Annotated in this window: 52 protein-coding genes and 2 pseudogenes (2 of these 54 cut by a window edge); 34 read left to right on the top strand and 20 right to left on the bottom strand. The window is 68.0% G+C overall.

Annotated features, from left to right (window positions below):
- Together SB786_RS21600 and SB786_RS21595 are read right to left on the bottom strand one after the other, a co-directional pair.
- A protein-coding gene (locus SB786_RS21600; protein ID WP_410729262.1) for a DUF4148 domain-containing protein crosses the window boundary here: on the bottom strand, positions 1–262 show its 5' portion. The gene continues 41 nt to the left of window position 1, outside the view; 262 of the gene's 303 nt are visible here — the first part of the coding sequence; the start codon lies at positions 260–262; its stop codon lies beyond the left edge, outside the window.
- 227 nt (positions 263–489) lie between these two features.
- Positions 490–1632 (bottom strand): porin, encoded by a 1143-nt coding sequence (locus SB786_RS21595; protein WP_410729261.1) that lies wholly within the window; start codon positions 1630–1632, stop codon positions 490–492.
- A 92-nt stretch (positions 1633–1724) separates the two neighbouring features.
- On the opposite strand from SB786_RS21595, the gene SB786_RS21590 reads away from it, so the two are divergent.
- From SB786_RS21590 to SB786_RS21570, 5 genes are all read left to right on the top strand, one after another.
- Positions 1725–2777, top strand: a complete 1053-nt coding sequence (locus SB786_RS21590) for an RNA-guided endonuclease InsQ/TnpB family protein (protein WP_410729260.1) — start codon at positions 1725–1727, stop codon at positions 2775–2777.
- A 324-nt stretch (positions 2778–3101) separates the two neighbouring features.
- The gene (locus SB786_RS21585) at positions 3102–3566 is read left to right on the top strand and encodes a VOC family protein (RefSeq protein WP_410729259.1); all 465 of its coding nucleotides are present in this window, start codon (positions 3102–3104) and stop codon (positions 3564–3566) included.
- 73 nt (positions 3567–3639) lie between these two features.
- Positions 3640–4881, top strand: coding sequence for a cytosine deaminase (codA, locus tag SB786_RS21580; RefSeq protein ID WP_410729258.1), 1242 nt, complete (start codon positions 3640–3642; stop codon positions 4879–4881).
- 179 nt (positions 4882–5060) lie between these two features.
- The gene (locus SB786_RS21575; RefSeq protein WP_410729257.1) at positions 5061–6401 is read left to right on the top strand and encodes a chloride channel protein; all 1341 of its coding nucleotides are present in this window, start codon (positions 5061–5063) and stop codon (positions 6399–6401) included.
- A gap of 241 nt (positions 6402–6642) precedes the next feature.
- Positions 6643–7965 (top strand): TIGR00366 family protein, encoded by a 1323-nt coding sequence (locus tag SB786_RS21570; RefSeq protein ID WP_166723728.1) that lies wholly within the window; start codon positions 6643–6645, stop codon positions 7963–7965.
- Positions 7966–8033: 68 nt separating this feature from the next.
- Here the strand turns inward: SB786_RS21570 and SB786_RS21565 are convergent, their stop codons facing one another.
- The 4 genes from SB786_RS21565 to SB786_RS21550 form a co-directional block, all read right to left on the bottom strand.
- The gene (locus SB786_RS21565; RefSeq protein WP_410729256.1) at positions 8034–9362 is read right to left on the bottom strand and encodes an MFS transporter; all 1329 of its coding nucleotides are present in this window, start codon (positions 9360–9362) and stop codon (positions 8034–8036) included.
- Positions 9363–9594: 232 nt separating this feature from the next.
- Positions 9595–10527 carry a 3-keto-5-aminohexanoate cleavage protein gene (locus SB786_RS21560; protein ID WP_410729255.1) on the bottom strand — a complete coding sequence of 311 codons (933 nt, stop codon included), beginning with the start codon at positions 10525–10527 and terminating at the stop codon, positions 9595–9597.
- 35 nt (positions 10528–10562) lie between these two features.
- Positions 10563–11360 carry an SDR family oxidoreductase gene (locus SB786_RS21555; protein WP_410729254.1) on the bottom strand — a complete coding sequence of 266 codons (798 nt, stop codon included), beginning with the start codon at positions 11358–11360 and terminating at the stop codon, positions 10563–10565.
- 73 nt (positions 11361–11433) lie between these two features.
- Positions 11434–12144 carry a GntR family transcriptional regulator gene (locus tag SB786_RS21550; protein WP_410729253.1) on the bottom strand — a complete coding sequence of 237 codons (711 nt, stop codon included), beginning with the start codon at positions 12142–12144 and terminating at the stop codon, positions 11434–11436.
- Between the two features lie 325 nt (positions 12145–12469).
- Here SB786_RS21550 and SB786_RS21545 point away from each other — a divergent pair, with 325 nt between their 5' ends.
- Complete coding sequence (locus SB786_RS21545; protein ID WP_332382690.1) at positions 12470–12784, top strand: helix-turn-helix transcriptional regulator; 315 nt, start codon at positions 12470–12472, stop codon at positions 12782–12784.
- Positions 12777–14036, top strand: a complete 1260-nt coding sequence (locus SB786_RS21540) for a type II toxin-antitoxin system HipA family toxin (RefSeq protein WP_410729252.1) — start codon at positions 12777–12779, stop codon at positions 14034–14036. The genes SB786_RS21545 and SB786_RS21540 overlap by 8 nt, the downstream gene beginning before the upstream one ends.
- Before the next feature lie 33 nt (positions 14037–14069).
- Here the strand turns inward: SB786_RS21540 and SB786_RS21535 are convergent, their stop codons facing one another.
- Positions 14070–15488, bottom strand: coding sequence for a cytochrome-c peroxidase (locus tag SB786_RS21535; RefSeq protein ID WP_410729251.1), 1419 nt, complete (start codon positions 15486–15488; stop codon positions 14070–14072).
- A 108-nt stretch (positions 15489–15596) separates the two neighbouring features.
- Complete coding sequence (locus tag SB786_RS21530) at positions 15597–17270, bottom strand: phospholipase C (RefSeq protein ID WP_410729250.1); 1674 nt, start codon at positions 17268–17270, stop codon at positions 15597–15599.
- 389 nt (positions 17271–17659) lie between these two features.
- On the opposite strand from SB786_RS21530, the pseudogene SB786_RS21525 reads away from it, so the two are divergent.
- Positions 17660–18516: pseudogene (locus tag SB786_RS21525) on the top strand (EamA family transporter).
- Between the two features lie 45 nt (positions 18517–18561).
- Here SB786_RS21525 and SB786_RS21520 read toward each other — a convergent pair.
- Positions 18562–19035 (bottom strand): Lrp/AsnC family transcriptional regulator, encoded by a 474-nt coding sequence (locus SB786_RS21520; RefSeq protein ID WP_006759289.1) that lies wholly within the window; start codon positions 19033–19035, stop codon positions 18562–18564.
- 319 nt (positions 19036–19354) lie between these two features.
- On the opposite strand from SB786_RS21520, the gene SB786_RS21515 reads away from it, so the two are divergent.
- The 6 genes from SB786_RS21515 to SB786_RS21490 all read left to right on the top strand — a co-directional run bounded on the left by SB786_RS21515 (position 19355) and on the right by SB786_RS21490 (position 23678).
- Positions 19355–20740 (top strand): amino acid permease, encoded by a 1386-nt coding sequence (locus SB786_RS21515; RefSeq protein WP_410729249.1) that lies wholly within the window; start codon positions 19355–19357, stop codon positions 20738–20740.
- A gap of 43 nt (positions 20741–20783) precedes the next feature.
- On the top strand, positions 20784–21986 hold the full coding sequence (locus tag SB786_RS21510; RefSeq protein WP_410729248.1) for an amino acid aminotransferase: 1203 nt from the start codon (positions 20784–20786) through the stop codon (positions 21984–21986).
- A 130-nt stretch (positions 21987–22116) separates the two neighbouring features.
- The gene (locus SB786_RS21505) at positions 22117–22515 is read left to right on the top strand and encodes a DUF488 domain-containing protein (RefSeq protein WP_410729247.1); all 399 of its coding nucleotides are present in this window, start codon (positions 22117–22119) and stop codon (positions 22513–22515) included.
- Positions 22516–22632: 117 nt separating this feature from the next.
- Positions 22633–22926 (top strand): DUF1488 domain-containing protein, encoded by a 294-nt coding sequence (locus SB786_RS21500; protein ID WP_011658772.1) that lies wholly within the window; start codon positions 22633–22635, stop codon positions 22924–22926.
- A gap of 16 nt (positions 22927–22942) precedes the next feature.
- Positions 22943–23182, top strand: a complete 240-nt coding sequence (locus SB786_RS21495; protein WP_006752669.1) for a hypothetical protein — start codon at positions 22943–22945, stop codon at positions 23180–23182.
- 142 nt (positions 23183–23324) lie between these two features.
- On the top strand, positions 23325–23678 hold the full coding sequence (locus tag SB786_RS21490) for a metal ABC transporter ATPase (protein WP_410729246.1): 354 nt from the start codon (positions 23325–23327) through the stop codon (positions 23676–23678).
- A gap of 20 nt (positions 23679–23698) precedes the next feature.
- On the opposite strand, the gene SB786_RS21485 is transcribed toward SB786_RS21490, so the two are convergent.
- The 3 genes from SB786_RS21485 to lhpI all read right to left on the bottom strand — a co-directional run bounded on the left by SB786_RS21485 (position 23699) and on the right by lhpI (position 26048).
- On the bottom strand, positions 23699–24496 hold the full coding sequence (locus SB786_RS21485) for a helix-turn-helix domain-containing protein (RefSeq protein WP_410729245.1): 798 nt from the start codon (positions 24494–24496) through the stop codon (positions 23699–23701).
- Between the two features lie 17 nt (positions 24497–24513).
- Entirely contained in the window at positions 24514–24921 is a 408-nt protein-coding gene (locus tag SB786_RS21480) for a response regulator transcription factor (RefSeq protein ID WP_410729244.1), read from the bottom strand.
- Between the two features lie 191 nt (positions 24922–25112).
- The gene (gene lhpI, locus SB786_RS21475) at positions 25113–26048 is read right to left on the bottom strand and encodes a bifunctional Delta(1)-pyrroline-2-carboxylate/Delta(1)-piperideine-2-carboxylate reductase (RefSeq protein WP_410729242.1); all 936 of its coding nucleotides are present in this window, start codon (positions 26046–26048) and stop codon (positions 25113–25115) included.
- A gap of 20 nt (positions 26049–26068) precedes the next feature.
- Between lhpI and SB786_RS21470 the strand changes: the two genes are divergently transcribed.
- The 8 genes from SB786_RS21470 (at position 26069) to SB786_RS21435 (ending at position 34351) form a co-directional block, all read left to right on the top strand.
- On the top strand, positions 26069–26212 hold the full coding sequence (locus tag SB786_RS21470; protein ID WP_410729241.1) for a hypothetical protein: 144 nt from the start codon (positions 26069–26071) through the stop codon (positions 26210–26212).
- A gap of 100 nt (positions 26213–26312) precedes the next feature.
- Positions 26313–27050: a FadR/GntR family transcriptional regulator gene (locus tag SB786_RS21465; RefSeq protein WP_410729240.1), complete on the top strand. Its 738-nt coding sequence runs from the start codon at positions 26313–26315 to the stop codon at positions 27048–27050.
- Positions 27051–27174: 124 nt separating this feature from the next.
- Positions 27175–28296 (top strand): branched-chain amino acid ABC transporter substrate-binding protein, encoded by a 1122-nt coding sequence (locus tag SB786_RS21460; protein ID WP_410729239.1) that lies wholly within the window; start codon positions 27175–27177, stop codon positions 28294–28296.
- Positions 28297–28350: 54 nt separating this feature from the next.
- Positions 28351–29358, top strand: a complete 1008-nt coding sequence (gene lhpH / locus SB786_RS21455) for a trans-3-hydroxy-L-proline dehydratase (RefSeq protein ID WP_410729238.1) — start codon at positions 28351–28353, stop codon at positions 29356–29358.
- Positions 29359–29551: 193 nt separating this feature from the next.
- Positions 29552–32113: a penicillin-binding protein 1A gene (locus tag SB786_RS21450; protein ID WP_410729237.1), complete on the top strand. Its 2562-nt coding sequence runs from the start codon at positions 29552–29554 to the stop codon at positions 32111–32113.
- A 78-nt stretch (positions 32114–32191) separates the two neighbouring features.
- A complete protein-coding gene (locus tag SB786_RS21445; protein WP_410729236.1) occupies positions 32192–33067 on the top strand; it encodes a PilZ domain-containing protein in 876 nt (291 codons plus the stop codon).
- A gap of 281 nt (positions 33068–33348) precedes the next feature.
- On the top strand, positions 33349–33678 hold the full coding sequence (locus SB786_RS21440; RefSeq protein WP_006762089.1) for a DUF4148 domain-containing protein: 330 nt from the start codon (positions 33349–33351) through the stop codon (positions 33676–33678).
- Between the two features lie 268 nt (positions 33679–33946).
- The gene (locus tag SB786_RS21435) at positions 33947–34351 is read left to right on the top strand and encodes a lysozyme inhibitor LprI family protein (protein ID WP_410729235.1); all 405 of its coding nucleotides are present in this window, start codon (positions 33947–33949) and stop codon (positions 34349–34351) included.
- Between the two features lie 75 nt (positions 34352–34426).
- Here SB786_RS21435 and SB786_RS21430 read toward each other — a convergent pair whose 3' ends face one another.
- Positions 34427–35074 carry a response regulator gene (locus SB786_RS21430; RefSeq protein ID WP_410729234.1) on the bottom strand — a complete coding sequence of 216 codons (648 nt, stop codon included), beginning with the start codon at positions 35072–35074 and terminating at the stop codon, positions 34427–34429.
- Positions 35071–37182, bottom strand: coding sequence for a PAS domain S-box protein (locus SB786_RS21425; protein ID WP_410729306.1), 2112 nt, complete (start codon positions 37180–37182; stop codon positions 35071–35073). The genes SB786_RS21430 and SB786_RS21425 overlap by 4 nt, the downstream gene beginning before the upstream one ends.
- A gap of 324 nt (positions 37183–37506) precedes the next feature.
- On the opposite strand from SB786_RS21425, the gene SB786_RS21420 reads away from it, so the two are divergent.
- The 4 genes from SB786_RS21420 (at position 37507) to SB786_RS21405 (ending at position 41407) form a co-directional block, all read left to right on the top strand.
- Positions 37507–37980, top strand: coding sequence for a universal stress protein (locus SB786_RS21420; protein WP_410729233.1), 474 nt, complete (start codon positions 37507–37509; stop codon positions 37978–37980).
- A 429-nt stretch (positions 37981–38409) separates the two neighbouring features.
- Positions 38410–38916: a cupin domain-containing protein gene (locus SB786_RS21415; RefSeq protein WP_410729232.1), complete on the top strand. Its 507-nt coding sequence runs from the start codon at positions 38410–38412 to the stop codon at positions 38914–38916.
- 165 nt (positions 38917–39081) lie between these two features.
- Positions 39082–40110, top strand: a complete 1029-nt coding sequence (locus tag SB786_RS21410) for a DedA family protein/thiosulfate sulfurtransferase GlpE (RefSeq protein ID WP_410729231.1) — start codon at positions 39082–39084, stop codon at positions 40108–40110.
- A gap of 361 nt (positions 40111–40471) precedes the next feature.
- Entirely contained in the window at positions 40472–41407 is a 936-nt protein-coding gene (locus SB786_RS21405) for a universal stress protein (RefSeq protein WP_410729230.1), read from the top strand.
- 525 nt (positions 41408–41932) lie between these two features.
- Here the strand turns inward: SB786_RS21405 and SB786_RS21400 are convergent.
- Positions 41933–42349 carry a hypothetical protein gene (locus tag SB786_RS21400; RefSeq protein ID WP_410729229.1) on the bottom strand — a complete coding sequence of 139 codons (417 nt, stop codon included), beginning with the start codon at positions 42347–42349 and terminating at the stop codon, positions 41933–41935.
- A gap of 314 nt (positions 42350–42663) precedes the next feature.
- Positions 42664–42843 (bottom strand): hypothetical protein, encoded by a 180-nt coding sequence (locus SB786_RS21395; protein ID WP_410729228.1) that lies wholly within the window; start codon positions 42841–42843, stop codon positions 42664–42666.
- Between the two features lie 97 nt (positions 42844–42940).
- Here SB786_RS21395 and SB786_RS21390 point away from each other — a divergent pair, with 97 nt between their 5' ends.
- Both SB786_RS21390 and SB786_RS21385 read left to right on the top strand, forming a co-directional pair.
- A complete protein-coding gene (locus SB786_RS21390; protein WP_410729227.1) occupies positions 42941–43204 on the top strand; it encodes a DUF3562 domain-containing protein in 264 nt (87 codons plus the stop codon).
- A gap of 244 nt (positions 43205–43448) precedes the next feature.
- On the top strand, positions 43449–45248 hold the full coding sequence (locus SB786_RS21385) for a methyl-accepting chemotaxis protein (RefSeq protein WP_410729226.1): 1800 nt from the start codon (positions 43449–43451) through the stop codon (positions 45246–45248).
- Positions 45249–45299: 51 nt separating this feature from the next.
- Here the strand turns inward: SB786_RS21385 and SB786_RS21380 are convergent.
- Positions 45300–46338: pseudogene (locus SB786_RS21380) on the bottom strand (sigma-54 interaction domain-containing protein).
- A gap of 378 nt (positions 46339–46716) precedes the next feature.
- Between SB786_RS21380 and SB786_RS21375 the strand changes: the two are divergent.
- On the top strand, positions 46717–48705 hold the full coding sequence (locus tag SB786_RS21375; protein WP_410729225.1) for an ATP-binding protein: 1989 nt from the start codon (positions 46717–46719) through the stop codon (positions 48703–48705).
- A gap of 125 nt (positions 48706–48830) precedes the next feature.
- A complete protein-coding gene (locus SB786_RS21370; RefSeq protein ID WP_410729224.1) occupies positions 48831–49475 on the top strand; it encodes a DUF4142 domain-containing protein in 645 nt (214 codons plus the stop codon).
- 28 nt (positions 49476–49503) lie between these two features.
- Here the strand turns inward: SB786_RS21370 and SB786_RS21365 are convergent, their stop codons facing one another.
- The 3 genes from SB786_RS21365 to SB786_RS21355 form a co-directional block, all read right to left on the bottom strand.
- On the bottom strand, positions 49504–50004 hold the full coding sequence (locus SB786_RS21365; RefSeq protein WP_410729223.1) for a PRC-barrel domain-containing protein: 501 nt from the start codon (positions 50002–50004) through the stop codon (positions 49504–49506).
- 66 nt (positions 50005–50070) lie between these two features.
- Positions 50071–50502, bottom strand: a complete 432-nt coding sequence (locus tag SB786_RS21360; protein WP_410729222.1) for a CBS domain-containing protein — start codon at positions 50500–50502, stop codon at positions 50071–50073.
- Between the two features lie 340 nt (positions 50503–50842).
- Positions 50843–51091, bottom strand: coding sequence for a hypothetical protein (locus tag SB786_RS21355; protein WP_410729221.1), 249 nt, complete (start codon positions 51089–51091; stop codon positions 50843–50845).
- 581 nt (positions 51092–51672) lie between these two features.
- On the opposite strand from SB786_RS21355, the gene SB786_RS21350 reads away from it, so the two are divergent.
- The 4 genes from SB786_RS21350 to SB786_RS21335 all read left to right on the top strand — a co-directional run.
- Positions 51673–51984 (top strand): hypothetical protein, encoded by a 312-nt coding sequence (locus SB786_RS21350; protein WP_006750981.1) that lies wholly within the window; start codon positions 51673–51675, stop codon positions 51982–51984.
- A gap of 206 nt (positions 51985–52190) precedes the next feature.
- Positions 52191–53069 (top strand): MipA/OmpV family protein, encoded by an 879-nt coding sequence (locus SB786_RS21345; RefSeq protein WP_410729220.1) that lies wholly within the window; start codon positions 52191–52193, stop codon positions 53067–53069.
- A 110-nt stretch (positions 53070–53179) separates the two neighbouring features.
- The gene (locus tag SB786_RS21340; RefSeq protein ID WP_410729219.1) at positions 53180–54874 is read left to right on the top strand and encodes a VRR-NUC domain-containing protein; all 1695 of its coding nucleotides are present in this window, start codon (positions 53180–53182) and stop codon (positions 54872–54874) included.
- Positions 54871–56950, top strand: the 5' portion of a protein-coding gene (locus tag SB786_RS21335) for an ATP-dependent DNA helicase (RefSeq protein WP_410729218.1). Its footprint extends 221 nt past the window's final position; the window shows 2080 of its 2301 coding nt (coding positions 1–2080); the start codon lies at positions 54871–54873; its stop codon lies off the right edge, out of view. The genes SB786_RS21340 and SB786_RS21335 overlap by 4 nt, the downstream gene beginning before the upstream one ends.

Genomic DNA, 56950 nt, shown 5'->3' with positions numbered 1-56950 from the left:
CCGCACCGGTCGGGCCATATCCGCTTTGCACGGCCTTGTGCTCGGCGAGCCGTTTTGCCGCGAGGCGCTCCTGCGCGGCCATGATGTCGTCCGGATAGTTGCCGGCGTCGCCGAGCGACGGGTTGTAGCCCACCGATTCGAGGTCATAGAGCTCCTGCAGCACCTGCGCGCGCGTGACGGGCGACTTTGCGGACTGCGCGATCGACAGGGCAGGTGCGGCAAGCAGGACGGCAGCGGCGGCGGTAACGACGAGCGATTTCACGATGTTCTCCTGTAGACGGGGGTGAGGCCGGTTCGGCGATCGATGTGCGATCCGAACCATCGACGCCAGTCTATGCAGCGCACGCGGCCGCAAAAACCCCGATTCCAGGCAGGCTGCTTTCCAGATGGCACAACATTGGCGCACGTCGCCCGTGTCGACCCGACCCGCGATCGGCGACACGGGCATGGCCGGCGGGCGACGCGCCGTCCCGTCATGCGAATCGGCGGTCAGAAGCGCGTGCGCATGCCGATCGTGCCGACGATCTGGTTCGCGGTGCTCGATGCGCCGCCCGACGTGTTGATGAACGCCTGGTAGCCGCGGCCCGATGCGTGCTGGTACATCGCTTCCGCGTACAGGTCGGTGCGGCGCGACAGCTTGTACACCGCCTGCAGGTCGACCTGGTGCCACTTCGGATCGGTGCCGTGCTTGCTGTCGGGGTTCGACACGCTGGCGTCCGTGTACACGTAGGCCGCGCCGAGGCTGACCGCCGGTGTCACCGCATAGCGCACGTTCACGTCGTAGTTGTTGAACGCAACCTGGCCGGTGGAGCCGAACGAGCCCGAGTTGTCGTACTGCGAACGCGTATAGACGAAGCCGACCGTCGCCGGACCGAACCCGTAGCTGACACCGCCGCCGTACGTGCGCATGCGGTCCGCGCCCACCGACCAGCCGCCCTGGCTCACGCTCTTCGCTTCGGCCACGTCGGTCGCGCCGGGGCTCGCGCTCGTCGAACCCTTCGTGCCGTTCATTTGCAGATATGCGCCGGCCAGCTTCAGCGGGCCGTTCGTGTAGCTCGCCGCGACGCTGTACGCGCGGTTGCCGGCGAAGTTCGTCGAGTTCGAGAAGCCGTACAGCGCGCCGACCTTGAAGCCCGCGATCGTGTCGCTCGTGTACTTGACCGCGTTGTTGATGCGCACCGAATGGTTCAGGTTGTCGTTGTCGAACGGATGCGCGAAGCCCGTATCGCCGAAGTCGCCGGCCGTCGCGGACAGCGGCGCGACGAAGTCGACCATCGTGTCGTACTGGCGGCCGAGCGTCAGCGTGCCGTAGCCGCTGCGGCTCAGGCCCACGTAGGCATGACGGCCGAACAGCTTGCCGTCCTGGCCGAGCGCGCCGTTGTTCGCGTTGAAGCCGTTCTCCAGCACGAACAGCGCCTTCAGGCCGCCGCCGAGATCTTCGGTGCCGCGCAGCCCGAAACGGCTGCCGTTGATCGTGCCGGTGGTCATCCGCCACTGGGCCCCGCCGTTCACGTTGTTGGTGTATGCGATGCCGGCGTCGATCAGGCCGTACAGCGAGACCGCGCTCTGCGCGTGCGCGAGCGGGGCGAAGAGCGCGGTGGCGGAGGCGGCGGCAATCAGGGTTTTGTTCATCAGAATTTGCTCCGAGAAACCCCGCCATTGATGGCGGGAAGGAAAGGAGTGCTGTTGACAGGCAGCTTCTTCCACGGGTTAGGATCACCGGCATGATTCTTGTCTACCGCTACCGGGTGAAGTCGCTCAACGGACTGCTCAACAAGCAGAGCCGTGCGGTGAACTACGTCTGGAACTTCTGCAATGACACGCAGAAGCACGCGCTCAGGTGGAGCAAGAAGTGGCCGACGGGATTCGATGTGAACGTGCTGACGACGGGGAGCAGCAAGGCGCTCGGCATCCACTCCGGCACGATCAACGCGACGTGCGAGCAATATGCGAAGTCGCGCAGTCAGCACCGTCGGCCCTACCTGCGCTATCGCGGCAGGAAATCGCTGGGCTGGGTGCCGCTGAAGGGGCGTGACCTGAAGCGCGAGGGTGACGCGTTCCGTTTCGCCGGCAACACGTTTCGGGTATTCCACAGCCGACCGCTTCCCGAAGGCAAGATCAAGGACGGAACCAACTTCGCGCAGGATGCACGCGGCAATTGGTTTCTCAACATCGTGATCGAGATGCCCGATGTTCAAGCCCGCCCGATCCGTTCCGGTGTTGGCATCGATCTCGGCCTGAAAGACTTCGCCACACTTTCGACCGGCGAGAAGCTGCCCAATGACCGATTCGGCCGACGCGCGGCGGAGAAACTGGCGAAAGCGCAACGGGCGCGAAAGCACAAGCGGCATATCGCGAAGTTGCACGCCAAGGTCGCGAATGCCCGTGCCGATTTCCAGCATAAGCTCGCGCTCGATCTGGTTCGGCGCTTCGATTACCTCGCGGTCGGCAACGTGTCGGCTGCGAAGCTCGCCAGAACCAGGATGGCGAAAAGCGTCTACGACGCATCCTGGTCGTCCTTCCGAAACAAGCTCCGTTACAAGGCGATGGCGCACGGGGCCACGTTCGAGGAAGTCGACGAAAGCGGTTCTACCCAGTCCTGTTCGTCGTGCGGATCGAAAGACAGCACGACGCGGCCGAAAGGTATCGCGGGACTGCGAATGAGAGAGTGGGCCTGCGATGGCTGTGGTGTCGTGCATGATCGAGATACCAACGCTGCGCTGAACATTCTCCGATGCGGACGTGCATCGCCAGGTGTGGGAATCACCTGCCTTTAGGCGGGCGAGGACGTCAAGTAACTGCTCCTGCGTGTGGGACGGTGATCAAAGTTCGGCGCAAGTGTAGGGGCGCGTCCGTTCGATTCCGGCGGCCGGCGCGCGAGCGCACCGTTGCGAGCCGCGCAAGAGTGCGTCATATGGTGTTCACAAACCGACGCCGCCGCCGGATGCCGGGCGTTTTCGCGGAAGGCGCGCTGCGTGATGTGCGATTGCCGCGCGTGCCGTGTCGCGCATTGACAACACGCGCGTCGCCGGCGCGGGAGTTGCTTGCCGCCTCGCGCACGTGGAGAATGAGCCATCCCATGCCGGAACAAGGAGACATCGATGACTACGCATCACCGTCCGTCCTTCAGTGCCGCGCTCTGCTATCGCGACCCGAAAGCCGCGCTCGCCTGGCTCGAACGTGCATTCGGTTTCGAACGCTCGCTCGTCGTCACCACACCGGATGGCGACATCGCCCATGCGGAAATGAAATTCGGCGACGGTGTCGTGATGATCGGCGGCACGTGGGCCGACTTCATCGCGTCGCCGGAAGACACGGGCGACCGCAATACCCAGCACGTCCATGTGCATCTGCCCGACGACGCGGACATCGACGCGCACTGCGAACGCGCACGCGCGGCAGGCGCTGAGATCCTGCAGGCGCCTGCCGACGCGTTCTACGGCGATCGCACGTATCGCGCGCGTGACCCCGGCCGCCACGTGTGGACGTTCGGCAAGCACGTGCGCGACGTGACGAACGACGAGATGAGCGCGGCCACCGGCCTGACAATCGAGGATTTCCGCTGAATGCCGGACCCGCTGAACGAGCCGGATTTCCCCACCCCGCGGCACGCTGACGCCGCATGACGCCTGGACCAACATGAATCTCTTCAATGCACGCCTGCGCGGTCGCGACGGGCTCTTCACGATCGGCATCGTCGGCGACAGGATCGCGCGGATCGACGCGCAAACCGCGCCGGTCGCGCCCGTCGGCGCCGACGATGTCGACGCCGGCGGCCGTGTCGCGATACCGCCGCTGGTCGAGCCGCATATCCATCTCGATGCGGTGCTCACGGCCGGCGAGCCGGCCTGGAACATGAGCGGCACGCTGTTCGAGGGAATCGAGCGCTGGTCCGAGCGCAAGGCGACGATCACGCACGAGGACACCAAGACGCGCGCGCATGCGGCGATCGGCATGCTGCGCGATCACGGCATCCAGCACGTGCGCACCCACGTCGACGTCACCGATCCGACGCTCGCCGCGCTGAAGGCGATGCTCGAAGTGAAGGACGAGGCGCGCGGGCTGATCGACCTGCAGATCGTCGCGTTTCCGCAGGAAGGCATCGAGTCGTTCGATGGTGGCCGCGCGCTGATGGAGCAGGCGATCGATCTCGGCGCGGACGTCGTCGGCGGGATTCCGCATTTCGAGAACACGCGCGAGCAGGGCGTCAGCTCGATCCGCTTCCTGATGGAACTGGCCGAGCGCACCGGCTGCCTCGTCGACGTGCACTGCGACGAGACCGACGATCCGCATTCGCGCTTTCTCGAAGTGCTCGCGGAAGAAGCGCGCGTGCGCGGGATGGGCGCGCGCGTGACGGCGAGCCACACCACCGCGATGGGCTCGTACGACAACGCGTACTGCTCGAAGCTGTTCCGGCTGCTCAAGCGTGCCGGGCTGAATTTCGTGTCGTGCCCGACCGAGAGCATCCATCTGCAGGGGCGTTTCGACACGTTTCCGAAGCGGCGCGGCGTCACCCGCGTCGCGGAGCTCGATCGAGCGGGCCTGAACGTGTGCTTCGGGCAGGATTCGATCAAGGATCCGTGGTATCCGCTCGGCAACGGCAATATCCTGCGCGTGCTCGACGCCGGCCTCCATATCTGCCACATGATGGGTTACGAGGACCTGCAGCGCTGCCTCGACTTCGTGACCGATCACAGCGCGACGACGCTGCATCTCGGCGACGGTTACGGGATCGCGGTCGGGCGCCCGGCGAACCTGGTCGTGCTCGACGCGGACAGCGACTACGAAGCGGTGCGCAGGCAGGCAAAGGCCACGCTGTCGGTTCGGCACGGGAAGGTGATCATGCGGCGGGAACCGGAGCGCGTCACGTATCCGGAGTGACGGGGGCGTGTGGGAGGCGGCACGCGTCCGCCGGGCTGCGCCTTGATGTGCTCATGCATGAAATACATCAGTTGATTAGAAAAATACGTTTGTCTCATGATCGATGGAAGCCTACGATTCGGACCTGACGGCGGCGTGCATGGTGCGCGCCGTCTTTTCGATCCTCGTTCGCCGATCTCATGCGCCTCGATCTCCCGTCTGCTCCCGCGTCTTCTTCGCCGTCCTCCAGCCCGTTCGCGCGGATGGCTGTCGTCACCGTCCTGACCGGCATCGGCGCGGGCTTCGGCGGGATGCTGCTCGCGCTGCTGCTGCATGCGATCCAGCATGTCGCCTACGGCTACAGCCTGTCGCACGTGGTCGGCACCCAGAGCTTCCTTACGGGCGTGACCCTGGCCGACCCGTTGCGCCGGCTCGCCGTGCTGGTCGTCTGCGGGCTCGTCGCGGGCGGCGGCTGGTGGGCGCTCTACCGGTACGGCCGGCCGCTCGTCAGCATCCGCCGGGCAGTGCGTGCGGCCGATCCGCGGATGCCGTTCGTCAGCACGACGATTCACGCGCTGCTGCAGATCGTCACCGTCGCGCTCGGTTCGCCGCTCGGTCGCGAAGTCGCACCGCGCGAGATCGGCGCGCTGCTCGCCGGGCAGCTCGCGCACCGTGCGCGGCTCACGTCTGCCGACTGCCGGCTGATGGTCGCGTGCGGCGCGGGCGCCGGCCTCGCGGCCGTCTACAACGTGCCGCTCGGCGGCGCCGTGTTCGTGCTCGAAGTGCTGCTCGGCACGTTCGAATTGCGCGCGCTGGTGGTCGCTGTCGTCACGTCGGCGATCGCGGCGGCCGTCGCATGGATCGGCCTCGGCAACGAACATCAGTACACGGTGCCTGCGTTCGTGCTGAGCACGCCGCTGGTCGCGTGGTCGATCGTCTGCGGGCCGCTGTTCGGTTTCGCCGCATACGGCTTCGTGCGGCTCACGACCCGTGCGCGGGCAGATGCGCCGAAGGGCCGGCTGCTGCCCGTGCTCGCGCTGGTCAACTTCGCGGTGATCGGTGTGCTCGCGATGGGGTTTCCGCAACTGCTCGGCAATGGCAAGGGGCCGGCTTCGCTCGGTTTCGACGGCACGCTGACGATCGGCGTCGCGGCGACGCTGCTCGTGCTGAAGGTGCTGATCGAGGCGGGCAGCCTGCGTGCGGGCGCGGAGGGCGGGCTGCTGACGCCGGGCCTCGCGAACGGTGCGCTGCTGGGCGTCGTGCTCGGCGGGCTGTGGGGCCTGGTGTGGCCGGGCGCGTCGATCGGCGGGTGCGCGCTGATCGGCGCGACCGCGTTTCTTGCCGCGTCGATGCAGATGCCGATCACGGCCGTCGTGCTGCTGCTCGAATTCACGCGCGTGAATCACGATAGTCTCGTGCCGATGCTGCTGGCCGTGGCCGGGTCGCTCGTTGCGTATCGCTTCGCGCAGCAACTGGCCGAGCGGCGCGCGAATGCGATCGCGACGGTCGGCGCGGTGGAGACGGCGGTGGGCACGCGCTGACCCGCTGACCCGCTGACCCACGCCGTCATCCGTTATCCGCATCGGCGGCCCCCCGGGGCTGCCAGCCGTCATTTTCCTTCCCGTTTCCACGCCTGTTCTCGCGCGTTTCGCCGCCTGATCGCGATGGTGCGCACACCAAAGCGCGTCTTTCGGTTCTGTGCAAGAATCCGCGCGTTTCCGCGCCACCGAACAACGAACCATACGCGCGCGGACGTCCCTATCAGGAAACGAGGAGCTCAAGTTGGTCCAACGCATTTCCCGCTTTTTCACGCAGGTGGTCCACCGCGTGCTGCCCGACCCGTTGATTTTCGCGATCCTGCTGACGATCGTCACGTTCGCGCTCGCATTCGGGCTCACGCCGACCACGCCGGTGCAACTCACGACGATGTGGGGTTCAGGTTTCTGGAACCTGCTCGCGTTTTCGATGCAGATGGTGATGATCCTCGTCACCGGCCACGCGCTCGCGAGTTCGCCGCCCGTGCGCCGCCTGCTCGTTGCGCTCGCAAGCACCGCGCGCACGCCGGGGCAGGGCGTGATGCTCGTCGCGTTCGTCGGCGCGCTCGCCTGCGCGATCAACTGGGGCTTCGGCCTGGTGCTCGGCGCGATGCTCGCGCGCGAAGTCGCGCGCCGCGTGGCCGGCAGCGACTACCGGCTGCTCGTCGCGTCCGCGTACATGGGTTTCCTGAGCTGGCACGGCGGGCTGTCGGGTTCGGTCCCGCTCGTCGCAGCGACGAAGGGCAATCCGATGGAAAAGACCATCGGGCTGATTCCGGTGTCGGACACGATCTTCACTGGCTACAACGCGTTCATCACGATCGGGCTGATCGTGATGCTGCCGTTTCTCGCGCGGATGATGATGCCGAAGCCGGGCGACGTCGTCAGCGTCGATCCGGCGCTGCTCGCGGAACCGCCGAGCGTCGAGCGCCAGCTCGGGCCCGACGCGACGTTCGCGGAACGGATGGAAGAGAGCCGCGCGCTGTCGGTTTTCGTTGCAGCGCTGTGCGCGGCGTTCCTCGTGCTGCGTTTCATGCAGAAGGGCTTCGCGCTCGACATCGACACCGTGAACCTCGCGTTCCTCGCGGCCGGCATCCTGCTGCACCGTACGCCGATGGCCTATGCGCGCGCGGTGGCCGGCGCGGCGCGCGGCGCATCGGGGATCATGATCCAGTTTCCGTTTTACGCGGGCATCCAGGCGCTGATGGATCACTCGGGGCTCGCGGGCGTGATCACGAAGTGGTTCGTCGATATCGCGAACGTGCACACGTTCCCGCTGCTCGCGTTCCTCAGCTCGGCCGTGATCAATTTCGCGGTGCCGTCGGGCGGTGGCCACTGGGTCGTGCAGGGCCCGTTCGTGATGCCGGCCGCGCAGGCGCTCGGCGCCGATCTCGGCAAGGCCGCGATGGCGATCGCCTACGGCGAGGCGTGGACCAACATGGCGCAGCCGTTCTGGGCGCTGCCCGCACTCGCGATCGCCGGGCTCGGCGTGCGCGACATCATGGGGTACTGCGTGACGACGCTGCTGTTCTCGGGCGTGGTGTTCGTGGCAGGGATGTATCTGTTCTGACCGAACGCGGCGCGATGCCGGCGGGGGGGCGGCCCGCCGCGTCGCGCCGGCTCGAATCGCGCGTACGCTCAGCGTTGCGATCGCGCAGCGGCCCGCTCGTGCCCGTGGCGCAGCGCGAGGCTCGCGAACGCGGCGACGACGAGCGCCACGGTGAGCAGCGTCAGTCCGTTCTTCGCATTCCCGGTCGCCTGTTCGATCGCGCCGACGACAGTCGGGCCGACGAAGCCGCCGAGCAGGCCGCACGTGTTCACCAGGCCGAGACCGCCGGCCAGCGCGCTGCCGGCGAGTCGCGACGCAGGAAACGTGAACACGATCGACTGCACGACGAAGAACATCGACGCGGCGATGCATACGCAAGCGAGGCCGGCTACCGGCGACGCGTGTGCGGCGCCCACCATCCCGGCCGCCATCACGAGGAGCCCGACGCACAGTATCCGGCGCGAATGATGCGACTCGCGCGCGAAGCGCGGCAGCGTTGCGGCGCCGAGTGCGGCGGCAAGCCAGGGCAATGCGGTCAGCAACCCGACCGCGAACGGCGAAAAGTGACCCGATGCGCCGATGATGCCCGGCAGGAAGAAGATCACCGTGTAGATCGTCAACTGGTGGCAGAAGTACACGAAGATCGCGAGCCAGATCTGCGGATCGCGCAGCGCGGCGCCGAACGCGTGGCCGCCGCGGGCGGCGACCCCGGCATCCTGTTCGGCAGCCAGCGCGCGTTCGAGTGCGCGGCCGGTTTCGGGAGCGAGCCACGGCGCGCTGCTCGGGCGGTCCGGCAGGCGTGTCCAGACGACGAAGGCGAGCAGGATCGCCGGAATCCCTTCGACGACGAACAGCCATTGCCAGCCGTGGAAGCCGAGCGTGCCGTCGAGTTCGATCAGCGCGCCGGCCAGCGGCCCGCCGACGATGTTCGCGATGCACACGCCGAGCAGGAAATAGCCGGTCGCCCGCGCACGCTCCTCGCGACCGAACCAGTACGTGAGGTACAGCATCACGCCCGGAAACAGTCCCGCTTCGGCGGCGCCGAGCAGCAGGCGCATCACGTAGAACGACGTCGGGCCGCCGACGAACGCCATCGCGACCGACAACGCGCCCCACGTGATCATGATCCGCGTGATCCAGAAGCGCGCGCCGACGCGATGCATGATGAGGTTGCTCGGGATCTCGAACAGCGCGTAGGTCAGGAAGAACAGGCCGGCGCCGAGCCCGTAGGCTGCGGATGAAATGCCGAGATCGACGCCCATCGAGTGCTTCGCGAAGGCGATGTTGGTGCGGTCGAGGAAGCTGATCACGTAGGCGGCGATCAGCAGCGGCATGAGCTTGCGGAACAGCAGCCGGTTCAGCGACGCGCTTGCGTCCCCGGCGGCGGAAGGCAGGATCTGGGCGTGTTGAGTGGACATGCGGACGACTCCGGTAAAGGCGAACGGGCGCACACGGCAAGCACGGCGCGCTGCGTTCGGCAGAGGCCGCTGCGTCGCGCGCAGCGGAGGGGCAGACGACGGAGCCGCGCCGGCGGCGCTCGGGCGGGAGCGGGGCGATCAAGGGCGTCCTGGCGCCGGCCGGCTCGAGCCGGCGCCTTGTCTCTGCGCTTGCGGGTCCTGGGGGGGGCGGGTGTCGGGCGCGACCCGGCGGTCAGAACCGGACCGCGTCGCCGCCCTTGAGCCCGAGCATCGCGCGCGCCTCGGCCGGCGTCGCGATCTCCAGCGACAGCCCCTCGAGCACCTGCCGCATCTTCAGTACCTGCGCGGCGCTCGATTCGGCGAGCTTGCCGGGCGCGATCCACAGCGAATCCTCGAGCCCGACCCGCACGTTCGCGCCCTGTGCGGCGCCGATCGTCGCGAGCGGAATCTGGTGGCGGCCCGCGCCGAGAATCGACCACACGTAGTCCTGGCCGAACAGGCGGTCTGCCGTGCGGCGCATGTGCATCAGGTCTCCAGGGTGCGCGCCGATGCCGCCGAGCAGGCCGAACACGCTCTGCACGAAGAACGGCGGCTTCGCGAGCCCGCGGTCGACGAAGTGTGCAAGGTTGTACAGGTGCGAGATGTCGTAGCACTCGAACTCGAACCGCGTGCCGTTCGCGCCGCAGCGCGTGAGGATCGTCTCGATGTCGGCGAACGTGTTCTTGAACACCAGATCGCGGCTCTTCTCGAGATGTTCGCGTTCCCACGGATGCTTCAGTTCGTGAAAGCGCTCGAGCATCGGATAGAGTCCGAAATTCATCGAACCCATGTTCAGCGATGCGATTTCGGGCTGGAAATGCAGCGCGGGCTGCAGCCGTTCGTCGACGGTCATGTGCGGGCTGCCGCCCGACGTGAGATTGATCACCGCGTCGGTCTGCGCCTTGATGCGCGGCAGAAATTCGGCGAACACGGCCGGGTCCTGCGTCGGCTTGCCGTCCGACGGGTTGCGCGCGTGCAGATGCAGGATCGCGGCGCCGGCCTGCGCGGCCGCGACGGCGGCCGTCTCGATCTGATGCGGCGTGACGGGCAGGTACGGCGACATCGACGGCGTGTGGATCGCGCCGGTCGGCGCGCAGGTGATGATGACTTTGCGAGCGTTTGCCACGAATGGATTCCTTACGATGAGCGACGCGGGAGGCGTCAGAGCACTTCGACGTTGCCGCAGACGGAAATCGCCTGCCCGGTGATGCCGTGCCCGCCGGGCGAGCACAGGAACAGCGCGGTCGCGGCGATTTCGGCCGGATCCGTCATGCGCCGCAGCGAGATTTTTTCGAGGTAGCGCTTCTCCATCTCGTCGTAGCCGATCCCGAGCTGCTGCGCGCGTGCTTCGATCACGCGGCGCATCCGCGGGCCGCGTACGATGCCGGGCTGGATCGCGTTGACGCGTATGCCGAGCGGCCCGAGCTCGATCGCAAGGCTTTTCACGAGACCGACGACGGCCCACTTGGTCGCCGCGTAGGGCGTGCGGAACGCGTAGCCGAGCCGCCCCGCGACCGACGACAGCGCGATGATCGCGCCGCCGTGCTTCGCGTCGCGCAGGAGCGGCACCGCGCGCCGCGCGAACTGGAATTGCGCGTTCAGGTTGATCGCGACCGTCTGCTCCCACTGCACGGGGTCGATTTCGTCGATGCCGCCCGTGGGTCCGGCGATGCCCGCGTTATTGACGAGCACGTCCAGGCCGCCGAGCGTCGTCGATATGTCCGCGAACACGCGCTCGACCGCGACCGGGTCGGATACGTCGGCCAGCGTCGCACTGATCGCGGCGCGCGACGGCCGATCCGCCAGCGCCGCGATCGCGGCTTGCGACGCATCGCACACGTGGACGCGCGCGCCGCATTCGGCGAACGCGTCGGCGATCTCGAGACCGATGCCCGACGCGCCGCCCGTCACGAGGACGCGCAGGCCGTCATAGGGTTTCAGCAAGTCGGAAGCTGTCATGCCGGGTTGTCTCCATCGTTGAAATTATTGAGTGCGGCGCACCCTGGGGGCGGGCTTGCGCGGAAGGTGGCCGCTACGGCTTCGCATTCGCGTGCCGCGGGGTCTGCTCGGCGCGCAGCGTTTCGGCGAGATCGTGCGCGGCGCCACCGATGTCGAGCGCGATGCCGGCACGTACGCCGGTGCCGTCGCGCCGTTCGAGCGCGTCGACGATCGCGCGGTGCGCATCCATCGAGCGCCGCATGTGCGGGATATCGAGCGCGACCATGTTGAGGAACGGCCCGACACGCATCCACAGGTTCTCGACGATCGCGAGCGTGCTTTCGCTTGCGCCGTGCGCGTAGATCGCGCTGTGGAACGCGAAATTGCTCTGCAGGTAGGCGCGCGAACGGCCGGCCTCGACCTGCGCCTGCATCGTTTCGCAGGTCTTGCGCACGGCGGCAATCTGCGCGTCGGTCATCCGTGCGCACGCGCGTTCGGCGATGCATCCTTCGAGCGCGATCCGCACGTCGCGCAGTTCGTCGAGCATGTCGAGCGTCATCGGCGGCACGACGAGCGCGCGGTTCGGGCCATCGACCAGCGCGCGTTCGGCGCGCAGCCGCGTGAGCGCGGCGCGCACGGGCATCGTCGACGAGCCGACCGCCTCGGCCACGCTGCGCAGGCTCAGCGCCTGACCGGGCGCGAAACGGCCGCTCATCAGCGCTTCGCGCAGTTGCTGATAGACCTTGTCGGCCATCGTTTCCGATTCGATGACTTTCAGTGCGGGCGGGGCGATGCGGGGTGCCAAGGCCGGGTTCTCCTGGGTTTGATCTGCGATCTGTGATCACACTGACGATGTGCGAAGTGTTGTCGATGGGGCGGGTGGCGTCAAGGTGTTCGAGGTAGGGGAAAACGCGGGTGCAAAGCGGCGTGTCGCCCGTGCCATTAGGGACGCGGCGCGATGTGGACGGGTGCACACGTCAATCCCAAGTTAATACCGTTTTGCTGTTTCTAACGAGCATTTAGTGCGGATAAGCCACAATTTTAGGGAATTATGGTTCTTGAGCGTGCTAACGCGTTAACTTTATAATATTGTGAGTTATCTGCCATATGGCGCTACAAGACTCACTATGCTGGAATTAAGCTTTCGCAAGCCCGATGAAATCGTCACGCTGCTTTGCGAGCGGCTTCGCACCGAGCGGTTGGCGTTGCAACTCACCCAGGCTGACGTGGCCGCGCGCGCCGGCGTCGGCGCCAATACCGTGTCCAATCTGGAAGCCGGACGCAATGTGAGCCTCGAAACGGTCATCCGTGTCGCCATGGTTCTTGGCCGAAGCAAGGAACTCGAAGCGCTGTTCCTGCCGAAGCTGGATAGCCTGGAAGATGTTCACCGGTATGAAAAGAGCGCCAAACGTCAGCGCGTGAAGAGGACGACGAGAAATGATTGAGCGGATCGATGTCTACTACGACGGCTGGGGGGAGCACTGGCTGTGGGGATCGATGGTCTCGACGACGGCCATCACCGGGCGCCCATTGATCGTATTCGAATATAGCGATGACGCGCGCAAGCGGGGGCTCGAGCTGTCGTCTTATGCACTCCCGGTGCAGGGGAGCAGGCTGCGCAAGGATTTTCCGTCCCACCAGCTGGGGCTGCCAGGACCGGTCTACGACGCGCTGCCCGACGGATGGGGCATGTTGCTGATGGATCGGTTGTTCAAACGTCGCGGCCTCAACGCGGCCCGCATCGGGCCGCTGGAGCGGCTGGCTTACATTGGCAACCATGCGATGGGGGCCATGTCGTTCGAGCCCGTCGCGCCCGAGATCCAGGAACCGCAGCCGAATATTCCTCTGGATCGGCTCGCGGCCGAGGTACAGGAAGTCCTCGATGGTGAAGGCGGCGCGTTCCTTCAACAGTTGCTGCAGGTCGGCGGTTCTCCGCAAGGCGCCAGGCCGAAGGCGCTGGTCTATCGCGATCCGCGCTCCGACATCTTTACCACGGCCGCCGTGGCGGGTTTTGAAGCGTGGCTCGTCAAGTTTCCGGCGCGGCACGAGCATCCCGAGGTGTGCGCTATCGAGATGGTCTACGCCGAGTGCTTGCGCATGTGCGGCATCGAGACCCCGGACACGTTGCATTTCGATTTGCCTGGCGGGATGGCGGCATTTGCGTCCAGGCGTTTCGATCGACGGGACGGTCTGCGCGTACCCATGCAAAGCGTTGCCGCGTTTACCGGTGCCGATTACAAAACGCCGGGCGCGCTGGATTACGTGAATTTCCTGCGTGCGACCCACATGTGCACCAATGACGTCCGGGAGAAGGCGCGGGCGCTCGAGCGGGCTGTCTTCAACGTCGCATTCAACAACCGGGACGATCATCCCAAGAACTTCGCGTACATCATGGCGCGCTCCGGCGAGTGGCAGCTCGCGCCGGCCTACGACGTGACATTCTGCGAGGGACCGGGCGGTTATCACCAGATGGACGTCATGGGCGAGGCCCTGCAGATCGATCGCGCGGCATTGCTCGGGCTGGCAAAGGAGGCAGAGATTTCCGCCGCGGTGGCCGGGGACATGATCGACCGAATGTGTTCGGTGGCCAGCCGGTTTTCGGTCATTGCGACGCGCGACTATCAGCGGACCATTACCGAAGATACCCTGACGTCCATTCAGCGTCGGATCGACGAGAACGTTGCGCTGCTCCGTTAGGGCGTGAACACGCCCTTGTGCAACGGCAACTGCTCAGCGCGCCGGCTCGTCGGTCAGCGTGCCGAGAAACGCGACGATATCCTTGATGTCCTGCTCGGTCATCGCGGGCTTGTCGCCGGGCTTGCGATCGAACGGCGCATCGGTCACGTCGACGTTCGCGCGGTACTTCGGCGGAATATCGTCGTACACGTCGACCTTGCCGTCCGGGCCGCGCGAATAGAACTTCTGCGGCGAGATGCTGCGCTCGTTGTAGAACGCCATGACCTGGTCGAGCGTATGGAACACGCCGTTGTGGAAGAACACCCGGCGCGTCGCCGCGTTGCGCAGCGTCGGCGTGAGGAACATCCCGCAATACTGCGTCTGGTCCTTCAGGTCCTCACGGAACGGCCCGCACACGCCGAGATCGTGGAACGCCGGGTTGCGGTTCTGCGCGAGCGCCCGGTTGCGCGGCGCGCCGAGCGCCTCGTACTGGTAGTCGGTAAACATCGGCGGCAGGCCGTCCTTGCCGGGTTTGGACAGATGGCAGCCCGCGCAATTCGCCTTGTCCGGATCGTTGAAGAGCTTCAGCCCGCGCAACTCGGCCTGCGTCAGGCGCGCGCGGCCCTCGAGCCAGCGATCGTACTTACTGTTGTACGGATGGAACGACGGATCCTCGACCTGATAGCGCGCGATCGCGAACATCGCCTCCGACACCAGAAGCTGCGGGCTGGAGAACACGCGCGCGCCGAACAACTGCTCGAACTGCGCGCGATGCGACGACTGCGCGAGCTTGCGCGCGACGTCGTCGATGCCCGCATTCGCCATCTCGACCGGATTCAGCAGCGGTCCGAACGCCTGTTGCTGCAGCGTATCGGCGCGGCCATCCCAGAACATTCCGCCCTGCGGCACGAGCTGCGGCGCGGCCGACGTGCCGGCCACCTTCTGCGCCTTGACGACGCCGGCCGCGGAGGCGGCCTGCTGCGCGACGCTCGGCGCGGCATCGTTTTCGCCCGCATCGGGGCCGATGCTGAAATTCGGCTGGCGATACAGGTACATCAGCGACGGCGGCGGACGGTAACCCCGCTGCGTCATCGCGAGGCCGCCCGGCTGCACGTCGAGCCCGTTCGGCGGCCCGTATGCATGGTCGGGGCTGTGGCACGACGCGCACGACTGCTTGCCGGATGCCGACAGCGACGGATCGGCGAACAGTGCACGACCGAGCTGCGCGACCGCGGACAGCGGCTGCGCGGCCGGGCGCTGCAGCACGACCGGATGCGCATTCGCGCCCGTCCAGTCGGCGACGACGTCGCCGATCGCCGCAGGCGTACGGGCCGGCAACGCAATCGCGAACGCGCCGTAGCCGAGCACGGCCGCGCCGAGCACGAACGCCGCGCGGCGCAGCACGCGGGCAGGGGAACGCGGCGCGGCGGCGCCGGATGCGTCGGGAGACGGGAACGCGGGACGAGCTGTCATGCTGTCGGTCGAAAGTCGGGCGCGGCGTAAAGGCGGCGCGTTGAATGGAAACGGCCGGCGCACGATGCGCCGGCCTGCTGCTTGTTGCTGCCGGTCAGGCAATACCGGTCAGATCGACGGCGCCGCGCTCAGCACGGTGCCTTGCGTCGGATCGAGATACAGCGGCGCCGTATTCGGCTTCGACGAGAAGTCGAACAGCCCGCGCAGGTCGCCCGCCATCGCATCGAACGAACCGCCGCCGATGCGCTGGCCGCCGAGCCAGTTGTCCTCGATGAAGCGCACGACGGACGCCTGGTCGATCATCGTGTGGTCGACATAGTTCTGCTTCGCGTACGGCGAGATCACGACCAGCGGAATGCGCACACCCGGGCCGCAGCGGCCGTTCACGGTGCCGCCGTTCACGCCGGTGGTGCCGCCCGTGCCGCATGCGCCGTTGCCGTTCACCTGGTCGACCGCATCGGACGACGCGTGGGTCGGCGCCGTGTACGCGTGGTCGTACCAGCCGTCGGAGTCGTCATAGGTGACGATCACGGCCGTGTTCTGCCAGTCGGGCTGCTGCTGCAGGAAGTTGACGACCTTCGTCACGAACGCCTGCTCGTCGAGCGGATCCGAGTAGCCCGCGTGCGCATCCTGCGCGGCCGGCGCCTTGAGAAAGCTGACCGACGGGAAATTGCCGGCCTTCACGGCCGCGAAGAAGTCGTCGCTGTCGTACTGGTGGTTCGCCGGTTCAGCCGTCTTGCCGTCGACTTCGACGCTCGAACCGATCGCCGCGACGCTACTCGGACGCGTGTGCTGCGGGTTCGCGGTCGACGCGTAGTACTGGAACCAGTTGTGGTGCGGGATGTAGTCCGCCGTCGCCGCGTTCACGGCGGTGGCGACCGTGCTGCGGTTACAGCCGGTCGTGCCGTTGCCGTTGGTCGTCGACAGGTTGAAGCCGCCCATGAAGCCGCCCCACGTGATCTTCGCGGCGTTCAGCAGGTCGCCGATGTTCTTGCCGCTCATCATCGCCTGGTCGCTCGTGCTCGAGCACACGTCGAAGCCGGGGTCGACGTCGTTGATCATCGTGAAGCCGCCCTGGCCGTCGTTGATGTAGTACGAGGTGGCCGCGAGCGTCGACGGCTGCTTCGACGTCTTGACGATCTGCATCCCGTTGGTCTGCCCCGACACCACGTTCAGCGCGCCCGGCGTCGACGGGCCGTAGACCGTCGTATACGCGTTGTCGCTCATCGCGAAGCGTTGTGCGTAGTTCCACAGCGCGGTGACGGTGTTGCCGTCGAAGTAGCCCATCACCTGGCCCTTCGTGCCGAACGCGCCGGCGCCGCCGGACGAGCCCTTGCCGGTGTATTTCGGGAACAGGTCGGCGAGGCCGTTGTCCTCGGCCTGCTGCTCGGCCGTGTACGCGTGGTTCTGGTCGGCGGTCGCGGCCTGCGTGCGGTCGAGGCGGAACGGGTTCGCGGCGTCGGTGCCGTTGGCCGTGTTCGTGAAGTTCGGGTTCGCGGTGAGCAGCGTGCCCGTCAGCCCGTTGACCGTCGGCGTGCCGGGCTTGGCGGTGAAGGCCGGTTCGCCGGACGGGTTCGACGCGTTCGGGTACGTGCCGAAGTAGTGGTCGAACGACACGTTTTCGCCGTAGATCACGACGACGTGCTTGATCGGCGTGGCGGTCTGCAGTGCATCCTGCGACGACACCGCGGGCGTCGACGTCGGATCGTCGCTGCCGCCGCAGGCGAACAGCGCAAGCGCTGCGGCTGCACAGGCGGTGACGAGCAAGGCTTGACGGAACATCGGGAAACTCCAGGTCAGGTGTTCGATGGTGGAGAGCGGCCCCGTCGCCGTCTCGGTTCGGCGCGGGGCTCGTGATGGCGCACCGGCATTGGAACAGTCCGGTATGAAGATATGGGGACGAAGCGGTTTCGCGAGGGTTGCGCTGCGGTATCGATTCCATTACGGCGCGACGCGGCGCGAAAGACAGCGGAAAGGAACGGGCCGATGCAACCGGAGCCACACCATTCGGCGGCGGGCGCGGGCATCGCCGTGGAGGCCGCGCCGGGCGGGCCGGGTCGGTCGGTCCGCGAGGTGGTGCAGCGGGCTTTTTTGACAATCCGGTGACACATTCATACGATGACCGGCCCCGGCGACGATCTCGCGTTGCCGGCTGTCAGCGAGTGCTCAACGTGCCGATCCCCGTTCTGCTTGCCGTCCTGTGTGCCGCCTTCCTGCATGCGTCGTGGAATGCGCTCGTGCGCAGCAGCGGCGACCGGCTGCGCTCGGCCACGGTGCTGCAGATCGCGATCGGGCTGTTCGCGCTGCTGTTCCTGCCGGGCGCCGCGCCGATCGCGCCCGCGAGTTGGGCCTGCGTTGTCGCGTCGGCGGTGCTCCACGTCGTCTATACGTTGCTGCTGGTGCGCGCGTACGAGCACGGCGACCTCAGCGTCGCGTATCCGGTCGCGCGCGGCACCGCGCCGCTGCTCGTCACGCTAGGTGCGGCGGCGTTCGCGGGCGAGCGCCTGAATGTGGGCGCGCAATGCGGACTCGTGCTGATCTGCGCCGGCATCCTGGCGATCGGGCTCGAGCGCGGGCGGGGCGCGTCACACCGGATGGCGCCCGTGTTGCTTACCGCGTTCGCGACCGGCGTATCGATCGCCGCGTACAGCGTCGTCGACGGGATCGGCGTGCGGGAAAGCGGCAGCACGGTGGCTATACCGGATGGATGTTCGTGCTGACCGGGCTGCTGATGGCCATGTATTACCGGCTGCGCGCGGGGTCGCTGCGGCTCACGCAGGATATCGGCGAGACGGCGAAGGCCGCGGGTGGTGGCGTGTTCGCGGCCCTCGCGTACGGGATCGTGATCTGGGCGATGGATCGCGCGCCGATGGGACCGGTGTCGGCGCTGCGCGAAACGAGCGTGGTGTTCGCGGCGCTGATCGCGCGCGTGTATCTCGGCGAGCGGCTGACGCCGCGTCGCGCGGGCGGGTGTCTGGTGATTGCCTGCGGGGCGCTGTTGATCAGCGCGTTCGAGGCGGTGCGGTGAGCACGATGGGCGAACCCGCCGCCCGCGGCAGCACGCGGCCGTGCTTCAGCTTTCCAACGGCATCGCACTCGTGCACTTGATTTCATCGAGACACACGCTCGAATGCACGCCGCTCACGCCGGGAATGCGCATCAGCGTTTCGAGCAGGAACGTGGACAGCCCCTTCAGGTCGTGCGCGACGACCTTCAGCACGTAGTCGATATCGCCTGTCACCGAGAAACATTCCTGGATCTGCGCGAGATCCGACACGAGTTTCTGGAACTTCGACAGGTCGCGGATATGCCCGCGCTCCATCGTCACGTGCACGAACGCGGTGACGCCGAACCCGAGCGTGTCGGGGCACAGACGGGTTTCGTAGCGGCGGATCGCGCCGATTTCCTCGAGCCGGCGGTGGCGCCGCAGCGTCTGCGCGGGTGACAGGCCCACTGCCTTCGCCAGGTCGAGGTTCGACGCGCGGCCGTTCTCCTGCAATACCGACAGCAAGTGGCGATCGATGCGATCGAGAACCGGTTCAGGCATTTTTGTTTCCTCGTCTGTCTCCGGGGTGCAATTTTATCTCATAATGTAGGGTTTGCATGAGCGGGTTACGCAACCCGATTTCGCCGTCGCGACGCTAAACTGACGCCGGATTTTCGTGTGCGGCCGCCGCGACGCGGGCGAGGACGACGGTCGGCGGCCGGGCTGGCGGGCCTGCCGACAGGAATCGGGCGTCACCGCGCGAAGATCGCAGTCCCCAACCCGACGGCCCCACGAACGGCCGCCGGCACAGCAAAACAACGCCCGGCACACCGAGGCGTGCCGCACCGCTTCCGGCGGAGGCGGGCAACATGGAGAAGACATGGTTTCTGGAAACGAGAAGGACGGCCTGAAGCGGGGGCTGAAGAACCGGCACATCCAGCTGATCGCGCTCGGCGGCGCGCTCGGCACGGGGCTGTTCCTCGGCATCGCGCAGACGATCAAGATGGCCGGCCCGTCCGTGCTGCTCGGCTACGCGGTGGCCGGCATCGTCGCGTTCTTCATCATGCGCCAGCTCGGCGAGATGGTCGTCGACGAGCCGGTGGCCGGCTCGTTCAGCTACTTCGCCGACAAGTACGTCGGTCACTTCACCGGCTTCCTGTCCGGCTGGAACTACTGGGTGCTGTACATCCTCGTGAGCATGGCCGAGCTGTCGGCCGTCGGGATCTACGTGCAGTACTGGTGGCCCGGCGTGCCGACCTGGGTGTCCGCGCTGGTGTTCTTCGTCGCGATCAACCTGCTGAACCTGGCGAGCGTGAAGTCGTACGGCGAGACGGAATTCTGGTTCTCGATCATCAAGGTCGCCGCGATCGTCGGGATGATCGGCTTCGGCGGCTGGCTGCTCGCGAGCGGCCACGCGGGCCCGGAGGCAAGCATCGCGAACCTCTGGCAGCACGGCGGCTTCTTCCCGAACGGGGTGTCGGGGCTCGTGATGTCGATGGCGGCGATCATGTTCTCGTTCGGCGGGCTGGAGCTGATCGGCATCACCGCGGCCGAGGCCGACGATCCGAAGCACAGCATTCCGCGCGCGACCAACCAGGTGATCTACCGGATCCTGATTTTCTACATCGGCGCGCTGGCGGTGCTGCTGTCGCTGTATCCGTGGGAAAAGGTCGTCACCGGCGGCAGCCCGTTCGTGCTGATCTTCCATGCGCTGAGCAGCAACCTGGTCGCGAACGTGCTGAACGTGGTCGTGCTGACGGCCGCGCTGTCGGTCTACAACAGCGGCGTGTACAGCAACAGCCGGATGCTGTTCGGCCTCGCGAAGCAGGGCAACGCGCCGAAGGTGCTGTGCTCGGTGAACAAGCGCGGCATTCCGCTCGCCGCGCTCGGCGCGTCGGCGCTCGCGACGGGCGCGTGCGTGCTGGTCAACTACTTCATGCCGGGCAAGGCGTTCGAGGTGCTGATGGGCCTCGTCGTGTCGGCGCTGATCATCAACTGGGCGATGATCACGCTGATCCACCTGAAGTTCCGCCAGGCCAAGCGCATCGCCGGAGAGCAGACTTCGTTCCGCAGTCTGGGCTATCCTTTCACGAATTACCTGTGCCTGGCGTTCATGGCCGGCATTCTCGTCGTGATGTACCTGACGCCGGATCTCCGCCTGTCGGTGTACCTGATCCCCGTATGGCTCGCGGTGCTCGCGATCGGGTATCGCTTCCGGCAGAAGAATGCGGGCTACGCGATGCGCGACGGCGCGTCCGCGCGCTGACGCGGGCACCACGACCCTTCTTCCAGACGAGACCGACACAGCCATGTTCGAACACATCGACGCGTACCCGGGCGATCCGATCCTGACGCTCAACGAGAACTTCCAGAAAGATCCGCGCGATCAGAAAGTCAACCTGAGCATCGGCATCTATTTCGATGCCGAAGGCCGGATTCCCGTGATGGGTGCCGTGCGCGAAGCCGAAACCGCGCTGCGGCGCGACCTCGGCCCGAAACCCTACCTGCCGATGGTCGGCCTCGCCGCGTACCGCGACGCCGTGCAGGCGCTCGTGTTCGGCGCCGATCATCCGGCGCGGGCGGCCGGCCGCATCGCGACCGTGCAGACGCTCGGCGGCTCCGGCGCGCTGAAGGTGGGCGCCGATTTCCTGAAGCGCTACTTCCCGGACGCGCAGGTGTGGCTCAGCGATCCGAGCTGGGAAAACCACCGCTTCATCTTCGAGCGCGCCGGCTTCACGGTGAACACGTACCCGTACTACGACGAAGCGACGGGCGGCCTGAAGTTCGACGCGATGCTCGCGGCGATCGACGCGCTGCCGGCGCGCAGCATCGTGCTGCTGCACGCGTGCTGCCATAACCCGACCGGCGTCGATCTCGACGAAGGCCAGTGGGAGAAGCTGATCGACGTGATCGAGGCGCGCGGGCTGCTGCCGTTCGTCGACATGGCGTATCAGGGCTTCGGCGCGGGCCTCGACGCGGATGCGTTCGCGGTGCGCGAACTGGCCCGCCGCGGCGTGCCGGCCCTCGTCGCGAATTCGTTCTCGAAGAATTTCTCGCTGTACGGCGAGCGCGTCGGCGGCCTGAGCGTCGTCTGCGAGGATGCGGCCGCGGCCGAGCGCGTGCTGGGCCAACTGGCCGGCGCGGTGCGCTCGAACTACAGCAACCCGCAAACCTACGGCGCGAAGGTCGTGGCGACCGTGCTCGACACGCCAGCGCTGCGCCAGCAGTGGGAAGAAGAGCTCGCCGCGATGTGCCGCCGCATCGCGCGGATGCGCCAGTCGATCCACGACGGCCTGCGCGACCACGTCAGCGGCGAAGCGCTCACGCGCTACGTGAAGCAGCGCGGGATGTTCACGTACACGGGCCTGACCGAATCGCAGGTCGACGCGCTGCGCGAAGTGCACGGCGTGTACATCCTGCGTTCGGGCCGCATGTGCATCGCGGGCCTGAACGATTCGAACGTCGGCATCGTCGCGGAGGCGATCGGCAAGGTGCTGAAGAGCGGCGTCTGACCGCACGCCTGCGGGCGCCGGATCGTTTCGCCGAAACCGGCTGCCTCCTTCGTGGAGGCAGCCGGTTTTTTGTTGCGCGGCGGCGGCGCGGCGCTACGATGGAAGATCGAACGCATGACGAAGGAGCGGCATGGCAATTCGAATCGTACGGCTCGGCACGCCGCGCGCGGCTGGCGAGGGCCTGAGGATCGGCACGGTGCGGCGGCCGCCGCGCGGCGTACCCAAGGCGGAATTCGCGTCGCGCAACTACTATGATGTATGGTTGCCGACGCTGTCGCCGAGCCCCGAGCTCGTCGCGCAGGCGCTGGCGGCCGACACCGACGCCGAATGGCGCGCGTTCACGCGGCGCTTTCGGGCGGAAATGGCGCATGGCGACGCGCCGAAGGTGCTGGACCTGCTCGCCGCGCTGTCGGCGACGAGCGCATTCTCGATCGGCTGCTACTGCGAGGACGAACGCCGCTGTCATCGCGGCGTGCTGCGCGAACTGCTGGCCGAGCGCGGTGCGGCAATCGACGCGGACGCGGGCTGAACGCCGGCCCACGCCATGCGAAGGGCGCCGCATCGTGCGGCGCAGCGAAGCCGTTGACGTGGGTCAAGCGTGCGGCCGTGCGGACGGCTATGCTCATGTCATGGGATCGTCACGACGATGACAGGCGGACAGATGCAGATTGCCTTTCCACCGGAACCGCCCGAATATTGCGGACGCGATCTGGTCGTCGCGTTTTCCGCGCTGGTCGATGGTCGCTGCGTGCAGTGCGCGATCACGGCCGAAGCGCTGGAAGACCATTTCGGCGCGCCGTCGCTGCTCGAGCGGGATCTGCTGGCTGCGTTCGAAGCGCATCGGTCGGCGATCGATGCGATGGCACGACGGATGCTCGAAGAAATCGGCGGACGGCCGGTGTTGCTGCACAGCGGCCATTTCCGGCTCGAGGACGACTGATCCCGCAGGAGGGCGCATGACACTACAAGGTACGATTCATGAACGCGACTGGTCGGTCGAAATCGAGACGCGACCATGCGAATCCGGCGAGTTCCGCTGTCGTGTGTCGGTCGAGCACGGCACGGGAGCGGCGCGTTTTCATCACACGTTCGAGCACAGTCACGCGTATCCAACCGAGCACGAGGCGGCAATCGAAGGGCTGCGGGCCGGGATGACGTGGATCGAAATGAAGGCGTCGCAGACATTCAGCGTATGAATCCTCTCGCGCCGATGGTTGCGCGCTGGTGGTGCTGCCAAGGGCAGTGATCATCGCGTCGGTCATCGCGCCGCGTGCAGGACGGGGACACACAGTGACAGGTACGCGGTCGACGAGCACCGATCTCGTGAGGAGGCGCGCCATGGGCGTGGGCATGCAGATCGTCTGCGTCGGATTCACAGGGTACGTCGCGCTCGAAGCCGAAGCGGGGGCACAATTGGTGCGGCTCGAACGATTCCGCGCAAGGCTCGACGATTGCCTGCTGACGATCGAGTCGCGCACGACGGGCGACGGCAATCGGACCTACGACGTGCGGCTCGAGCTGCTGATGCACGATCGCGCGCCGGCATCGCTGCCGTGCAGCACCGGCGACGACGTGAACGAGACGATGTGCCGCGCGTTCGCACACGCCGAACAGGCGCTGTCCGCGTGGCACGCGGACGAATCCGAAGCCGTCGCGTTACGTCAGGCCACGACGGGCGCCGCCGCGCAATGATGGCTGCCGCGCGCTGTTCGTCAGACCTGCGCGAGCGCCTGCGCGTCGATGATCCGCACGCGCTTGCCGCGCGTTTCGACGAGCGACTCCCGATGGAACCGCGAGAACATCCGGCTGACCGTCTCGAGCTTCATGCCGAGATAGCAGCCGATTTCCTCGCGCGTCATCCGCAGGTTGAATTCCGATGCCGAATAACCGCGCGCCTCGAAGCGCGACGACAGGTTCAGCAGGAAATGCGCGACGCGTTGCTCGGCCGACATCGTGCCGAGCAGCAGCATTTGGCTCGATTCCCGGACGATCTCGCTGCTCAGCATTTGATAGAGAAAATGCTGCATCGATTTCATTTCGCGGCACGCGGCTTCGAGCGCGACGAACGGGATGATGCACACGACGCTGTCCTCGAGCGCGATCGCGTCGCAGCAGTGCCGGCCGCTGCCGATGCCGTCCATGCCGAGCGTTTCACCGGCGATCTGGAAGCCGTTCACGTGCTCGCGGCCGTCGCGATGCATCATCACCGTCTTGAACGAGCCCGCGCGCACCGCATAGATGCTCTGGAACGGGTCGTCGGTGCGGAACAGCGAGTCGCCCTGGCGAACGTGCCGGGTCGAGCAGATGATCGCGTCGAGGCGGCTGTATTCGTCCGCGGTCAGGTCGGGCGGCAGGCACATCGAGCGCATCGCGCAGACGGAGCAGCGCGCGGCCGGATGTTTGGCGGTGTCGGTGCGTGCGACCGCGTGAAGCGGAATCGGTGGCCGAGCCGCGACGGGCGGGGCGGTGGCGAAGGCGATGGCGGTGGCGGTGGCGGTGGCGGTAGACATGAATCACTCCGGCTCGATCAGGGCTGGTGCGCGCGAGCGTGCACCAGGGATTCGATGACGCGGCATGCGGCGTCGAATTCGGCGGTCTTGTCGAAGAAATAATCGGCTCCGGCCGCCGCGCATGCCTCTCTGAATGCACGCGCCGAATGGTTCGTCAGCACGATCGTGACGACGGGCGGCGCGGCCTTCGACAGCATCCCGATCAGGTCGAGACCGCTGCCGTCCGCGAGCCGCAGGTCGACGATCACGACGTCCGCGCGGCTGCTGCGGATGTGCGTCCACGCGTCCTGGCCGTCTTCCGCTTCGCCGACGACCACGACGCCGCCGATCGCGCCGACGAGCAGCGCGATGCGTTGCCGCACGGCGACGGCGTGATCGACGAGGAACACCCTGAGCGCGGCGGCGGGTGACAGGCTGGCATTCATGCCGGCAGTATCGTGTTGCCCCGCCGAAAATGAAATCGGCCGAATTGGAAGTTCGTGTAGGCCGCTTCGACGCGTTGTAGGGCGATTCCTACAAGCGTGTGCGAAAGCGGCGGCGACGCACGAGCCGGGCCGCCGGGCGCGCGGTGCGCAGGCGGCTGTCGGCCACCGCCGTCGTTGCCGCCGCCATCGAATCAGCCGCGCCGGCGCGCGTCCAGCGCATCGCGTGCCGTGCGGCACGCGGCCAGATCCCATGCGGCACAGCCGACGGTTTTGAACAGCAGCGGTCCGCTCCGCTCGAAGGCGCCGCGCAGGACGTCGGCGAGCGACGCGACCTGTTGCCAATCGACCTGCGCGACGATCAGGTCGCCGGCCTCGTGGCGCGCGCCGGCCGGGTCGTCGACGACGAGCCGGCTGTTGCGTACGGTGTCGGCGTCGATCTCGGCGGCGTCCGCGGTGAACGCGCCGACGCCGACCACGAGGCGGCCTTCGCGCGCCGCTTCGCGATAGACGGGCGTACGGCTCGTCGTCAGCGTAATCACGACGTCGATCGCATCGGGAATCGCGTCGCCGTCGAGCGGCCCGAGCCGCGGCGCCTGCGCGCGGTGCGCGGCGCAGAACGCGGCCGCGCTGTCGGCGCGCGAGCCGCGCACATGCAGGCGGGCGTCCGGAAAGATCGCCGCGAGCGCTTCCGCGTGATTGGCCGCCTGCTTGCCGGTGCCGACCAGCAGGATGTCGCGCGGCGCGGCGCCGTGCAGCGCCTGGATGCCGAGCGCGGTGATGGCCGCCGTGCGGCGCCCGGTGACGGTCGGGCCGTCGAGCACGAAGCGCATCTCGCCCGTCGTCGCGTCGTACGCGCTCACCTGGCCGAGGATCGTCGGCAGCCCGCGCGCGGCGTTGCCGGGGCATACGTTCACGAGCTTGTGGCTCGCGAGGTCGCGCGCGCTCGCCGGCATCGACAGCATCACGCCGCCTCCCTGCAGCGGCACGACGAGCCGTTCGGGGCTGACGATCTCGCCCGCCGCGTATTCGGCGACGGTGTGCGTGAGCGTGGCGAGCAGCGCCGGGTAGTCGAGCAGCGCGGCCGTTTCGGCGGCATCGAAAGCAGGAATCCGGGAGAGGGCGGTCATCGTGTCGGTCGGTTGGATCGGTGAGCGTGGACGACGGGCGCATCGCGCGCTCGCCAGAAAAGCTGCCGGAAATCACGACGGCAGGTGGTCTGGATCAAATCTATACCAGTTGTTGGCCGTCCGGCAAGCCGGAAAATCCGGCGGATTGCCGATTTTGGTTCTAATATCCGTCCAGATGGGCCGTTGCATGGCCGCCCCCGATGCCGCTTCGGTATAGTGCGCATCCATTCCCGAACCACGCCCCCGACCCGGCAGGAGCCCCAGATGATGTCCGCGCGTCCCGAATCCCTTGAAGCCGGTTTCCGGCCGCTGCAGATCTACGAGCAGGTTGCCGAGAAGATCCGCGACGAGATCCGCGCGGGGCGCTATCCGGCCGATTCGAGGCTGCCGTCCGAGCGCGAGCTCGCGGCGCTGTTCCAGGTCGGCCGGCCGGCGGTGCGCGAGGCGCTCGGTGCGTTGCAGAACGAAGGGCTGGTGTTCACGAAGCGCAATTCGGGCACCTACGTCGTGCCGGCGCCGCTCGACGTGCTCGCGCAGCGCGGCGACACGCGAAGCGCGCCGGATGCCGACTTCAGCCCGACGTCGACGCTCGACGTGCGGCTCATCCTCGAGCCCGCGATCGCGCGGCTCGCGGCCGCGCATGGCCGTGCCGATCCCGTTGCCGAAGGCTATCTCGCGCAGATGGAAACCATCACGGATATCGACGACCCGCGGCAGCGTGCGCTGTGGAACGAGAGCGACCGGCTGTTCCACCGGCAACTCGCGCTGATGACCGGCGACGCGTTGATCGTGAAGATCGCGGACGAAGTCGCGAAGACGATGGACCAGCCGCTGTGGAAACGGCTGAAGGACGACGGCATCTACGACGCGGGCCGGATCCGGCTCTACGTGTCCGAGCACCGGCTGATCTACGAGGCGATCGTGTCCGGCGACGCCGATGCGGCCGCGTTCTACGTGGAGCAGCACATTCTCCGCGTGCGGCGCGACATCACGCCGAAGTGACGCATGCCCCTCCGTCATTCTGGTCTGAAATATGACCAGAATCGTAAATAGTATTTTGAAATTGCTTGCGTCGTGACCATGCGTGTCCTACATTGGTTTCACATAAAACCAATCAGGAGACACCATGCGTTACCTCATTACCGCGCTCTCGGTGGCCGTTGCCGCCGGCGCGCTGTCTTCCGCGCACGCGCAGGAAGTCGTGACGATCGGCCACTCAGCGCCGCTGACCGGCCCGCAGGCCGCGAACGGCAAGGACAATGAAAACGGCGCGCGCCTCGCCGTCGAGGAGCTCAACAAGGCGGGTGTGAAGGTGGCCGGCAAGACGGTCACGTTCAAGCTGGTGTCCGACGACGACCAGGCCGACCCGAAGGCGGGCGTGCAGGTCGCGCAGAGCCTGGTCGACAAGGGCGTCGTCGCGGTGCTCGGCCCGTACAACTCGGGCGTGGCGATTCCCGCGTCGCGCGTGTACGCCAACGCCGGCGTGCCGATGCTGCCGGTCGCGTCGAACCCGGCGCTCACGCGCCAGCGCTTCAAGAACATCTTCCGGATCGGCGCGAGCGACGAGCAGCTCGGCGGCACGATGGCGACCTTTGCCGCGAAGACGCTGAACGCGAAGACCGCCGTGGTCATCGACGATCGCACCGCGTACGGGCAGGGTGTCGCCGAGCAGTTCGCGAACGTCGCGAAGGCCAACGGGATCAAGATCGTCGATCAGGAGTACACGAGCTCGTCGGCGACCGATTTCCTCGGCATTCTCACCAAGATCAAGGCCAGCAATCCCGACGTGATCTTCTTCGGCGGCTATGCGGCACAGGGCGCGCCGATGGCGAAGCAGATGAAGCAGCGCGGCTTGCGCGCGAAGCTGCTCGGCGGCGACGGCATCTGCTCGGCCGACATGGGCAAGGTCGCGGGCGAGGCCGCGTCGATCGTCTATTGCGCGCAGGGCGGCGTCGCGCTCGAGAAAACCTCGGCCGGCCGCGCATTCCTGAAGAAGTACCACGACACCTATCACACGGAGACGCAGGTTTACGGCGTCAACTACTACGACGGCATGAAGCTGCTCGCCGACGCGATGGTCAAGGCCGGCACGACCACCGACAAGGCGAAGCTGATCGCGCAACTGGCGAAATCGAACTACGCGGGTGTCGCGGGCACCTATTCGTTCGACGAACACGGCGACCTGAAGGGCGCGCCGACCACCGTCTACGTGATCCGCAACGGGCTGCCCGAGCCGTACGCGAAGTAACCGCCACCGGACGGCGCCGCGGCGCCGTCCTTCGTCTTCACGCTTTCGATCCTCATGAAAATTTCCCGATCCCTTTCCACCGTCGAAGTGCATACCGGCGGCGAAGCCTTTCGCATCGTCACGAGTGGGCTGCCGCGCCTGCCGGGCGACACGATCGTCCAGCGCCGCGCGTGGCTCAAGGAGAACGCCGACGAGATCCGCCGTGCGCTGATGTTCGAGCCGCGCGGCCACGCCGACATGTACGGCGGCTACCTGACCGAGCCGGTGTCGCCGAACGCGGATTTCGGCGTGATCTTCCTGCACAACGAGGGCTACAGCGATCATTGCGGGCACGGCGTGATCGCGCTGTCGACCGCAGCGGTCGAGTTGGGCTGGGTGCAGCGCACGGTGCCGGAGACGCGCGTCGGCATCGATGCGCCGTGCGGCTTCATCGAGGCGTTCGTGAAATGGGACGGCGAGCACGCGGGGGCCGTGCGCTTCGTCAACGTGCCGTCGTTCATCTGGCGGCGCGACGTGTCGGTCGACACGCCGTCGTTCGGCACCGTGACCGGCGACATCGCGTACGGCGGCGCGTTCTATTTCTACGTCGACGGTGCGCCGTTCGACCTGCCGGTGCGCGAAGCCGCGGTGGAGAAGCTGATCCGCTTCGGCGCCGAAGTGAAGGCCGCCGCGAACGCGAAGTATCCGGTCGTGCATCCGGAGATTCCGGAAATCAACCATATCTACGGCACGATCATCGCGAATGCGCCGCGCCATCCGGGCTCGACGCAGGCGAACTGCTGCGTGTTCGCGGATCGCGAGGTCGACCGCTCGCCGACCGGCTCCGGCACCGGCGGACGTGTCGCGCAGCTGTACCAGCGCGGCCTGCTCGCGGCCGGCGACACGCTGGTCAACGAGTCGATCGTCGGCACGGTGTTCAAGGGGCGCGTGCTGCGCGAGACGATGGTCGGCGACATCCCGGCCGTGATCCCGGAAGTGGAGGGCAGCGCGCACATCTGCGGTTTCGCGAACTGGATCGTCGACGAGCGCGATCCGCTGACCTACGGTTTCCTCGTGCGCTGAACGCTGACGCACGGCATCCGGTTGTACCAGGCTTGGCGCGCGGTCACGTTGTGGGCGTGCGCAGCGGGCGTGAAACTGCGCGAGCGAATGCCATTCGCACGGGCGCGGGCCGGCCGCCGGCCGGCGTGCCGCGCGAGTTTTGGTACGATGCTGCCTTTCCAGCCGATCCCCCATCCGCGTGAATCGCCGAAACGTGTCGTCAGTGCGTGATCTCTGTGTCAAATGGGTCGCGCGCGCCCAACCCGTCGCGGCCGCTGCCGCCGTGCCCGTCAAGCGTGTCCTGGCCACCGCCTGGCGCCGTCTCCGTCATCCGACGCGCCGCGGCGTGTTGCTCGCGGCCGCCGCCGTGCCGGTGCTGTTCGTGCTGTACGTGCTGGCGCTGATTCCGTTTACGCCCGGCATCGGCGACATCCGCAAGGCGCGGGTCGACCAGCCCGCGCAGGTGCTGTCCGCCGACGGCAAGCTGCTGGCGGAATTCAAGCCGTCGAACCGCGAATGGGTGCCGCTCAAACAGATTTCGCCGCACATGGTCGATGCGCTGATCGCGACCGAGGACCATCGCTTCTACGAGCACCACGGGCTTGACTGGAAGCGCACGGCGTCGGCCGCGCTCCATACGTTCTCCGGCAACCGCCAGGGTGGCTCGACGATCACGCAGCAGCTTGCGCGCAACCTGTACCCGGACGAGATCGGCCGCGCGCCGACGCTCACGCGCAAGGTGAAGGAGGCGATCACCGCGCTGAAGATCGAGGCCATCTACAGCAAGCCCCAGATTCTCGAGACCTACCTGAACACGGTGCCGTTCCTGTACAACGCGTACGGCGTCGAGATGGCCGCGCGCACCTATTTCGACAAGTCGGCCGACCAGCTCGACGTGCTCGACAGCGCCACGCTCGTCGGGATGCTGAAGGGCAACAGCTACTACAACCCGGTGCTGAACCCCGAGCGCGCGCTGCAGCGGCGCAATACGGTGCTCGGCCAGATGGTGAAGTACGGCAAGCTGTCGCCGGCGCAGTTCGCGCAGTTGCAGCGCCGGCCGCTGCGCATCGACTTCGAGCGCCAGAAGGAGCCGCCGGGGCCCGCGCCGCATTTCGCGCAGCAGTTGCGCAAATGGCTGATCGGCTGGGCCGACCGCAACGACTACAACATCTACTCGGACGGGCTGATCGTGCGCACCACGATCGATTCGCGGCTGCAGCAGATGGCGACCCAGGCGCTGGCGCAGCAGGCGAACCAGCTGCAGGGGATCGCGAACAACGCGTGGAGCGGCCGCGACGGCTGCGGCACCGACAACGAGGTGTTCCGCACCTTCATGCGCGAGTCGCCCGAGTACAAGGCCGCGCAGGACGCCGGCAAGGACGATGCGGCCGCGATGAAGCAGCTCGCCGCCGATCGAGGCTTCATGCGCGCGCTGTGCAAGGCGAAGACCGACGTGCAGGCCGGCTTCGTCGCGATCGATCCGCGTGACGGGCAGATCCGCGCGTGGGTCGGCAGCCGCGACTTCACGAACGAGCCGTTCGATCACGTGTCACAGGCACGGCGCCAGCCGGGATCGACCTTCAAGCCGTTCGTCTATGGCGTCGCGTTCGCGAACGGGATGAAGCCGGACGACACGTTCGTCGACCAGCCGATCGAGATTCCGCTGAAGGGCGGCGAGATCTGGCGGCCGAACGACGACGCGCCGCCCACCGGCAAGCCGATGACGCTGCGCGACGCGGTCGCGCTGTCGCGCAACCGGATCACCGCGCAGGTGATGGAGAAGGTCGGCCCGGCGGCCGTGGCGCGGCTCGCGCGCGACATGGGCGTGCGCGAGAGCCCGCTCGAGCGCGTGCCGTCGCTTGCGCTCGGCACGAGCCCCGTGACGCTGAAGGAGATGGTCGCGTCGTATGCAACGATCGCGAACGGCGGGCTGTACGTCGAGCCGCAAATGGTCACGCGCATCGAGACCCGCCAGGGCGACGTGCTCGCCGAATACGCGCCGGCGCCGCCCGAGCGGGCGCTCGACGCCGAAACCGACAAGACGCTGCTCGACGTGATGCGCGACGTGGTGACGCGCGGCACCGGTGGCAGCGTCCGCACGCGTTTCGGGATTCGCGGCGACGTGGCCGGCAAGACCGGCACCACGCAGGACAACGCGGACGGCTGGTTCATCCTGATGCAGCCCGGGCTGGTCGCCGGCGCGTGGGTCGGCTTCGACGACGGCCGCGTGACGCTGCGCAGCGACTACTGGGGGCAAGGCGCGCACAGCGCGCTGCCGATCGTCGGCGACTTCTTCCAGCGCGCGCAACGCGCCCGGATCGTCGACACGAAGCTGAAATTCGATACCGAGCCATCGCCCGGCTGGTTCGCGTCGGCGCGCGAGCGGGTGACGGACCTGTTCGACGGGTGGTTCGGCCCGGAATCGAAGCAGGCGCCGGCGCCCGTGAGGACGCAGCGTATCGAGCGTCAGCCCGAGGAGGACGCGGACGAGGCGTCGGCCGCGTCCGCCGCGTCGGCGCCCGGGCCGGCATCGGGCGGCGTCGTCGAGGAATGGATTCCGGCGTCCGAAGTGGCGGCGTCGGCCGCCGCGTTGTCGGCGGGCGCGTCGCAACCGCAGGCCGTGCAGGCGCCGGCGGCGGGAGGAAGCGCGGCGAGTTCGGGCAATACCGGTGGCGGCGGCCTCGGCTCCGCACCGGCCACCGCGCCTTCTGCCGTACCGGCGCCGTCACCGGCTCCGGCCCCGACTTCACCCGACGCGGCCAGCGGTTCGGAGTAGCGAGCCGTTCAGATTTCGCGCGATGCTGCCGTAATAACGTTGTCACGACAGCTCGCGCGGCCGCTCCGCGCCTTTCCGATGCCGCTCATCACCGGTTACGTCGCGCTCGCGCGCGATGACGTCGCCGCCGGCGTCCCGCTCGGCTTCGATCTCTACGATGCGGGCGGCGCCGCGCTGTTGCCCGCCGGCGCCACGCTGCGCGATCCTGCGCAGCACGACTTCCTGTTCGATCACTTTCGGCCCGTTCGCAGGCCCGATGACGCCGGACCGGCTGCGTCCGAGGGCGACACCGTGCCGGCGGCCGCACACATGGGACTGTCGGCCGGCGCCGCGATCGGCATCCGCCGGCGGGTCGGGGCGGCCCGCGTGCTGCAACGCTGCCGGTTGATCGGAGTCGGCGCATCCGGCGTGCTGTTCGTCGAACCGCGGCCGTCGGCCGTGTTCGATTTTGCCCGCGGCGACGACGTCGAGGCGGTCGCGATCGGCCGCTCGGCGGTGTCGCGCTTCGGTGCGACGGTCGAGGCGGTGCAGGCCGCGGGTGGCGCGCCGTTCATGGTGCTGTCGCCGCCGGGCTTCGTCGACCGGCTGCGCACCCGCGCGGAGCCGCGCGTGCCGGTACGGATCGCGGCCTGCTGCACCGGCGGGGTGGCGCAGGCCGACGGCATCGGGATCGTTCACGACCTGAGCCTGAACGGATTGTCGATCGCGATCGACCGGCCGCTCGCCGCCGCCGGCGAGCCGTTGCACGTGCAGCTGCCGTACATGGACGGCGACCGTATCGCGTTGCTGGCGCTCGACGCCACGGTGCGCGCGCTGCACGCGGAGCCCGCGACACCGGGCTGGACGCTTCATCACGCTGCTTTCGGCGAAATCGCCGGGGCCGACCGGATTTGCCTGAAGGCGTTGCTGTTCGACCTGTCGGCGGAAAGCCCGGAGGGCGATCACGTCCGCTGACGTGCGCTCGCCGTTTCACATCGGGCCGCCGTCGTCCATGGCCGGCTGGATGGGGCGACCCAGGCGGGGTAAGCCACAGCGCGCCCCGGTTTATTGGGTTCGGATGTGACGTCAATCCTCTGACGATTCGACCGAATGCGCGACAATTGTACGGAATTCGGTCAACAGTGAATTTGCGATTTAAGTATTTACCCTGATAGCCGTGCCGCCTAGACTTCCACTCATGCGCAACGACTACCCAGTCCGAAGCGCCTGACAAAACAATCTGGAGGTAACGCATCATGAAATCGCTGATCAAGGCAGTTGCACTGGCCGCACTGGTGGCCGCACCGATCGTGTCGTTCGCTCAATCGAACCAGCAGCCGCTGACGCGCGCGCAAGTGCGTGCCGAACTGGTCCAGCTCGAGAAGGCCGGCTACAACCCGAACGACTGGATGAACTATCCGGACAACATCCAGGCCGCACAGGCAAAGATCGCGGCAGCCCAGAACACCGGTGCGCAGGCTGACGCAACGGGCTACGGCTCGAACCCGGTCGCGACGTCGCAGTCGGGCCAGCGCGTGACGGTGCCGGCCGTAGCCGACCGTTCGTCGGTGTACTTCGGTCACTAAGCCATTCGCGATGCGGCCCGCGGGCCGCCGGCGAAACCGTATCGAAAAGCCCGCACTCGTGTCGAGTGCGGGCTTTTTTGCGTCCGCCGCACGCGTGACGCCGGCTGACAATCCGCCGCGCGTGCGCTAGCATCGCGGTCGGCATCGCCACGCCACGGCAGCCGAGGCGGATGGCGTGGCGCCGGCTCGTGCGCGACGCCGCGCGCCGCGCGCGTCGGCAAGCCCGGCACGAGGTTCCACCAATCAACGAAAACAAACAGGAGCATCCATGCGTGTCTTGACCGGTCTGCTGTGCGCGCTCGCGCTGACGGCGAACCTTGCCCATGCGCAGGCAAATTGTGCGGACGCGACGGACCAGGCGGCGATGACGGCGTGTGCCGATCGCGCGTACAAGAAATCCGACGCGGAGCTGAATCGCACCTACCAGGCCGTCATCGCGCGCCTGCGCGATACGAAGCCGCTCGCCGAAAAACTCGTGAATGCGCAGCGCGCGTGGATCGCCTACCGCGATGCCGAATGCAACTTTTCCAGCGCGAATGCCGAAGGCGGCAGCGCGTATTCGATGGTTGTGTCGACCTGCCTCGACGATCTGACCAGGATCCGTAACGAGACGCTGAAAGGGTATTTGTCCTGCGAGGAAGGCGATCTCGCGTGCCCGGTGCCGGCGAAGTAAAAGCCGCGCGGCGTCCCGCCGGCCGGCTCGCACGTCGCGCGGCCGGCGCAAGCCCGTGATCGGCGCGATCAGGCGCTAGACGTCGTCCGTTTCGTCGAGCAGCTTGTGCCGCATCGCATAGCGGACCAGCGCCGCTTCGTGCGGCATCTGCATCTTTTCCAGGATCCGGGTCTTGTAGGTGCTGACCGTCTTCGCGCTCACGCACAGCGCCTGCGCGATCTCGGTCAGCGTCTGTCCGGCGGCGATCCGGCGGAACACGTCGAACTCGCGATCGGACAACCGCTGGTGCGGCAGCGTCTCGGCCGGCTCGTTCAGGCTCTGCGCGAACTGCTCGGCCATCGCGAGGCTCACGTAGACGCCGCCCGACGCAACCTTGGTCACCGCGCCGACCAGTTCGGCGCTCGCGCTTTCCTTGGTCACATAGCCCGATGCCCCGGCGCGGAACGCGCGCACCGCATATTGCTGTTCCGCGTGCATGGTCAGCACGAGCACGCGCAGCGCGGGCTTCTCGTCCTTGATCTGCTTGATCAGCTCGACACCGTTGCGGCCCGGCATCGACAGGTCGAGCACCAGCACCTGCGCGGGCGTCGAACGAACCAGCGCGATCGTCGACGGGCCGTCGCACGCTTCGCCGGCCACCTCGAATCCGGTAGCGTTCTGGAGGATGTGCCGCAGACCGTCGCGCACGAGCGTATGGTCGTCGGCGATGAGCACCTTGATCATGTGAGGATGGTTTCCTGTTGAACTGTGCCGAGCGGGAAGGCGACGGTGATCGAGAAGCCGCGCGCGAGCGCGGTGTCGATCGTCACGTTGCCGCCCAGCATGTGTGCGCGTTCGCGAATGCCGATCAGCCCGAACGATTTGTCCTCGTGGGCGCTGCCGCCCGGCGCCGCGCCGCGGCCGTTGTCCGCGACACGCAGTACGCAGAAGCCTTCCTCGATGTCGAGCCGCAACGCTACGCGTGTCGCGTCCGCGTGGCGCGCGACGTTTGTCAGCGCTTCCTGGACGATCCGGAACAGCGTGGTCGCCCCCGCGCTGGTGAACGTGAGCCCGCCCGTTTCGATGTGGCGTTCGACGTCGATGCCGTAGCGGTTCGTGAAGTCGTTCGCCAGCCACTCGATCGCGGGCACGAGGCCGAGATCGTCGAGCATCACCGGGCGCAGGTCGGCTGCGATGCGCCGCACCGACGCGACGGTCGCGTCGATCAGACGGCGCATGCCCTGCAGGTGCGACAGCACGTCGTCGTCGGGTTGCGCACGGCCCGGCGCGCGCAGTTGCTGCTCGATGACCGACAGGTCCATCTTCAGCGCGGTCAGTTGTTGGCCGAGATCGTCGTGCAGTTCGCGTGCGATGCGGGTCTTTTCCTCTTCGCGTACGTTCTGCAGGTTCGCCGAGAGTTCGCGCAGTTCCTCGCGCGACTGCTTCAGCGCATTCTCGGCGCGCTGCCGCTCGGTGATGTCGCGCAGCATCACCGTATAGAGCTTGCCCGACGCATCGCGGATCTGCGAGATCGACGCCTCGATCGGGAATTCCTCGCCGTTGCCGCGCATCCCGAACAGCACGCGCTGGCGGCCCATTTGCCGCTCGGACACACCGGTCACGCCGAACTGGTCGACGTGCTTCGCATGCGCGGCGCGAAACCGCTCGGGGATGAAGCGCGACAGCGGCGCGCCGATCGCCTCCATCGCCGACACGCCGAATACCTGTTCGGCCATCGGGTTGAAGATCACGACCGTCTGCTTCTCGTCGATCGTGATGATCGCTTCCATCGACGAACGGATGATGCCCATCATCCGCGCCTCGTTGAGGATGCCGCGGCTGCTGGCGCCGGTATCGCCCGTACCGGCGCGGCCGCGCAGCAGTGCATGGATCAGTGCCGCGAACGCGAACGATGCGATCAGCCCGGCGGCGAGCACCGTGCCCGCCGCGCGCTGCGCGCCGGTCGCGCTCGGGCGGCCGTCCGCGGAATAGGCGAGCGTCAGTACGATGCCGCCGAAATTCAGCTGGTCGGTGCGGCGCATCAGGTCGGGCGACGCGGAGGCCTCGTCGGTCGTCGTCTCCGCGCTCGCGATCGGATGCGGATCGTCGCCGGCGCTCATTCGCAGGTCGAGCCCGCGTTCCGCGTCGAGCGCGCGCTCCACCACGCGATTCGGGCTCAGTTCCGCGAACAGCACGCCGCCGGCAGCCGTGTCATGGGCGCCGGCTGGCGTGACGGGCGTGTGCGATGCGGGCGTCGCCGGCACGAACAGCATGAGGATGCGGGTATCGCGAGACGTATCGTCGTCGGCCGGATGGATGCCGAGCGCGACATTGCCGGTCTGCAGCGCGCGTGCCAGCGGCGCCTGATCCGGGGCGCCAAAGCGCGCGCCGGCTACGCTCGACAGCGGCGCGCTGAGCGTCGCGACCGCGAACGGGCCGGCCGGCATCGGCGCGTCGCCGGCGAGCGCGCTGCGTGTCGCGGGCGACAGCGGCGCATAGCCGAGCTGCCGGACCGGGGAACGACCGCTGTCGAGATCGAGCGTGTCGGCATACCGGCGCCATTGCTCGGGTGTCATCTGCGGCGCGAGCAGGAACGCGCCGCGCGCGCTTTCGAGCGCGGCGGCGCCGGCCTGCAACTCGTGGCGCAGCATCGCCGTCACGTGCGTCGTGCGGCGTTCGAAGCGCGTATGCACGGCGCTTTGCCACTGCTCGCGCACCAGCAGCGCGACGCCGAGCGACAGCGCCGCACCGGCGAGCAGCGCAGCGACGCCGGCCGCGAGCGGCTGGCGTAACATGGTCTGAAAGCGCGTGGGCCCTCGGGCGTCACGCGATGGGGTGCCACTGGCGATCATTCGATTGGCCATTCTGGTGTCGGGGGGCCGCCCGTGGCGCTTGGGGCGGTGCGGCGAAACCGGGAAAAACTCGCACCGGCCGCATGCTACGGTTATTTTCAAGATGAAATTGTGCGCGTTTTATCGGTTTTTTGTAATAGGGTCAGCTAAAAACGCGATAGCGCGGCGGGCCAGCGGGCGTTCCGGCGGCGATTGACGCGCGTCAACGGACGCGTCGGCACGTGGGGGCAGACTGTTCGGCAGGCGAGCCGGCATCGGGCCGGCTCGCGATGACGGGCGCATCGTCGCGCGATACGCGGCGCGTGCCCGGTCGGAGGGCGGACCATGTACAAGCGGATTTTCGTCGGGCTCGACGGCGGCCCGAGCGCGCGTCTCGCGCTGAACGAGGCAATCCGGATGGCGGTGGCATCCGGCGGCGAGGTGACGTGCGCGTATGTCGTCGAGCATCGGCCGCAGCTAGTCGACGTCGATGCGGGTTTCGCGGCCGAACGCGAGCGCGACGCGGCGGCAACTGCTGCGGCGACGCCCGTGCTCGACGACGCGAGAGCGGCGCTCGCGCAGCAGCATGTGCCGGGCACCGTGCGCGCGGTCGATGCGTATGGCGAGGACGTCGCCGCAGTGCTGATGCGCACGGCGGCCGAGGTTGGTGCCGATCTGATCGTGATGGGGACGAGCGGGCGGCACGGCTTGCGCCGGCTGCTGCTCGGGAGTGTCGCGGAATCGCTGCTGCGCTCGGCCGACCGGCCAGTGCTGCTGGTGCGGCATGACGAGCCGGCCGTGGTGGCAACCGCGCGATGACGGCGGTGCGGCGCTGAGGTCTCACGATCTCACGATCTCACGATCTCAGGTGCTCAGGCGTCAGGTGCTCCGATGCTCGGCGTCAGGCGCTCAGGCGCGAAAGGCGGCGTGCAGGGGCCTACCGGCGGATGACGGCGTGACGGCGTGACCGCGTTGTCGGTCGCGCGTCCGGCACATCGATCAACGGGCCATGCATGCGCGGCAGCACAGGGGCGTGATCGCATCGCCGCGGTTGCATCGTGGCCGGCACTTCTGGCAGCATCGACCGGTGTCCGTTTCATCGTCGCGCGGGTTCAAGCGCGATCCAGTCGCCGCGTGCATGGCCGCGGCGATCGACGCAGCGGCACGCGACGGTGCGGGAGATTGCATGTGCGATCGGCCTGCGGTGCGTCGCGTGCCGGGTCTCCTACCTTACCGACGTCACCCGCCATGCCGATTTCCGCCGCCGACCTGATTCAGCAGTTCGATCTTCAGCCGCATCCCGAGGGCGGCTATTTCCGGGAAACCTACCGCGCTGCCGATACCGTCGTGCGTCCTGCCGACGGCGCGCCGCGCGCGGCATCGACCGCGATCTACTACCTGTTGTGCGACGGCGCGTATTCGTCGTGGCACCGGATCCGTTCGGACGAGGTCTGGCACTTCTATGCGGGCGATCCGCTCGAAGTGTGGGTGCTCCACGAGCACGACGGCCTGACGATACATCGCCTGGGCAACCCGCTCACGCATCCGGGCACCGTGTTCCAGGCCGTCGTGCCGGCCGGACGCTGGTTCGGCGCGCGCTGCGCGTCGCCGGAGCACGTCGCGCTCGTCGGCTGCACGGTCGCGCCGGGGTTCGAGTTCGCGGAATTCGAGCTCGCGGACGCGACTGCACTGGCCGCCGCGTTTCCCGAATACGCGGAATACGTCGCGGGGCTCGCGCAGCGGCCTGACGCGTGAGCGTGCGGGCTGCCGCCGACGACAGCCGTTCCGCGCGGTCCCGACCAAACCCGTTTAGAATGCAACGTGGTGCAGGATCGGCCGCGGACCTGCCGCGGCGATCGTGCCAGCCGTATCGACGGCCGCCTCCGTCGCACGGTCCGCATGTCTTCCAGGAGCGCCGCCGTGTGGCACTTTCCCATTGCAATTCCGTCGTCGCTCGGCCCGTGGGCCGTGTTCGCGAGCGTACTGATCACGCAGCTCGGCGTGCCGGTGCCGGCCGTGCCGATGCTGATTCTCGGCGGTACGATGGCGGCGATGGGGCAGGCGTCCTGGACGAGCATGTTCGCGGCGGCGATCGGTGCGACGATGCTTGCCGATTCGCTCTGGTTCTTCATGGGCCGCACGCGCGGGCGGCGCTTGCTGAACGGCCTCGTGCGCTTCTCGCTGTCGCTCGACACGACGCTGCGCTTCGCGCGTAATGTATTCGAAAGATACGGCGCGCCGCTCCTCGTCATCTCCAAATTCCTGCCGGGCCTTGGCCTCGTGTCGGCGCCGCTGCTTGGCACGACCGCGATCGGCGTCGGCGTGTTCCTGTTCTGGGATCTGGCCGGCGCGTCGTTGTGGGCCGCGTTCTGGCTCATCGGCGGCGCGGCCGTGCATGACCAGATCGTCCAGTTCGTGCTGTGGGTGCGCGCGAGCGGCGGCACGATCCTCGACGCGTTTCTCGCGATCTTCATCACGTTCGTGCTGTACCGCTGGGTGCGCCGCATGCAATTCCGCCGCTACCTCGCGCAGTTGCGCATCTCGCCGCCGCAGCTCGTCGAGATGATGACGTCGAACGAACCGCCGCTGATCTTCGATGCTCGGCCGCGCGCGATTCGTGAACGGGAGCCGTACCGGATCGCCGGTGCGGTGCCGGTCGATCTCGATTCGCCGGACCTGCTCGATCCGGAGCTGCTGAAGCGGCCGATCGTCGTGTATTGCGTGTGCCCGAACGAGGCGACCGCGAAGCGTCTGATCGCGAAGATGCAGCGCAAGAAAATGCTCCACAACATCAGGGCGCTGAAGGGCGGGCTCGATGCATGGGAGAAGCACGGTTATCCGGTCGAACCGATGCCGGCCGATGCGGATGCGTCGCGGTATTTCGTGCGGCCGGCTCACGCCGCGCCGCTCGAGGGCGAATATACGGTGCGGGCGACGTTGTCGAAGTGAATCGTGCGCGCAGTGCCGCGCACGTTCCGATTCCGCCACGGGTTTCGCGCTTCTCGTTCGCGCGAACATCGATTGGCGCGAAACCTCTGATCCCGTAAGCGAACCGGCGAAAAGTCGCCGCGCCGTGCGCCGAACATGCGCACGCGGCGCATCTCGGCCCTGCACGCGCATTGATCGTGATCATGCGCGCGCCGGCCGGACGTCATATCCTGTCTGAATCGCTTGTCCGCGCTTCGCGAGGCCATCCAGCGTGGCCATCCACCGATCCCCGCGCCCGCGCCGGCCGTCCGCCCGCCGCGTGCCGCTGCCGCGCGAAGCTCCGGTCGTCGTCCGCGACGACGCGTCCACAGAGGCCTTCGCCATGCAAACCACCCCACCCATCCCGCCGCTCGCGCGGATCGCGCTGGCCGTCGATCCGACGCCCGAGTCGCTGTCCGCCGCGCGCTATACGCGAACGCTGCTGCGTCCCGGTATGCAGGTGCGCATCGTCTGCGCGATCGACAATCCGCGCCTCGTGCTGCCCGACATCCCGCGCGTCGACGCGCTGCTGACATCGGCGCGCGACGAGATGACGCACGAAGCGCAGGCGACGCTCGAACGCACCGCCGCGCTGTTCGCCGGCAGCGGCGTGGCCGTCGAGCAGGTGATCCTCGATACGTCGGTCACGGGCGGTACGGTGGCCGATGCACTCGCGAACGACACGTCGGCGTGGCAAGCCGACGTGGTCGTGGTCGGCGCGAATCCGCACCACGGGCTGCTGCGGCTTATCGAAGGCGCGATGTCCGACACGCTGGCCGCGCGCGCACGCTGCGCGCTGCTGATCGTGCCGGCCGGCTACGCGCGTCCGGCGGACGGGCCGCTGCAGCGCCTGATGTTCGCGGTCGACGGCAGCGAGCCGTCGCTGCACGCGGTGCGCGTCGGGCTCGGCTTCGCGGCGCCGACGACGCTGCTGTACGCAGCCTATGTCGTCGATCGCGCGGTGCGTCTGACGGATCTCGTGCCGGTGCGCGCGCTCGAGGACGCATATCGCGCGGAAGGCGAGGATGCGCTGGCCCGGATCGGCCCGCTGTTCCATGCCGCGGGGAACCCGACCAAACGCGGCATCGTCGAAACCCGTCCGACCAGCGACGACGTCGCCCATGCGCTGATGCGCGACGCGGTGCACTGGCACGCGGAACTGCTGGTGGTCGGCACGCACGGCCGGCGCGGCATCGCCGCCTGGCTGATCGGCAGCGTCGCGCGCCGGGTCGCGCATCTCGCGCAGGTGCCGGTGCTGCTCGTGCGTGGCGAGGCCTGAAAATCACAAGGGGAGAGAGGCGAAGCGGGTTTTCGTTGACCTGCATCAGAAACGTCGTGCGCGTCGCGTGAGACAGTGACGCCACGTCCGGCGTGGCGGACCGGCTGTCGTCCGTCCGTGACTTTGCGATTCGACGCGTCGAGTCCGAAGCCGAGTCGCGCGAACGCACGCATGTCCGAGGTCGTTGCGATCAACCGATTTCAGGAGCCGTACCACGCATCGCGTGGCGCGCGAGCCGATCAAGAACTCTCCGGCACGAGGGTAGGCAGCCGACGGCTGCCTTGGAACGACGGACGGGGTGTCTCTCACCCCGTCCGCTTCCTGGCCCCGTGCAGACTACTTTCCTCGCAGGTATTGTCTTCGTCGATGTCGCCGGCTGGAAGGGCGCGTGGTGGCACACGATCGCGCGACGGCGGATCGGTGCGAATGACGGCAAGCGCGGCGCGCTGCGCTCGCGGCCGATGGGTGTCGCAGTCGCCGCAGCCAGCGCTGCGGCCCCGTGCCGCGCCTGCTGCGTTCACGCGCTCATACGTAGCGCGGCGTTCGCTGGTCGTGCCCGCGGCTGCTCATCCGGCATACGCAGGCGCCGCGGCGCACGCCATGCCGATGTCCTCGTCCGCCCCGTGCGCAATTGCGCAACGGCGGCCAGCCGGGCCGTGCCTTGCGGCGCGGCCCCGCGACGACCGGTGCGTCGGCGTCGGCCTGGGCGCCGGACCGCGCGCGCAAGGCAGCGGCGAACCGCTGCAGCGCGAGCACCGACCCCGCGACGCTCTGGTATTTTTCGCGGCCGATTTGCCCGTCGAGCATCACGAGCAAACCTGCTTCGCGCGCCAGCGCGAGCAATGCGTCGAGATCGTCGGGCGGCTGGATACGAGCCGGCGCGGTGGGCGCGGACGGCGTGCGCCGCCGTCCGTCCCGGGCCGGGAAGTTGCGATGTCCCATGATTGGTCTCCTGCGCCGGACCCCGCATGCCGGCTCAACGGCCGGCTGAGCGATGACCGGGTATGAACATATCGTTCATGACATCAGTATCCGTCACCGATACCGCGCTGCCAATCGGCGCGCGCTGAAGTCGTTGTCAGACATTGCGTGCGGCGTATCGGAATCCGCTGACAAACGGGACCGGCGTTCGGCCGCCTCGGCACGATCCGCCGGCCGGGCGTGCCACCCGCGGCTCGGCGATGCGGTGCATAAAAACAGGCGAATGGCGGCCGGCGGGCGTCGCTTGACGCACGATTTCGACTGGTCTAAGTTGCTCACTGCATCGGCGTCGCGCGACGGTTCATCGTTTGCGCGAACGCGCGGTCCCGCGCCTCGGGGTGGCGTGGCAATCCTTCCAGTCGTTCGCGGGCCATGCGCACCGCGAATCCCGCGCGCGGGCCGATCCGGCAACCGATCGGCGCGGCGGCACGCAAGGTGCCGTTGATCGTGCGCAAACACGCTTCGGCGCATGGTACGCCGGGCGGCCGTCCAGTCTTTAATCTTCCAGTAGTGTCTTTTTCCTTTCGTTCCTCGACCGTCAGGAGCCCGTCGATGTCACAACAGGACAACATGCTTGAAGCCTTGAAAGCCGTCGCCGAACAGCGCGCGATCGGCGACGACCAGTTGCGAACGATGCTCGACGACGAAGTGCGTGCGCTGTCGTCCGATGCCCGCGTGCACGACTACATCCACGTGTTCGCGATTCGTCACCTGCGCGAACGGATGCGCAGACAGGACGAGCTCGAGCGCGAGCGCGACACCTCCTCCGGTACGCAGCACAAGGAGCCGGACACGAGGGCCGGTCGCCGTCTGTGACGGACGCTCGCCGCGATCAACGTCACTAGTGCTGCACGGGCCGCGGCCGGCCTTCGCCCGGTGCACGCGCCGTTTCGCAGCGCAGACCACCGCCCGCGTGCCGACAACGCGCTTACGCGCCGGCAGCGCCTTTCTTCATACGTTTCATTGAATTGCCACAACGGCCTCAAGTAAGTGGCGCGGATGCCGTTTACTCGGTGAATCCGTCCACCGGGCGTTCCCGCTCCCTTACCGAGTCGTTGCCATGTTTTCGTCCATCCGGACCCGTATTCTTGCCGCGTGCGTGGCCATCGTCGTCTTCGCGCTCGTCGCCACCACGCTGATCAACTATTTCATCGCGCACTCGTACAACGAAGACGCGATCGATCGCAACCTGACATCCGTCGCCAGCGGCCATGTGGTCGGCATCGGCGACTGGGTCGCGACCAAGAGCCGGATGATCGCGTCGTTGCAGGACGCTGCGCTGTCGCCGGATCCGCTGCCGGTGTTCAAGCAGATGGCCGCGGCCGGCGGGTTCACGAACGTGTACGCGGGCTACGCCGACAAGGTGTTCCATTTCTCCGACCCGACCGGCATTCCGCCCGACTACGATCCGACCGGCCGCCCGTGGTACAAGCAGGCCGCGCTGGCCGGCAAGCCGGTCGTCACGCCGCCGTACGTCGACGCGGGCACCGGCAACCTGGTCGTCACGTTCGCGGTGCCGATCCTGCGCGACGGTGCGCTCAAGGGCGTCGTCGCGGCCGACGTCGCGATGGACAGCGTGATCGCGAACGTGAAGTCGATCCACCCGACGCCCGCCAGCTTCGGCATGTTGATCGACAGCAGCGGCCACGTCGTCGCGCATCCCGACGCGAAGCTCACGCTGAAGCCGGTCGCCGACGTGTCGCCCGACCTGGGCGGCATGAGCGCCGCGTCGCTGGCCGCGGCTACCACGCCGGTCGAAGTGCACGTCGGCGGCGACGCGAAGCTGGTGCGCGCGCGGGCCGTGCCGGGCACCGACTGGTATGCGCTGGTGCTGCTCGACAAATCGGAAGCGACGGCCGGGATGCGCTCGCTGCTGACCGCGTCGCTGATCACGCTGGTCGTGATCGTCGGCGTCGCGTCGCTGATCATCGGCGCGATCACCACGACCGCGTTCCGCCGCCTGTCGCAGGTGCGTCAGGCGATGGCGTCGATCGGCTCGGGCACGGGCGACCTGACGCAGCGCCTGCCGGCCGAAGGCCGCGACGAGGTGGCCGATATCGCGCGCTCGTTCAACAGCTTCGTCGACAAGCTGAACGACGTGATGCGGCAGATCCGCGATGCGAGCGAGTCGGTGCGCACGGCCGCGAACGAAATCGCGGCGGGCAACCAGGACCTGTCGTCGCGCACCGAATCGGCGGCGGCGAGCCTCGAGGAAACGGCCGCGTCGATGGAAGAGATCACCGCGACGGTCGGCCAGTCGGCGGCGGCGGCCGGCCAGGCCGACGAACGCGCGGCCGCGGCATCGCGGATCGCGTCGCACGGCGGCGTGGTCGTGTCGGACGTGGTGGCGACGATGGGGAAGATCGAGGAAGCGTCGGGCCGGATCGGCGACATCATCGGCGTGATCGACGGCATCGCGTTCCAGACCAACATCCTCGCGCTGAACGCGGCCGTGGAAGCCGCGCGGGCCGGCGAGCAGGGCCGCGGTTTCGCGGTCGTCGCGCAGGAAGTGCGCAGCCTCGCGCAACGCAGCGCGCAAGCCGCGCGCGAGGTGAAGGTGCTGGTCGAGTCGACGGTGGCGAGCGTGTCGGCCGGGTCGGGCCAGGTGCGCCAGGCCGGCGACACGATGCGCGAGATCGTGTCGAACGTCACCAACGTGACGACCATCATCTCCGAGATCACGCACGCGGCGAACGAGCAGACGCGCGGCATCCAGGAAGTGAACCGCGCGGTCACGCAGCTCGACGAAATGGTGCAGCAGAACGCGGCGCTCGTCGAACAGTCGACCGCGGCCGCGACCGCGCTGCAGACACAGGCGAACGCGCTCGCGACGACGGTCGGGCAGTTCAAGGTCGCGTGACGTGCGCCGGGTGGCGCGGGTCGCGCCGCCGCGCCGCGCGCGCGGCGACGCTCAGGCGGGCCCGCCGTCGCGCATCAGCGCGAGCCGGTTGTAGAGCGTCTTCAGGCTGATGCCGAGCGCTTTCGCCGCTTGCGGCTTGTTGCCGTCGAAGTGGTCGAGCGTGGCCGCGATGAAGCGCTGCTGCGCGTGGTGAAGGGTCGCGCCGAGCGGCAGCGCCATTGCGCCGTCCGAAGTCTGGTCGGGCAGCATCGTCGGCTTCGGCAGCGCGACGTCGATGCCGTCGTCCGCGAGGATGTACGCGCGCTCGATCGTGTTGTGCAGTTCGCGCACGTTGCCGGGCCATGAATACGCGCGCAGCGCGGCGATCGCAGCATCGGTCAGCCGCTTGTGCGAGCGGTGCCGCTCGTTGAGCGCGTCGACGAACTCATGCGCGATCGTCTCGACGTCGCCGTTGCGCTGGCGCAGCGGCGGCACATACAGCGCGAACGCGGCGAGCCGGTAGAACAGATCCTCGCGCAGCCGGCCGTCTCGCACGGCATCGGCCGGATTGTGGCGGGTCGCCGACACGATGCGCACGTCGAGCGGAATCGACTCGGTGCCGCCGACGCGCACGATCGTGTTCGATTCGAGCGCGCGCAGCAGCTTCACCTGCAGCGCCGCGGGCATTTCCGCGATCTCGTCGAGGAGCAGCGTGCCGCCGCACGCGGCTTCAAAGAACCCCTCGCGCTGCGCGATCGCGCCGGTGAAACTGCCTTTCTCGTGGCCGAACAATTGCGCTTCGGCGATGTCGGCCGGAATCGCGCCGCAGTTGACGGGCACGAACGGCCCGTCGCGGCGCGCGCTCAGGTCGTGCAGCCGCCGCGCGACGATATCCTTGCCGACCCCGCTTTCACCGGCAATCATCACGCTGGCGCGGGTCGGAGCGATTTTCTCGATACGGTCGAGCAGCGTGCGCATCGCCGTGGAGCGGCCGGACAACTGGCGTGCATCGGCGCGTTGCTTCGGGCGGTTTGCGGTGTCAGCCATAGGCGTTCAGCGGGCCGTTTTGAAAATCGGCATCGCGCGTTTCCCTCGTTGCAATATTTATCATCGACAGCGGAACGGCCCAAAAGGTGCCGCGACATAGAAATTTCCAATGCCCGGTGCGATACCCGAAGAAATAGGCGATTGCCATATCGCGATGCCGGAGTCGGGCAGCCGCGCACGCCATGGGTGCCTTTTTACACCTGCGGAATGAAAATTCGAAAGGCGCTTGCAAGCACGCATTCGGCTAAGCAAACGCGGCACACGGCCGAACGCCCAGGGTAGCCCGGCATCACCCGCATTACGCGGCGATGGCGGGCGGGCAACGTCGCAACTAGGCATGCTTGTTGCGGCGCCCAGTAGCTCGCCCGGCACGCGTAACGGATGCCGACCCCCGAGGCGGCATGCCGTCGCGCGACGATTGCCGGGGCGATGCAGGGAAACGATGAGGACCTTTACCCGTGAGCTGTTTCGGCAGGGCATATGGGTCGTGCTGGCCGTCGGAGTGGCGGCCGTGCTGCAGGCGTGGGCGATCCACGTCGTCGGCATGCACGAACCGTTCGCGCCGCTGCCTTTCTACGCCGGTGTCGCGGCTGCAGCCTGGCTGACGTCGTTCGCCGGCGGCGTGACCGCGAGCGCCGCGAGCCTCGCCGTGATCGGCGCCTTGTGGTGGCGCAATGCACCGCTGCCCGATCTCCTCTCCCAAGCCGGCGCTTTCGTCGCGATCAGCTTCGTCGAGTGCGTACTCGTGACGGCCGTCAAGCCGCTGCTCGCCAACGACCGGCTGCGCGGCGCCGAGGATGCGGACGACGACGCGCGCCCGCCGCGCCGCGAACCTGAACCTGTATCCCCGGGGCACGCGCTCGACGACACGCTGCTGCGTCGCGTGGTCGATGCATCGCCCGACGCGATCGTCGGCGTCGATGTCGCACGGCGGATCACGAGCTGGAACCCGGCCGCGCGGCGCCTTTTCGGCATCGACGCGGCGGCGGCGATCGGGCACGACGTCACGATGCTGGTCGCGCCGCGCTGGCTGCGATTGCATCCCGTTCCCGCATCATTCGAGAACGCGGGCGCGCCGGCCGGCCCGCTCGACGTCCTGTGCCTGCGCCGCGACGGCAGCCGCTTTCCCGCGACCTTCACGGCGTCGCCGATCGTCGACGCGCAAGGCAATTGCACCGGCCTGTCGATGACGCTGCGCGAGGCGCGCGAACGCCGTCGCCTTAAGCAGCGCGATCTGCGCACGTTGCGCGGCGCGCGCGATGCGCGTGTGCAGGCCGACGAGTCGAACCGGATGAAGGACGAACTGCTGGCCAGCGTGTCGCACGAACTGCGCACGCCGTTGAACGTGATCTACGGCTGGGTCGAGGTGTTGCGCAGCGGCGAGGGGCAGGGCTTCGCGCATCAGGCGATCGACGCGATCGATCGCAGCGCGCGATCGCTGTCGCGGATGGTCGGCGACCTGCTCGACGCGTCATCGCTCGCGACGGGCCGGGTGCGGCTCGAACGCACGCCGGTCGACCTCGTGCGCATCGTGCAGGAGGCCGTGCGCGAACTCGGCGAGACCGCGGAGGCGAACGGCCTCGAGCTGTCGACGGAGTGCGCGATGTCCAACTGCGTGATCGCCGCGGACGCCGAGCGCCTGCGCCAGTTGCTGTCGAACCTGCTGTCGAATGCGATCAAGTTCACGCCGCCCGGCGGGCGCATCAAGGTGTCGCTGAATCCGGCCGGCGCGCGCGTGCGGCTGTCGGTCGCCGATACGGGACAGGGCATTTCCGCGGAACGCCTGCCGCACCTGTTCGATACGTTCAGCCGGCCGGAAGGCGCAGCCGCGTTGCCGAAACGCGGCCTCGGGCTCGGCCTGTCGATCGTGCGCAACATCGCGCGGCTGCACGGCGGCGAGGTCGCGGCGGCGAGCGAAGGCGCCGGGCGCGGCACGACCGTGACCGTCATGCTGCCGGCGGACCTCGCTGCCGACGATCCGACCGGCGACCCGGTGCGGCCGAGCGGGGCGTCGAGCGCGGTCGCGCTCGACGGCCGGCGCGTGCTGGTGGTCGACGACGACGCAACCTCGCGCGCCAGCCTCGCGGCAGCGCTCGAAACGCTGGGCGCCCAGGTGTCGACCGCACAATCGGGACACGACGCGCTCGACGTGGTGGCGCAGCAGCACCCGAGCGTCGTGCTGTCCGATCTCGCGATGCCGGACGGCGACGGCTTCTGGCTGCTCGACCACATTCGCCATTTGCCGGAGGGCGGCGGGCGCCTGCCCGTCGTCGCGGTGACCGCGCATGCGGGCACGGCGGATCGGAGCCGCGTGATGGCCGCGGGCTTCGACGCGTATCTGTGCAAGCCGGTCGACGTTCCGACGTTGGCCAGTGTGATCGTCGACGTATCGGCCGCCGACGCGGCGGGCGGCACCGGGCGGCGCAGCTGAGTGTATCGAGGGTGCAGAGAGGGAAGGTGCGTGGACCGATTTCTTCACGTCCGCGCACCGTCAGGCATGACGGATGGACCATAGCGTTCGGCCAGGCCGATCCGCCGACGGATCCGGAGGTCCGGATGAAAGTGAACGACAGTAACGCGCACCGATTCGCTGTGCTTGCCGGCACCGCGTGCATGCTGGTATCGGCGATGCTCGCGGTGCTCGGCCCGCCGGCATTGACGCCGGTGCATGCGCAGGCGCCGCCGGCGTCGTCCATTCATGTCGCGCCGGGCGTCGTTCGTCCCGGCGAGACGGCCGACGAGGCGGACATGACGCGGCGGCCGAGCGGCATCGACGCCGAATTCGTCGACAAGGCCGGCATCATCGGCAAGACGGAATCGCAGGCGAGCGAACTCGCGCTCGATCGGTCGTCGAATCCACACGTGAAGGCCTTCGCGCGGCGGATGATCGACGATCACGATCGCATGACCACGCAGTTGCGCCGCCTCGGCGCGCAAAAGGGCGTGCCCGTGCAGGCGCGCATGGTCGTCGATCCGGAGGTGACGGCGCTGCGAACCAAGAACGGCCACGCATTCGACAAGAGTTATATCGCGCTGGTCGGGCCGAACGCGCACGAGGCGGCGATCAGGCTCTACGAAGCTGAAGCGCGTAGCGGGCGCGACCGCCAGCTTCGCGCGTTCGCGGCAAGCTCGCTGCCGACGCTGAAGGCGCACTTGAACGCCGCGCGCGCGCTCGAGAATTCGATCGCGGCCGCGCACTGATCCGCGCGGCCATCCCGCCGCGCGTCGGTCAGTGCCGCCGCGTGTCGCTTTCCGGGCCGCCCGGCGACGCCTCGTAAGGCGGCGCGTCGAGCGCCGTTTCGCCTTCCTCGATCAGCCAGTAGGGCGACGCACCGTAGTACGTGTGCAGCGCCTCGGCCCATACCGGATCGGCCATCGTCGGCCAGTGGTCCTTTTGGAAGCCCGGGGCTTCGCGCACGCGCTCGGTCGACACGGGCAGCACGAAGCAATGGCGTTCGGCATCGAGCGTCAGCACGTTCCACGGCACCGCGAGCAGCTTGTCGCCGATCCCGAGAAAGCCGCCCGACGACACGACCGCGTAGGCGATCCGGCCGGAGCGGACGTCGAGCATGATGTTCGTGACCTTGCCGATGTCGTCGCCGTCGATCGTCAGGACGTGATCGCCCTGCAGCGTGCCGGCGGCCATCACGTCCGGCCCCGGCCCGCCGGCCGAACGGCCGCTGTCGCCGACGATGCGCGCCTGCGTGGGCGGCGGTCTGTCCGTTGTCATCGCTTTTCTCCTGATCGAAGCGGCGCGGCGCAGAGCTCGCGGCCGCGCAGGGAAGGGCCGGCCGCTTCAGCGGCGGCGCGGCAGGGACACGTCCTCGAGCGTGTTCGCCAACTCGTCGCGGGCCGGGCCGCCCGCGCGCGTCGCGATGTCGCCCAGCGACACGATGCCGACGATCTGGTGCTTGGCATCGAGCACCGGCATCCGGTGCAGTTGCAGGTCGGCCATCCGTTGCTGGACATCGCCGACACCGTCGTCCTCGACACACCACTGCACGGGCGCGGAGGCGACGGCCTTCACGGGCGTGTCGGGCGAATGCCCGTGCGACAGCGCGCGCACCGCGAGGTCACGGTCCGTCACGACGGCGACGAGCTCGTTGTGGTCGCAGACCGGTAGCACGCCGATGTCGAAGCGCTGCATCAATTGGGCCGCATGGCGAATCGTGTCGGTCGGCGCGACGCACACTACGTCGCGCGACATGATTTCGTTGACGCGATACATGAACGCCTCCTTCATGAGGGAGACGAATCGGGAGCACAACGCGTGCCTCGGGCGATCGACATGCGTCCGGCCTGCGCGGCCGGGCCACGGAGAAATTTGCCAGCCGGCTTGTACATCTTCCACGGCGGTGGCCGTGGCCGGCGCGCAACCCACGATCAGTGGCCGACCCCCGTCATCATGACGATGGCGAACACCACCGCACTCTCGATTGCGGCCAGCGCCGCGACGCCGGCGGCGCCGCTGACTTCGTTCCATGCACGTTCGATGCGGTTCATCCCTTCACTCCGGTTGTGCCGGTCCCGCGCTACGCTGCCGCGCAGGGCGGGCCGGGGTGCCGCCGTCAGCCGTGATCGCGGGGCGGTGGTGGGGCGTCGGGCGCGCGACGTTCGCGTTTGCCGGACGGCTTCGCAGGGTCGATACGGGTCGCACCGCCAACGGCGGGCGGATCGCTGGCCGGGAACGTCTCCTCGAGCCCTTCGTCGATGCGCTCCTCCGTCTTGTCATCGGACGGCTTGCGCGACGTGGCGAGCGAGACTATGCCGGCAGCCGGGGACACGGCATCGCGGCGGCCGGGGGCATGAGCGGTCATGATCGAACCTCCTTACACGTGACGAACAGCGCAAGCGCCGTACCCGTGCGGGGTGGGGCGGCATGACGCTCACGGCCCGGGCCCATTGAGCCGGCCGGACTAGTGGACACATGGCCTGCGCGCGCCGCCGGCTGAACCACACACCGTCTACGCGGGGCGGGCGGGCGCGCAGCGGGACGCTTGTCGCACGATGCGCGGTGTGCGATCCGTTCGCGCTCGCGGTGAAGCTCGCCGCCGAAAGGCGCACCGTGTCGCTGATGATTGGAGCTTAGGACGGATGACGCCGCGCGTGTCGGCAACGATGCGCAGGCACGCTGCTTGCGTACGGTCGCCGCGCCAATCGACACGCGCGAGCCGCCGCGCAGGAGTGACATGAACACGCCATCCATGCTGCATCGCCCCGAACCGACACCCGACTTCGATCCCGACCCGACGCTGCCCGAGCACGACGATCCGGTGGATCCGCCCGTGCCCCTCGGCCCGCCGCATGGCGATCCGCCGTCGCAGCCGGCGCCGATGCGGATGCCGGACGGGCGCAGCGTAACGCGGCCGGCCGCGCGATCACTGAAAGGAGGACCATCATGGACATTCACGTGCAATCACCGGACAAGCGCGCGATCGCCCAGGTGCTGGGCCGCTATTTCGAGTCGCGCTCGTTGCGCTATCACATCGAGGAGTTGCCGGGCGGCGTGCTGCATATCGGTTTTCGCGCCAGCGGCCGCCCGGTTGCCGTCACCGTGTCGTTCGACGATTCCGCCTACGACACCTACACGCACTGGGACGCGAGCCAGAAGCAGCTCGCGCTCGGCCGGCTCGCGGATGGCTTCTCGCGCATGATGTCCAAGCGCAGCCCGGCCGCGCTCGCCGGCGACTACCACGTCGAGCGCTTCTGATTCCGCAACCATCTGCCTGCTCGTGCCGGAAACCGGCAAAGTGCCCGTACTCAACGGGCGCTTTGCGGGTTCGCTCGCGTCGCGTAGGATGTTCATTAATTCAGCGCACGCTACGTTCGCGCCGTCAGCTGCCTGCCTTTGCAGCTGACGAAGCGCGACGCGCTTTCCTGCAGGTTCGTTTCGCGCAACCGACGGAGACTGCCTTGATGACCGTTGCTCGCCCGTTGCTGTCACCCGCCACCCGCCGGTTCGTGTCCGGCCTGTCCGCCTTCGCCGCGCTCGCGGCGGCGGGCGCCCGCGACGCGTCGGCCCAGACGCCTTCGCCGCTCGGCGAATGGCAATACTCGGCGGGGGTGCCGCTGCAGAAGCTGTTCAACCCGACCGTTCCCACGTGGCAGGTCAGCGTCGGCGCCGCGATGACGCTGCAGCCGCGCTACGCGGGTTCCGACCGCTACCGCGTGATGGGCGGCCCGAATTTCGACGTGCGCTATCGGGACCTGTTCTTCCTGTCGACGGGCGACGGGCTCGGCGCGAACGTGCTGCGCGGGCCCAACTGGCGCGTGAGCATGTCGGTCGGCTATGACCTCGGGCGCCGCTCGGCCGACGATCTCGACCACCTGAACGGGCTCGACAACATCAACGCGGCGCCGGTGATGAAGCTCGCGGCCGATTATGTGATCTCGAAGGAGTTCCCGCTCGTGCTGCGCGCGGATGTCCGGCGCAGCATCGGCGGCTCGAACGGCTGGGTCGGCGATTTCTCGGCCTACATGCCGATGCCGGGCAGCAACGAGCACTTCTTCTGGTTCGCCGGCCCGACCGTGTCGTTCGCCGATTCGCGCTACATGAACGGCTGGTTCGGCGTGAGTCAGGGCGCGTCCGCGCGTTCGGGCCTGTCGACCTATTCGCCGGGTGCGGGGATGAAGTCGTTCGGCGCCGGCGTGACGATGGTCTGGTTCGTCAACAAGCACTGGTTCGTGACGATGGACGGCGCGATCGAGCAGCTCGTCGGCCGCGCAAGGCGCAGCCCGATCACGCAGCAGTCGACCAACGGCGTGTTCGACATGTCGGTGAATTACCAGTTCTGACCGGATGGGCGCCGGCAGGGCGTGCGGGCGTGCGGGCGTGCGGGCGTGCGGCATTGTTCGTCACATTTGATATGATTGGCACCTGTACAAACGTACAGTGATCGATCCCCGTGACGCCTGCATCGCCGACGCCTCCGGCGTTTTACTACCTGACCAATTTCGAACGCGCGCTGGCCTGGCTCGGCGAGCGTTACGACGACCTGCTCGACGCGCACGAACACGCGTTTCTCCGGCAATTCGCGCAATTGCCGAAAGCGTCGCGCGCGTTGCTCGTGCGGATGCTGATGCGCAGCGGCTCCGACTTCCGGGCGAGCAAGCTCGTGTACGACGAAATCGGCAGCACGCTCGACGCAGCCGCGCCGCTCGTCGCACTCGGCTGGATCGATCCGGCGCCCGCGCTCACGCTCGACGAGCTGTTCGCGCTGTCGACCAAGGCCGATCTGCTGAAGGCGTTCCCGTCGCTCGCCGCGCACGCGGGCGAGCGCAAGCCCGACTGGCTCGAACGGCTGCGGCTCGTGTACGACGTCGCGCAGCCGCTCGACGCGTGGTGCGCGCAGGCCGACGATTGCGTGCTGCGCGTGACGATCGGCGCGTTGTGCGACCGGCTGCGGCTGATGTTCTTCGGCAATCTTCATCAGGACTGGAGCGAATTCGTGCTCGCCGATCTCGGCGTGTTCCAGTACGAAAGCGTGCCGTACGCGCCGTCCTCGCGTGCGTTCCAGCAGCGCGCCGACGTCGATGCGTATCTCGCGCTGCAGACCTGCCGCGAAGCCCTCGACGCATGGCCCGACGACCGTCCGTTCGACGACCTGCTGCAGGCGATCGACGCGATCGGCTGCGCGCAGCCGTGGCTCGCGACCCGCGGCTCGAAGTTGCTGTTCTCGCTCGGGCAAGCGTGCGAGCGGCGCGCCGACTGGGACGCCGCGCTCGACGCGTATGCGCGCAGCGCATGGCCGGGCAGTCGGCATCGGCGCATTCGCGTGCTCGAACGCTGCGGACGCGATGACGATGCACTCGCGCTGGCGCTCGATGCGCGCGGCGGTTTCGAAAGCGACGAGGAACGCCAGCGCGTCGAGCGGATGCTGCCGCGCCTGCAGCGGCGTCTCGGGCAGCGGGTCGAACGCGCGGGCAGCGCGCCTGACGTGCCGCGCGAAACGCTCGTGCTGGCGCGTCCCGAAGCGTTCGTCAGCGTCGAATTCGCGGTGCGCGACCATCTTGCGCAGCCCCACGCGCCCGTTCATTACGTGGAGAACACGCTGATCAATTCGCTGTTCGGGCTGCTGTGCTGGGAGCCCGTGTTCGCGGCCGTGCCCGGCGCGTTCTTTCACCCGTTCCAGCGCGGCCCGGCCGACCTCCACGCGCCCGATTTCGCGGTGCGCCGCACGGACGCGTTCGCCGCCTGTTTCGCGCAGCTCGACTCGGGCGCGTACCGCGACACGATCCGCCGGCACCATGCGACGAAAGCGGGGCTGCAATCGCCGTTCGTGTTCTGGGGCGTGCTGACCGACGCGCTGCTCGACGAGGCGCTGGCCTGCCTGCCGCCCGAGCACCTGCGGCTGTGGTTCACGCGCCTGCTCGCGGACATCCGCAGCAATCGTTCGGGGCTGCCCGACCTCGTGCGTTTCTGGCCGGGCGAGCGGCGCTACGAACTGATCGAGGTGAAGGGCCCCGGCGACCGGCTGCAGGACAACCAGACGCGCTGGCTCGCGTACTGCCTCGCGCACGGCATTCCGGTGCGTGTCGTCGATGTCGAATGGGCGGGCGCCGACGTCGCGCAGGCCGAGGCGGTGGGGCTGTCGGCATGAGCTATGTCGTCGCCGTGCGGGCCATGTGCGAGTTCACCGCGCGACGCGGCGATCTCGACCTGCGCTTCACACCCGCGCCGACCGCGCTCGAAGGCATCGCCGGTCACGGCGCGGTCACGTCGAAGCGCGGCGCGCGCTACGAAACCGAGACCGCGCTGACCGGCACGTGGGGCACGCTGACCGTGCGCGGACGCGCGGACGGTTACGATCCGGTCGCGAACCGGCTCGAGGAGATCAAGACCTACCGCGGCAGCCTCGATGCAATGCCGGCCAATCACCGCGCGCTGCACTGGGCGCAGGCGAAGGTCTACGCGCACCTGATGTGCGATGCACGCGGCCTCGCAGAGATTAACGTCGCGCTCGTGTATTTCGACATCGTGTCCGAGCGCGAGACCGTGCTGACGGAAACCCTGAGCGCCGACGTGCTCGCCGCGTTCTTTGCCGAGCAGTGCGCGTGCTTCGTCGGCTGGGCCGAGCGCGAGACCGAGCATCGCGCGGCCCGCGATGCGGCGCTGCGTGCGCTGGCGTTTCCGCACGGGCAATTCCGCAGCGGTCAGCGCGAGCTGGCGGTGTCCGTCTATCGCGCGGCGCGCGACGAACGCTGTCTGATGGCGCAGGCGCCGACCGGCATCGGCAAGACGCTCGGCACGGTCTTCCCGCTGCTGAAGGCGTGCGGCGAGGGCGAGCTCGATCATGTGTTCTTCCTGACCGCGAAGACGCCCGGCCGCGCGCTCGCGCTCGAAGCGGCGACGACGCTCGGCGCCGGTACGTCGGCGCTGCCGCTGCGCGTGCTGGAGCTCGTCGCCCGCGACAAGACATGCGAGCATCCGGACCGCGCGTGTCATGGCGAATCGTGTCCGCTCGCGCAAGGCTTCTACGACCGGCTGCCGGCCGCGCGCGACGCGGCGATCGGCGCCGGGCTGCTCGATCGCGCCACCGTGCGCGAGGCTGCGCTCGCGCACGACGTCTGTCCGTATTACCTGTCGCAGGAGCTGGCGCGCTGGTCGGACATGGTGATCGGCGACTACAACTACTACTACGACGGCAGCGCGATGCTGCATACGCTCGCGCAGCAGAACCAGTGGCGGGTCGGCGTGCTCGTCGACGAGGCGCACAACCTGCTCGATCGCGCCCGCAGGATGTACAGCGCGTCGCTCGACCCGTTCGCGTTCGCGGCCGCGCGCGAGGCGGCGCCGGCGGCACTGCGCAAGGCGTTCGACCGGCTCGCGCGCGCATGGGGCACGGTCAATCGCGCACAGGCCGAGCGCTATGCGGCCTATCCGGAGATTCCGGGCCCGATCGTGTCGGCCGTGCAGAACCTCGTCGCGGCAATCGGCGAACACCTGACCGATGCGCCGCGCGCGAACGGCGACGCGCTGCTGCGGTTTCATTTCGAGGCGATCCAGTTCGGCGTGCTCGCCGACGCGTTCGACAGCGCATCGATCTTCGACGCGACGCTGCACGGCGAGCCGCTGCCGCGCCAGTCGGGGCTCGACGGCGTCGCGCCGGCCGGGCGCCGGCGCCGCATCCAGTCGACGCTGTGCGTGCGCAACGTGATTCCGGCCGCCTTTCTCGCGCCGCGCTACGAAGCCGCTCGCGCGACGGTGCTGTTTTCCGGCACGCTGAGTCCGTTTCATTTCTATCGCGACACGCTCGGGCTGCCGGCCGACACGGGCTGGCTCGACGTCGACGGGCCGTTTCGCGCCGAGCAACTGACCGTGCGCGTCGCGAGCCATGTGTCGACCCGCTGGCGCGACCGTGACCGTTCGCTCGAACCGATCGCGGACCTGATCGCCGCGCAGTATGCGACGCGGCCCGGCAACTACCTGGGTTTTCTCAGCAGCTTCGACTATCTCGGGCGCGTCGTCGCGTTGATGCAGACGCGCCATCCGGACGTGCCCGTATGGGCCCAGGCGCCCGGCATGGCCGAAAGCGAGCGCGACGCGTTTCTCGCGCGCTTCGACGCGGGCGGGCGCGGTGTCGGCTTCGCGGTGCTGGGCGGTGCGTTCTCGGAAGGGGTGGATCTCGTCGGCGAGCGACTGATCGGTGCGTTCATCGCGACGCTCGGGCTTCCGC

Origin of the sequence: Burkholderia sp. SIMBA_062, assembly GCF_046534765.1 — a bacterium.
Lineage (GTDB): Bacteria > Pseudomonadota > Gammaproteobacteria > Burkholderiales > Burkholderiaceae > Burkholderia > Burkholderia ambifaria.
The sequence above is the reverse complement of the archived record's forward strand: the minus strand, read 5'-3'. Positions and strand labels throughout refer to the sequence as shown.

Coding starts and splice junctions, on each gene's coding strand:
- SB786_RS21595 (WP_410729261.1), bottom strand. CDS start 1,632: ATGAACAAAACCCTGATTGCCGCCGCCTCCGCCACCGCGCTCTTCGCC.
- SB786_RS21435 (WP_410729235.1), top strand. CDS start 33,947: ATGCGTGTCTTGACCGGTCTGCTGTGCGCGCTCGCGCTGACGGCGAAC.
- SB786_RS21355 (WP_410729221.1), bottom strand. CDS start 51,091: ATGACCGCTCATGCCCCCGGCCGCCGCGATGCCGTGTCCCCGGCTGCC.
- SB786_RS21515 (WP_410729249.1), top strand. CDS start 19,355: ATGGTTTCTGGAAACGAGAAGGACGGCCTGAAGCGGGGGCTGAAGAAC.
- SB786_RS21590 (WP_410729260.1), top strand. CDS start 1,725: ATGATTCTTGTCTACCGCTACCGGGTGAAGTCGCTCAACGGACTGCTC.
- SB786_RS21375 (WP_410729225.1), top strand. CDS start 46,717: ATGAGGACCTTTACCCGTGAGCTGTTTCGGCAGGGCATATGGGTCGTG.
- SB786_RS21405 (WP_410729230.1), top strand. CDS start 40,472: ATGCAAACCACCCCACCCATCCCGCCGCTCGCGCGGATCGCGCTGGCC.
- SB786_RS21485 (WP_410729245.1), bottom strand. CDS start 24,496: ATGTCTACCGCCACCGCCACCGCCACCGCCATCGCCTTCGCCACCGCC.
- SB786_RS21585 (WP_410729259.1), top strand. CDS start 3,102: ATGACTACGCATCACCGTCCGTCCTTCAGTGCCGCGCTCTGCTATCGC.
- lhpI (WP_410729242.1), bottom strand. CDS start 26,048: ATGACCGCCCTCTCCCGGATTCCTGCTTTCGATGCCGCCGAAACGGCC.
- SB786_RS21490 (WP_410729246.1), top strand. CDS start 23,325: ATGGGCGTGGGCATGCAGATCGTCTGCGTCGGATTCACAGGGTACGTC.
- SB786_RS21350 (WP_006750981.1), top strand. CDS start 51,673: ATGGACATTCACGTGCAATCACCGGACAAGCGCGCGATCGCCCAGGTG.
- SB786_RS21420 (WP_410729233.1), top strand. CDS start 37,507: ATGTACAAGCGGATTTTCGTCGGGCTCGACGGCGGCCCGAGCGCGCGT.
- SB786_RS21500 (WP_011658772.1), top strand. CDS start 22,633: ATGACAGGCGGACAGATGCAGATTGCCTTTCCACCGGAACCGCCCGAA.
- SB786_RS21530 (WP_410729250.1), bottom strand. CDS start 17,270: ATGTTCCGTCAAGCCTTGCTCGTCACCGCCTGTGCAGCCGCAGCGCTT.
- SB786_RS21480 (WP_410729244.1), bottom strand. CDS start 24,921: ATGAATGCCAGCCTGTCACCCGCCGCCGCGCTCAGGGTGTTCCTCGTC.
- codA (WP_410729258.1), top strand. CDS start 3,640: ATGAATCTCTTCAATGCACGCCTGCGCGGTCGCGACGGGCTCTTCACG.
- SB786_RS21430 (WP_410729234.1), bottom strand. CDS start 35,074: ATGATCAAGGTGCTCATCGCCGACGACCATACGCTCGTGCGCGACGGT.
- SB786_RS21440 (WP_006762089.1), top strand. CDS start 33,349: ATGAAATCGCTGATCAAGGCAGTTGCACTGGCCGCACTGGTGGCCGCA.
- SB786_RS21465 (WP_410729240.1), top strand. CDS start 26,313: ATGATGTCCGCGCGTCCCGAATCCCTTGAAGCCGGTTTCCGGCCGCTG.
- SB786_RS21425 (WP_410729306.1), bottom strand. CDS start 37,182: ATGATCGCCAGTGGCACCCCATCGCGTGACGCCCGAGGGCCCACGCGC.
- SB786_RS21460 (WP_410729239.1), top strand. CDS start 27,175: ATGCGTTACCTCATTACCGCGCTCTCGGTGGCCGTTGCCGCCGGCGCG.
- SB786_RS21400 (WP_410729229.1), bottom strand. CDS start 42,349: ATGGGACATCGCAACTTCCCGGCCCGGGACGGACGGCGGCGCACGCCG.
- SB786_RS21510 (WP_410729248.1), top strand. CDS start 20,784: ATGTTCGAACACATCGACGCGTACCCGGGCGATCCGATCCTGACGCTC.
- SB786_RS21495 (WP_006752669.1), top strand. CDS start 22,943: ATGACACTACAAGGTACGATTCATGAACGCGACTGGTCGGTCGAAATC.
- SB786_RS21360 (WP_410729222.1), bottom strand. CDS start 50,502: ATGTATCGCGTCAACGAAATCATGTCGCGCGACGTAGTGTGCGTCGCG.
- SB786_RS21520 (WP_006759289.1), bottom strand. CDS start 19,035: ATGCCTGAACCGGTTCTCGATCGCATCGATCGCCACTTGCTGTCGGTA.
- SB786_RS21540 (WP_410729252.1), top strand. CDS start 12,777: ATGATTGAGCGGATCGATGTCTACTACGACGGCTGGGGGGAGCACTGG.
- SB786_RS21535 (WP_410729251.1), bottom strand. CDS start 15,488: ATGACAGCTCGTCCCGCGTTCCCGTCTCCCGACGCATCCGGCGCCGCC.
- SB786_RS21415 (WP_410729232.1), top strand. CDS start 38,410: ATGCCGATTTCCGCCGCCGACCTGATTCAGCAGTTCGATCTTCAGCCG.
- SB786_RS21345 (WP_410729220.1), top strand. CDS start 52,191: ATGACCGTTGCTCGCCCGTTGCTGTCACCCGCCACCCGCCGGTTCGTG.
- SB786_RS21505 (WP_410729247.1), top strand. CDS start 22,117: ATGGCAATTCGAATCGTACGGCTCGGCACGCCGCGCGCGGCTGGCGAG.
- SB786_RS21370 (WP_410729224.1), top strand. CDS start 48,831: ATGAAAGTGAACGACAGTAACGCGCACCGATTCGCTGTGCTTGCCGGC.
- SB786_RS21385 (WP_410729226.1), top strand. CDS start 43,449: ATGTTTTCGTCCATCCGGACCCGTATTCTTGCCGCGTGCGTGGCCATC.
- SB786_RS21565 (WP_410729256.1), bottom strand. CDS start 9,362: ATGTCCACTCAACACGCCCAGATCCTGCCTTCCGCCGCCGGGGACGCA.
- SB786_RS21575 (WP_410729257.1), top strand. CDS start 5,061: ATGCGCCTCGATCTCCCGTCTGCTCCCGCGTCTTCTTCGCCGTCCTCC.
- SB786_RS21390 (WP_410729227.1), top strand. CDS start 42,941: ATGTCACAACAGGACAACATGCTTGAAGCCTTGAAAGCCGTCGCCGAA.
- SB786_RS21445 (WP_410729236.1), top strand. CDS start 32,192: ATGCCGCTCATCACCGGTTACGTCGCGCTCGCGCGCGATGACGTCGCC.
- SB786_RS21555 (WP_410729254.1), bottom strand. CDS start 11,360: ATGACAGCTTCCGACTTGCTGAAACCCTATGACGGCCTGCGCGTCCTC.
- SB786_RS21365 (WP_410729223.1), bottom strand. CDS start 50,004: ATGACAACGGACAGACCGCCGCCCACGCAGGCGCGCATCGTCGGCGAC.
- lhpH (WP_410729238.1), top strand. CDS start 28,351: ATGAAAATTTCCCGATCCCTTTCCACCGTCGAAGTGCATACCGGCGGC.